General features: G+C 62.6%; 52 protein-coding genes, 1 tRNA gene and 1 pseudogene (1 of these 54 cut by a window edge). 33 read left to right on the top strand and 21 right to left on the bottom strand.

The annotated features are described in order from the left end of the window. Positions 1–151 precede the first annotated feature (151 nt). From ACFRFQ_RS22835 to ACFRFQ_RS22845, 3 genes are read right to left on the bottom strand one after another with little or no spacing between them, the layout of a single operon-like run. Positions 152–2389 (bottom strand): heavy metal translocating P-type ATPase, encoded by a 2238-nt coding sequence (locus tag ACFRFQ_RS22835; protein WP_378662639.1) that lies wholly within the window; start codon positions 2387–2389, stop codon positions 152–154. Beyond that, positions 2386–2577 carry a hypothetical protein gene (locus ACFRFQ_RS22840; protein ID WP_378662642.1) on the bottom strand — a complete coding sequence of 64 codons (192 nt, stop codon included), beginning with the start codon at positions 2575–2577 and terminating at the stop codon, positions 2386–2388. The genes ACFRFQ_RS22835 and ACFRFQ_RS22840 overlap by 4 nt, the downstream gene beginning before the upstream one ends. A gap of 5 nt (positions 2578–2582) precedes the next feature. Continuing rightward, entirely contained in the window at positions 2583–2792 is a 210-nt protein-coding gene (locus tag ACFRFQ_RS22845; RefSeq protein WP_033234263.1) for a heavy-metal-associated domain-containing protein, read from the bottom strand. 313 nt (positions 2793–3105) lie between these two features. Between ACFRFQ_RS22845 and ACFRFQ_RS22850 the strand changes: the two genes are divergently transcribed. Then, the gene (locus ACFRFQ_RS22850) at positions 3106–3309 is read left to right on the top strand and encodes a cold-shock protein (protein ID WP_033234264.1); all 204 of its coding nucleotides are present in this window, start codon (positions 3106–3108) and stop codon (positions 3307–3309) included. A 98-nt stretch (positions 3310–3407) separates the two neighbouring features. Here the strand turns inward: ACFRFQ_RS22850 and ACFRFQ_RS22855 are convergent, their stop codons facing one another. After that, positions 3408–4376: a helix-turn-helix transcriptional regulator gene (locus tag ACFRFQ_RS22855; RefSeq protein ID WP_378662646.1), complete on the bottom strand. Its 969-nt coding sequence runs from the start codon at positions 4374–4376 to the stop codon at positions 3408–3410. A gap of 98 nt (positions 4377–4474) precedes the next feature. Between ACFRFQ_RS22855 and ACFRFQ_RS22860 the strand changes: the two genes are divergently transcribed. From ACFRFQ_RS22860 to ACFRFQ_RS22880, 5 genes are all read left to right on the top strand, one after another. Beyond that, positions 4475–5476 carry an ABC transporter ATP-binding protein gene (locus tag ACFRFQ_RS22860; RefSeq protein ID WP_378662649.1) on the top strand — a complete coding sequence of 334 codons (1002 nt, stop codon included), beginning with the start codon at positions 4475–4477 and terminating at the stop codon, positions 5474–5476. Between the two features lie 31 nt (positions 5477–5507). Continuing rightward, positions 5508–6284 carry an ABC transporter permease gene (locus ACFRFQ_RS22865; RefSeq protein ID WP_138872398.1) on the top strand — a complete coding sequence of 259 codons (777 nt, stop codon included), beginning with the start codon at positions 5508–5510 and terminating at the stop codon, positions 6282–6284. A 58-nt stretch (positions 6285–6342) separates the two neighbouring features. Continuing rightward, entirely contained in the window at positions 6343–7278 is a 936-nt protein-coding gene (locus ACFRFQ_RS22870) for a 4-(cytidine 5'-diphospho)-2-C-methyl-D-erythritol kinase (protein WP_033234267.1), read from the top strand. Next, positions 7278–9086 (top strand): ABC-F family ATP-binding cassette domain-containing protein, encoded by a 1809-nt coding sequence (locus tag ACFRFQ_RS22875; protein ID WP_378662653.1) that lies wholly within the window; start codon positions 7278–7280, stop codon positions 9084–9086. The genes ACFRFQ_RS22870 and ACFRFQ_RS22875 overlap by 1 nt, the downstream gene beginning before the upstream one ends. A gap of 203 nt (positions 9087–9289) precedes the next feature. Beyond that, positions 9290–9838 carry a TetR/AcrR family transcriptional regulator gene (locus tag ACFRFQ_RS22880; RefSeq protein WP_378662655.1) on the top strand — a complete coding sequence of 183 codons (549 nt, stop codon included), beginning with the start codon at positions 9290–9292 and terminating at the stop codon, positions 9836–9838. A gap of 108 nt (positions 9839–9946) precedes the next feature. Here the strand turns inward: ACFRFQ_RS22880 and ACFRFQ_RS22885 are convergent, their stop codons facing one another. Further along, positions 9947–11296 (bottom strand): DUF222 domain-containing protein, encoded by a 1350-nt coding sequence (locus ACFRFQ_RS22885; protein ID WP_378662658.1) that lies wholly within the window; start codon positions 11294–11296, stop codon positions 9947–9949. Between the two features lie 249 nt (positions 11297–11545). On the opposite strand from ACFRFQ_RS22885, the gene ACFRFQ_RS22890 reads away from it, so the two are divergent. Continuing rightward, the gene (locus ACFRFQ_RS22890; RefSeq protein ID WP_378662661.1) at positions 11546–11920 is read left to right on the top strand and encodes a hypothetical protein; all 375 of its coding nucleotides are present in this window, start codon (positions 11546–11548) and stop codon (positions 11918–11920) included. Between the two features lie 29 nt (positions 11921–11949). Here ACFRFQ_RS22890 and ACFRFQ_RS22895 read toward each other — a convergent pair whose 3' ends face one another. Then, entirely contained in the window at positions 11950–13437 is a 1488-nt protein-coding gene (locus tag ACFRFQ_RS22895; protein WP_378662664.1) for an acetyl-CoA acetyltransferase, read from the bottom strand. A gap of 153 nt (positions 13438–13590) precedes the next feature. Here ACFRFQ_RS22895 and ACFRFQ_RS22900 point away from each other — a divergent pair, with 153 nt between their 5' ends. Then, entirely contained in the window at positions 13591–14415 is an 825-nt protein-coding gene (locus ACFRFQ_RS22900; RefSeq protein ID WP_378662667.1) for an AraC family transcriptional regulator, read from the top strand. A gap of 18 nt (positions 14416–14433) precedes the next feature. On the opposite strand, the gene ACFRFQ_RS22905 is transcribed toward ACFRFQ_RS22900, so the two are convergent. The 3 genes from ACFRFQ_RS22905 to ACFRFQ_RS22915 all read right to left on the bottom strand — a co-directional run bounded on the left by ACFRFQ_RS22905 (position 14434) and on the right by ACFRFQ_RS22915 (position 18385). After that, positions 14434–14901 carry an SRPBCC family protein gene (locus ACFRFQ_RS22905; protein ID WP_378662670.1) on the bottom strand — a complete coding sequence of 156 codons (468 nt, stop codon included), beginning with the start codon at positions 14899–14901 and terminating at the stop codon, positions 14434–14436. Between the two features lie 68 nt (positions 14902–14969). Continuing rightward, positions 14970–16727: an ABC transporter ATP-binding protein gene (locus ACFRFQ_RS22910; protein ID WP_378662673.1), complete on the bottom strand. Its 1758-nt coding sequence runs from the start codon at positions 16725–16727 to the stop codon at positions 14970–14972. Further along, positions 16724–18385: an ABC transporter ATP-binding protein gene (locus ACFRFQ_RS22915; protein WP_378662675.1), complete on the bottom strand. Its 1662-nt coding sequence runs from the start codon at positions 18383–18385 to the stop codon at positions 16724–16726. The genes ACFRFQ_RS22910 and ACFRFQ_RS22915 overlap by 4 nt, the downstream gene beginning before the upstream one ends. Before the next feature lie 226 nt (positions 18386–18611). Between ACFRFQ_RS22915 and ACFRFQ_RS22920 the strand changes: the two genes are divergently transcribed. The 9 genes and pseudogenes from ACFRFQ_RS22920 to ACFRFQ_RS22960 all read left to right on the top strand — a co-directional run bounded on the left by ACFRFQ_RS22920 (position 18612) and on the right by ACFRFQ_RS22960 (position 25981). Next, positions 18612–19499 (top strand): siderophore-interacting protein, encoded by an 888-nt coding sequence (locus ACFRFQ_RS22920; RefSeq protein WP_378662678.1) that lies wholly within the window; start codon positions 18612–18614, stop codon positions 19497–19499. Beyond that, positions 19496–20584, top strand: a complete 1089-nt coding sequence (locus ACFRFQ_RS22925) for a Fe(3+)-siderophore ABC transporter permease (protein ID WP_378662681.1) — start codon at positions 19496–19498, stop codon at positions 20582–20584. Before ACFRFQ_RS22920 ends, ACFRFQ_RS22925 begins: the two co-directional genes overlap by 4 nt. After that, entirely contained in the window at positions 20581–21630 is a 1050-nt protein-coding gene (gene fepG, locus ACFRFQ_RS22930; RefSeq protein ID WP_378662684.1) for an iron-enterobactin ABC transporter permease, read from the top strand. Before ACFRFQ_RS22925 ends, fepG begins: the two co-directional genes overlap by 4 nt. A gap of 20 nt (positions 21631–21650) precedes the next feature. Further along, positions 21651–22487 carry an ABC transporter ATP-binding protein gene (locus tag ACFRFQ_RS22935; RefSeq protein WP_378662686.1) on the top strand — a complete coding sequence of 279 codons (837 nt, stop codon included), beginning with the start codon at positions 21651–21653 and terminating at the stop codon, positions 22485–22487. Further along, positions 22484–23512: an ABC transporter substrate-binding protein gene (locus ACFRFQ_RS22940; RefSeq protein WP_378662689.1), complete on the top strand. Its 1029-nt coding sequence runs from the start codon at positions 22484–22486 to the stop codon at positions 23510–23512. The genes ACFRFQ_RS22935 and ACFRFQ_RS22940 overlap by 4 nt, the downstream gene beginning before the upstream one ends. A 41-nt stretch (positions 23513–23553) precedes the next feature. Beyond that, a pseudogene (locus ACFRFQ_RS22945) lies at positions 23554–24079 on the top strand (ATP-binding cassette domain-containing protein); the annotation flags it as partial. 248 nt (positions 24080–24327) lie between these two features. After that, a complete protein-coding gene (locus ACFRFQ_RS22950; protein ID WP_378662692.1) occupies positions 24328–24726 on the top strand; it encodes a hypothetical protein in 399 nt (132 codons plus the stop codon). Positions 24727–24821: 95 nt separating this feature from the next. Beyond that, positions 24822–25325 carry a nuclear transport factor 2 family protein gene (locus tag ACFRFQ_RS22955; RefSeq protein ID WP_138873650.1) on the top strand — a complete coding sequence of 168 codons (504 nt, stop codon included), beginning with the start codon at positions 24822–24824 and terminating at the stop codon, positions 25323–25325. After that, positions 25322–25981, top strand: coding sequence for a pyridoxal 5'-phosphate synthase (locus ACFRFQ_RS22960; RefSeq protein WP_378662696.1), 660 nt, complete (start codon positions 25322–25324; stop codon positions 25979–25981). The genes ACFRFQ_RS22955 and ACFRFQ_RS22960 overlap by 4 nt, the downstream gene beginning before the upstream one ends. Before the next feature lie 9 nt (positions 25982–25990). Here ACFRFQ_RS22960 and ACFRFQ_RS22965 read toward each other — a convergent pair whose 3' ends face one another. The 3 genes from ACFRFQ_RS22965 to ACFRFQ_RS22975 all read right to left on the bottom strand — a co-directional run bounded on the left by ACFRFQ_RS22965 (position 25991) and on the right by ACFRFQ_RS22975 (position 29111). Continuing rightward, positions 25991–26311, bottom strand: a complete 321-nt coding sequence (locus ACFRFQ_RS22965) for a hypothetical protein (protein ID WP_378662699.1) — start codon at positions 26309–26311, stop codon at positions 25991–25993. Positions 26312–26766: 455 nt separating this feature from the next. Beyond that, entirely contained in the window at positions 26767–27417 is a 651-nt protein-coding gene (gene pnuC, locus ACFRFQ_RS22970) for a nicotinamide riboside transporter PnuC (protein ID WP_378662702.1), read from the bottom strand. Then, a complete protein-coding gene (locus ACFRFQ_RS22975) occupies positions 27417–29111 on the bottom strand; it encodes a peptide chain release factor 3 (RefSeq protein WP_378662704.1) in 1695 nt (564 codons plus the stop codon). The genes pnuC and ACFRFQ_RS22975 overlap by 1 nt, the downstream gene beginning before the upstream one ends. A 192-nt stretch (positions 29112–29303) precedes the next feature. On the opposite strand from ACFRFQ_RS22975, the gene ACFRFQ_RS22980 reads away from it, so the two are divergent. Further along, complete coding sequence (locus tag ACFRFQ_RS22980; RefSeq protein ID WP_378662707.1) at positions 29304–30938, top strand: fatty acyl-AMP ligase; 1635 nt, start codon at positions 29304–29306, stop codon at positions 30936–30938. Between the two features lie 3 nt (positions 30939–30941). On the opposite strand, the gene pth is transcribed toward ACFRFQ_RS22980, so the two are convergent. From pth to ACFRFQ_RS23000, 4 genes are all read right to left on the bottom strand, one after another. Further along, entirely contained in the window at positions 30942–31514 is a 573-nt protein-coding gene (gene pth, locus ACFRFQ_RS22985) for an aminoacyl-tRNA hydrolase (RefSeq protein ID WP_378662710.1), read from the bottom strand. Positions 31515–31623: 109 nt separating this feature from the next. After that, a complete protein-coding gene (locus tag ACFRFQ_RS22990; protein WP_378662712.1) occupies positions 31624–32211 on the bottom strand; it encodes a 50S ribosomal protein L25/general stress protein Ctc in 588 nt (195 codons plus the stop codon). Positions 32212–32481: 270 nt separating this feature from the next. Then, positions 32482–33945, bottom strand: coding sequence for an FAD-dependent oxidoreductase (locus ACFRFQ_RS22995; protein ID WP_378662714.1), 1464 nt, complete (start codon positions 33943–33945; stop codon positions 32482–32484). Positions 33946–34031: 86 nt separating this feature from the next. Further along, positions 34032–35213, bottom strand: a complete 1182-nt coding sequence (locus tag ACFRFQ_RS23000; protein WP_378662716.1) for an aminotransferase class V-fold PLP-dependent enzyme — start codon at positions 35211–35213, stop codon at positions 34032–34034. Between the two features lie 56 nt (positions 35214–35269). Between ACFRFQ_RS23000 and ACFRFQ_RS23005 the strand changes: the two genes are divergently transcribed. The 6 genes from ACFRFQ_RS23005 to ACFRFQ_RS23030 all read left to right on the top strand — a co-directional run bounded on the left by ACFRFQ_RS23005 (position 35270) and on the right by ACFRFQ_RS23030 (position 42055). Continuing rightward, positions 35270–36502 (top strand): APC family permease, encoded by a 1233-nt coding sequence (locus ACFRFQ_RS23005; protein ID WP_378662719.1) that lies wholly within the window; start codon positions 35270–35272, stop codon positions 36500–36502. A 94-nt stretch (positions 36503–36596) separates the two neighbouring features. Then, positions 36597–37802, top strand: a complete 1206-nt coding sequence (egtA, locus tag ACFRFQ_RS23010; protein ID WP_378662722.1) for an ergothioneine biosynthesis glutamate--cysteine ligase EgtA — start codon at positions 36597–36599, stop codon at positions 37800–37802. After that, on the top strand, positions 37802–39109 hold the full coding sequence (gene egtB / locus ACFRFQ_RS23015) for an ergothioneine biosynthesis protein EgtB (protein WP_378662725.1): 1308 nt from the start codon (positions 37802–37804) through the stop codon (positions 39107–39109). Before egtA ends, egtB begins: the two co-directional genes overlap by 1 nt. Before the next feature lies 1 nt (position 39110). After that, entirely contained in the window at positions 39111–39857 is a 747-nt protein-coding gene (egtC, locus tag ACFRFQ_RS23020; protein ID WP_378662728.1) for an ergothioneine biosynthesis protein EgtC, read from the top strand. Beyond that, positions 39854–40819 (top strand): L-histidine N(alpha)-methyltransferase, encoded by a 966-nt coding sequence (egtD, locus tag ACFRFQ_RS23025; protein WP_378662731.1) that lies wholly within the window; start codon positions 39854–39856, stop codon positions 40817–40819. The genes egtC and egtD overlap by 4 nt, the downstream gene beginning before the upstream one ends. Next, positions 40820–42055, top strand: a complete 1236-nt coding sequence (locus tag ACFRFQ_RS23030) for a PQQ-dependent sugar dehydrogenase (protein ID WP_378662734.1) — start codon at positions 40820–40822, stop codon at positions 42053–42055. It begins immediately after the preceding gene. Between the two features lie 23 nt (positions 42056–42078). Here the strand turns inward: ACFRFQ_RS23030 and ACFRFQ_RS23035 are convergent, their stop codons facing one another. The 5 genes from ACFRFQ_RS23035 to ACFRFQ_RS23055 all read right to left on the bottom strand — a co-directional run bounded on the left by ACFRFQ_RS23035 (position 42079) and on the right by ACFRFQ_RS23055 (position 47239). Further along, positions 42079–43659 (bottom strand): SLC13 family permease, encoded by a 1581-nt coding sequence (locus tag ACFRFQ_RS23035; RefSeq protein ID WP_378662737.1) that lies wholly within the window; start codon positions 43657–43659, stop codon positions 42079–42081. 104 nt (positions 43660–43763) lie between these two features. Beyond that, entirely contained in the window at positions 43764–44432 is a 669-nt protein-coding gene (locus ACFRFQ_RS23040) for a hypothetical protein (protein ID WP_378662740.1), read from the bottom strand. A gap of 249 nt (positions 44433–44681) precedes the next feature. Continuing rightward, positions 44682–45662 carry a ribose-phosphate diphosphokinase gene (locus ACFRFQ_RS23045; protein WP_378662743.1) on the bottom strand — a complete coding sequence of 327 codons (981 nt, stop codon included), beginning with the start codon at positions 45660–45662 and terminating at the stop codon, positions 44682–44684. Further along, positions 45659–47158, bottom strand: coding sequence for a bifunctional UDP-N-acetylglucosamine diphosphorylase/glucosamine-1-phosphate N-acetyltransferase GlmU (gene glmU / locus ACFRFQ_RS23050; RefSeq protein ID WP_378662745.1), 1500 nt, complete (start codon positions 47156–47158; stop codon positions 45659–45661). The genes ACFRFQ_RS23045 and glmU overlap by 4 nt, the downstream gene beginning before the upstream one ends. A gap of 10 nt (positions 47159–47168) precedes the next feature. After that, a tRNA-Gln gene (locus ACFRFQ_RS23055) sits at positions 47169–47239 on the bottom strand. 163 nt (positions 47240–47402) lie between these two features. On the opposite strand from ACFRFQ_RS23055, the gene ACFRFQ_RS23060 reads away from it, so the two are divergent. The 9 genes from ACFRFQ_RS23060 to mfd form a co-directional block, all read left to right on the top strand. Continuing rightward, the gene (locus tag ACFRFQ_RS23060; RefSeq protein WP_378662747.1) at positions 47403–48056 is read left to right on the top strand and encodes a TetR/AcrR family transcriptional regulator; all 654 of its coding nucleotides are present in this window, start codon (positions 47403–47405) and stop codon (positions 48054–48056) included. A gap of 184 nt (positions 48057–48240) precedes the next feature. Further along, positions 48241–48882 (top strand): ScbR family autoregulator-binding transcription factor, encoded by a 642-nt coding sequence (locus ACFRFQ_RS23065; protein WP_138872431.1) that lies wholly within the window; start codon positions 48241–48243, stop codon positions 48880–48882. Between the two features lie 336 nt (positions 48883–49218). Next, a complete protein-coding gene (locus tag ACFRFQ_RS23070) occupies positions 49219–49692 on the top strand; it encodes a holo-ACP synthase (RefSeq protein WP_378662751.1) in 474 nt (157 codons plus the stop codon). Continuing rightward, on the top strand, positions 49689–49931 hold the full coding sequence (locus ACFRFQ_RS23075; RefSeq protein WP_092807046.1) for an acyl carrier protein: 243 nt from the start codon (positions 49689–49691) through the stop codon (positions 49929–49931). Before ACFRFQ_RS23070 ends, ACFRFQ_RS23075 begins: the two co-directional genes overlap by 4 nt. Continuing rightward, entirely contained in the window at positions 49928–51118 is a 1191-nt protein-coding gene (locus tag ACFRFQ_RS23080; protein ID WP_378662753.1) for an acyl-CoA dehydrogenase family protein, read from the top strand. Before ACFRFQ_RS23075 ends, ACFRFQ_RS23080 begins: the two co-directional genes overlap by 4 nt. Then, the gene (locus ACFRFQ_RS23085; RefSeq protein WP_378662756.1) at positions 51115–52035 is read left to right on the top strand and encodes an amino acid--[acyl-carrier-protein] ligase; all 921 of its coding nucleotides are present in this window, start codon (positions 51115–51117) and stop codon (positions 52033–52035) included. Before ACFRFQ_RS23080 ends, ACFRFQ_RS23085 begins: the two co-directional genes overlap by 4 nt. Next, positions 52035–53021 (top strand): DUF1839 family protein, encoded by a 987-nt coding sequence (locus ACFRFQ_RS23090; protein WP_378662758.1) that lies wholly within the window; start codon positions 52035–52037, stop codon positions 53019–53021. Before ACFRFQ_RS23085 ends, ACFRFQ_RS23090 begins: the two co-directional genes overlap by 1 nt. Beyond that, positions 53021–55564: a glycosyl hydrolase gene (locus ACFRFQ_RS23095; RefSeq protein WP_378662760.1), complete on the top strand. Its 2544-nt coding sequence runs from the start codon at positions 53021–53023 to the stop codon at positions 55562–55564. The genes ACFRFQ_RS23090 and ACFRFQ_RS23095 overlap by 1 nt, the downstream gene beginning before the upstream one ends. Positions 55565–55667: 103 nt before the next feature. Further along, a protein-coding gene (gene mfd, locus ACFRFQ_RS23100) for a transcription-repair coupling factor (protein ID WP_378662763.1) crosses the window boundary here: on the top strand, positions 55668–57671 show its 5' portion. It continues 1623 nt past the right edge of the window; only the first 2004 of its 3627 coding nucleotides appear in the window; its start codon is at positions 55668–55670; its stop codon lies beyond the right edge, outside the window.

Raw genomic sequence — 57671 nt, forward strand, 5'->3', positions numbered from 1 at the left:
CGGTCGTAAGCTTCTTGCTGGGGGTTTTTGTGCCTCTTTCGGTTGGGTTTTTTTCCTCCGCTGCTGTGTTGTTTGGTGGGGCGTGTTTCGAATAGCCCTGTGCGCCGTTGTGACAGCCATGGCTGTCACAACGGCGCACAGTGGCTCTGACTTATTTGAATCGGCGCAGCCTCAGGCTGTTGCTCACCACGAACACGCTGCTGAATGCCATTGCAGCACCGGCCAGCATCGGGTTCAGCAGTCCTGCCGCCGCGAGGGGGATGGCTGCCGTGTTGTAGGCAAAAGCCCAGAACAGGTTGCCCTTGATGGTTTTCAGTGTCTTGCGAGAGAGCCTGATTGCATCCGCTGCCGAGCGCAGGTCACCGCGAACCAGGGTGATGTCGCTGGCTTCGATTGCGACATCGGTGCCGGTACCCATCGCCAGTCCGAGATCGGCCTGAGCCAGGGCTGCCGCGTCGTTGACACCGTCGCCGACCATGGCCACGACGCGTCCCTCCGCTTGCAGTTTCTTGACTGCGTCGACCTTGTCGGCGGGCATGACCTCGGCAAATACCGTGCTGATGCCCACTTGGTCTGCAACGGTCCTGGCGACGGTCTTGTTGTCGCCGGTCAGCAGAACCGGTTCGAGGCCGAGCGCCTTCAACTGTGCGATCGCCTCGGCGCTGGTGTCTTTGACGGCGTCGGCAATCACGAGGACGCCGCGCGCTGCTCCGTCCCAGCCGACTGCGATGGCGGTACGGCCCGCTTCTTCTGCTGCAGTCTTCGCGGCTCGCAGGTTCTCGGGCAACGTCATCGCCCAGTCCGCCAGCAATGCGTCACGGCCGGCTACGACAGCGTGGCCGTCGACCATTCCCTGCACGCCACGTCCCGCAACGTTCACGAAGTCGGAGACCGGGGGAAGCTTGCCCACTGTTTCCTTGGCGCCCTTGGCAATTGCCGCAGCGATCGGGTGCTCGGAGCGATGTTCGAGCGCACCTGCCAGACGTAAGACGTCATCGACACTGGTTCCGTCGGCTGCGACGGTGTCGAGCAGAGTCATCTGGCCGGTGGTGACGGTGCCGGTCTTGTCGAGGACGACGGTGTCCACTGCGCGAGTCGATTCCAGCACTTCGGGGCCCTTGATCAGGATTCCCATCTGGGCGCCTCGACCGGTGCCGACCAACAGTGCTGTGGGTGTTGCCAATCCGAGTGCACAGGGGCAGGCGATGATCAGGACGGCGACGGCCGCAGTGAACGCCATCTCGATTCCACTGCCGCTGCCGAGCCAGTAACCCAGTGTGGCAACGGCAATCGCGATGACAACGGGAACGAAGATGCCCGCGATGCGATCGGCGAGACGCTGAACGTCGGCCTTGCCGTTCTGGGCGTCTTCGACAAGTGCTGCCATCTGGGCGAGTTGGGTGTCGCTGCCGACTCGGGTGGCCCGGACGGACAGGGTGCCGCCCACGTTGACGGTGGCTCCGACAACGCTGTCGCCGACGCCTACCTCTTCGGGCACCGATTCGCCGGTCAGCATGCTCAGGTCGACGGCGGAGCGGCCTTCGGTGATAACGCCGTCGGTGGCGATCTTCTCACCGGGGCGGACGATGAAGACGTCGCCGGTGACGAGATCTTCCGCCGGGATTCTGACCTCGGTGCCGCCGCGCAGTACTGCAACGTCTTTTGCGCCGAGTTCCATCAGGGCACGTAGCGCCGCACCCGACGTGCGCTTGGACTTGTGCTCGAAATAGCGTCCGGCCAGCACGAAGGTGATCACACCTGCGGCTACCTCGAGATAGATGTTGGCGGTGCCGTCCATCCGGTCGACGGTGAGTGAAAACGCGTGTTTCATCCCGGCTTCGCCGGCTGTGCCGAAGAACAGCGCGTACAGCGACCACAGGAACGCGGCAATGGTGCCGATGGAGATGAGAGTGTCCATCGTGGCTGCACCGTGCCGCAGGTTGATCCAGGCGGCGCGATGAAATGGCAGTGCCGCCCAGACGATGACCGGTGCCGCCAGGGTGAGGGAGAGCCATTGCCAATTCGTGAACTGAAGTGCGGGGATCATCGCCATCGCGATGACGGGAACCGAGAGTAGGGTCGAGACGATCAACCTGGTACGTAGTTCGCGGAGGTCACGATCCTGTGGGGTCTCCGCGTCTGCGCCGGCGGTGGTGGCGGGCGGTGTGGGGAGCGCCGCCGAGTAGCCCGCATTTTCTACGGTGGCGAGTAGTTCTTCGACCCCGACGGTGTCCGGGTAGGAGACCTTGGCTTTTTCCGTGGCGTAGTTGACGGTGGCACTGACGCCCTCGATCTTGTTGAGCTTCTTCTCGATTCGAGCGGCGCACGACGCACAGGTCATCCCGGTGATGGCAAGCTCGACGCTACCGACGGTGGTGGGAGTACTCATCGGTGACCTTCCTCATGGGGTGCGGGCGCGACTGATGGGCTCGACGCCGGCGCGTGGCTCGGGGTGTGGTTTGGTGTTTGCCCTGGTGTTTCGATGGGGCTGCCGACTGCCGCCCCCACGCCGAAGGCGGCGCCGAATACGACGACCAGGCCTGCGGCGTAGGCGGCAAGCGTTGTGGAGGTGCGCATTGCCATCAGCTGTCTACGACGGCGTAGCCGGCTTCGTCGACTGCTGCGGCGATGTCGGTTGCAGATACCGGTGCGTCGCTGGTGACGCTGACGCGGCCGCTGGCCAGATCGACGTCGACGGCGGTCACTCCGGCGATGTTGCCGATCTCTTCCTTGACGGATCCGACGCAGTGTCCGCAGGTCATTCCGGAAACGGTGTATTCGGCGGTGGTCATGGGAGATCCCTTCGGTTGACTGATTCTATTGTACGGATACCCCGTGTAGGTATCGCTTCGAGATTCAAGGTACCCCCAGGGGGTATGCCTGTCAATGGGCTGGAGAGTGATCTGACACTCAAGCGAGACAAAGTCGAGGATGTGTGATCTACTTGTGTTGGTCGTAAGTGTTTGTGTTTGTGTTTCCACGCTCGCAAATGGTTAAGTTGCGAGCGTTTGGACATCCTCCACGGATTTGTCTCAGAACGGTCGTAGTAAGTGACCCGGGCGGTCGCAGTGACAGCCCGTAGACACTGTGTTAGAGGAGATTTACATGGCAGAGGGCATCGTGAAGTGGTTCAACTCCGAGAAGGGGTTCGGCTTCATTGCTCCCGAAGACGGCAGCGCTGACGTCTTCGTTCACTACTCCGAGATCCAGAGTGGCGGCTTCCGCACTCTCGAGGAGAACCAGCGTGTTGCGTTCGAGATCGGTCAGGGCAACAAGGGCCCGCAGGCCACCGGCGTTACCGTCGTCTAAGACGTCCATGTGAGCCGGGCAACCGGCGCATGACGTACTCAACAAAACCTCAACTCTTTCAGGGTTGGGGTTTTGTTGTATCTAAGTGAAAAGTGCTGTCAGGCATCACGATAACGGGCAGTGATCACGGCCTGCTCCTCGGCGATCGTTCGACATTCGTCGCGTAGCTCGGGTGGATTCAGGACTGTGAAGTCCACCTCGAACGCTCGCAGCCATTGTGCGACGGAGCGCAGTGAAGTTCCTGAAAGTGCTATGACGCAGCGATTTTCGCCGTCGGATTCCACTGACCCCCACTGATCGCTGACCATCGGCGCGATCTGTTCGATAGGTGCATGGAGCAGAACTGTTGCGCGCGTGGACGAAAATGCGCGGGCGACTCCTTTGGAGACAAATTCCGCAGCCCCTCCCGGTGGGAGTTCTCGAGGTGAAAACCGCGGTCCCGTAGGAATTTTAGGTTCCATCCGGTCGACACGAAACGATCGCCAGTCCTCACGGGAGAGATCCCACGCCACCAGGTACCACCGCACTCCCGACCGCACGAGGCGGTATGGCTCTACTTCACGGCGGCTCTGTGTGCCGTCGTGGGTGGCGTAGTCGAACCGAAGCCGCTCGTGGTTGTGGCACACCGACGCGATGGCGGACAGAACAGCGGCATCCACGGCGCTTGCGGCCGGTTCACGCGGCACCACGTCGATCTGCAGCGATTCCAGGCGATAACGCAGTCGGGGCGGCATGATCTGGCGGAGTTTGGCGAGCGCACGCATCGAGGCTTCGCCGATGCCGACCACCGAACCCGTAGCGCCGGACTGGAGCGACAGCGCCACCGCAAGCACTTCTTCGTCGTCCAGTTGAAGGGGAGGCATCTCTGCCCCGGCGCCGAGACGGTATCCGCCACCGACGCCTACCGTCGCATCGACCGGGTATCCGAGGTCGCGCAGGCGGTCGACGTCGCGGCGAACAGTGCGTGGTGTGATGGCAAGTTTGTCTGCGAGTTCGGCGCCGGACCAGTCTCGACGGGTCTGGAGCAGCGACAGCAACCGCAGTAGACGAGCTGATGTCTCCTTCATGAAATTCAGTGTCGCAGAGATTGAGGACCGTAACGGTCCTCAATTGATTCTAGGTTGATCCGCATCCGAGAAATCGAGAAGAAATGTGGGGCTCAATCATGAATCACAGCATCATGAATCACAACGGTCCGATGATCGAGACGAAGTCGCTCACCAAGCACTTCTCGCAGGGGAAGAACCTGGTCGAAGCAGTCAAAGGTGTGACGCTCGATGTTGCGGAGGGGGAGTTGGTGGCTTTGCTGGGGCCGAACGGCGCTGGAAAGTCGACGACGTTGCGCATGCTGACCACTTTGCTCGAACCGACCTCTGGCAGTGCGCGGATAGCGGGATTCGACGTGTCCGGTGCACGAAGCGAGGTGCGTTCGCGACTCGGATACGTCGGGCAGGGCAACGGCGCCGGCCACAACCAGCGGGTTCGCGACGAATTGGTGACCCAGGGGCTCTGCTACGGAATGCCCAAAGCGGATTCGCAGGTTCGGGCCGACGAGCTTCTCGGTGATCTCGAGCTCGCGGATCTCGGAAGTCGTAAGGTCAGCACGTTGTCGGGAGGCCAGCGCCGACGGCTGGACATTGCACTCGGCCTGGTTCATCGGCCGCCGCTGTTGTTTCTCGACGAGCCCACTACCGGCATGGACCCGCAGAGTCGGGCCAACCTGTGGGATCACATTCTCCGGTTGCGGCGCGAGATGGGTACGACAATCGTATTGACGACGCACTATCTCGAAGAAGCGGATTCGATGGCCGAGCGGGTCATCGTCATCGACGAGGGAACCGTGATCGCCGACAACACGGCCGCCGCGCTCAAAGCGGACCTCGCGGGGGATCATCTGTCGTTGACGTTCGAGACCGAGTCGGATGCAGTGACCGCGGCGTCGGTGGCGGAGCAGCTTGTCACGGTTCGTGAGGTCACCGTCGACGGACTCAGGGTGAGTATTCGTGCGAGCGAAGGTGATTCGACGCTACCAGTGCTACTTCGCGAAACGGATGCTCGTGGTGCCCGGGCTCTGACCGCCGACATCACCCGTCCGACACTCGACGACGTTTTCCTGACCCTCACCGGACGTAGCTTGCGCGAGAGCGCTGCCGCGGTCGCTTCCTAGACTGAGAACTTTTACCGAAAGGACTTCTGTCATGACACTCACACTCGATACCCCACGCGCTGTGCGCGGCAACATCGTTCGCGACAGCGCGATAGTGATGGGGCGCGAACTTCGGCCGATGCTGCGCGACCCGGTCAGCGTTGTCTTCAGTCTCATTCAGCCGCTCATTCTGCTCGCACTGTTCGGTCCACTGCTCAAAGGCGTTCCAGGCACCGGTGACGGTGTGTGGAATTGGTTCATCCCCGGTGTGCTGGTGATGATCGCGATCTTCGGAACGACGATGACCGGCTCGAACCTCCTGATCGAGATGCAGCAGGGATCTCACGAGCGAATGTTGGTGACGCCGCTACGACGCTCGTCGTTGTTGATCGGGCGGGCATGTAAGGAAATGGTTCCGCTTGCAGCGCAGGCGATTCTGATCATTCTGGTGGCGCTACCGCTCGGGTTGGACGTGAACGCCGCCGGCGCGGCACTCGGGATTGTTCTGCTCGGAGTTTTCGGCGTCGGGCTCGGGGCTCTGTCCTATGCCTTGGCTCTGGCTGTGCGGGAGCAGGATTGGATGTTCTGGGTGGTGCAACAGACGCTGATGTTCCCGCTCTTGATTCTCTCGGGGACCATGCTTCCGCTCGACGACGCACCGGGTTGGATGAAGGTGCTCGTGAACATCAATCCACTGGGATACGTCGTGGATGCCGAGCGTGCGCTCTTTGCCGGAGACTTTGCATCGGGCAGCGTTCTGGCCGGAGTTGTGGCGGCTGTGAGCGTCGCGGTTGTCGGCCTCGGTGTAGGGGTTCGGGCAGTCAAATGAGGCGTCGGGCGGTTCTAGGTTTTCGCCCAGGTGTTCGCAGCGCCTATTGTTGTACCTTGTGCTCTCCGTCGTTCCACGCCCTGTAGTAGTCCGGGCCCCGTCCAAGGTGAATCTGCATCTGGCTGTCGGGGACCTGCGCGACGACGGATATCACGATCTGACCACCGTATTCCAGGCATTGTCGCTGGCAGACACGGTGACGGTGTCGGCAGCAGACGGCTTGTCCGTCAGTGTTGTGGGCGATGACGCCGCCGCCGTGCCCACCGACCGCACCAACCTCGTGTGGAAGGCCGCGGAACTGCTGTCGGCCGAAGCCGGCGTGGAGACGGACGTCGAGATTCTCATCGACAAGGGAATCCCCGTCGCCGGTGGGATGGCCGGTGGCAGCGCGGATGCCGCAGCGACGTTGGTTGCGCTCAATGCGTACTGGAAATTGGATCTCTCGCGGCGCGAACTGGACGGCTTTGCCGCGAAATTGGGTAGCGATGTCCCGTTCTCACTGCACGGCGGCACCGCGCTGGGGACCGGGCGCGGTGAGCAGCTCGTTCCCGTGCTGACTCGAAACACCTTTCACTGGGTGCTGGCACTGGCGAAGGGCGGGCTGAGCACACCCGTGGTGTTCCGCGAACTCGACAAACTGCGGGCCGAGGGCACCCCGAACCGACTCGGTGACGCGGACGATCTGATCCACGCCCTCACCACCGGCGATCCGCGACAACTGGCACCACTTCTCGGAAACGATCTGCAGGCGGCGGCGTTGTCGCTCAATCCGGCACTGCGCCGGACGCTGCGTGCAGGCGTCGACGCCGGCGCTCTGGCAGGAATCGTCTCCGGATCAGGACCGACCTGCGCTTTCCTCTGCAGCGACGCACAGTCCGCCGTAGATGTCAGCGCTGAACTTGCGGGAGCGGGGGTGTGCCGCACCGTTCGCGTGGCGAGCGGACCCGTTCCCGGAGCACGAATACTCGACAAAGCGGCAAAGGGACAGCACTGATGGCTAACTTGATCAATCTGGAAAACGTGTCGAAGTCGTTCGGCGTCAAGCCGTTGCTCGACGGGGTGTCGATGGGCGTCGAGGAAGGCGAGCGCATCGGCGTGGTCGGCCTCAACGGTGGTGGCAAGACAACGATGCTCGAGGTCCTCGCGGGCGTCGAGGAACCTGATTCCGGTCGGGTCAGCCGCGTCGGTGGGCTGCGGATGGCAGTCGTGACGCAGCGCGGTGTGCTGCCTCCCGGATCCACCGTCGGCGATATCGTTCTGGGCCCGCTGGGTGTGGCTCAGCACGAATGGGCGGGCAATGCCCGAATTCGCTCCGTGCTCTCCGGTATCGGAATCGACAACCTCGGCGCCGGCGGCGAGCGTTCCGCACTGGACGCGCAGGTTGACGGACTCTCCGGTGGTGAGCGTCGACGCGTCGCTCTGGCCGCGGCCCTCGTCCAGGATCTGGACCTGCTGGTACTCGACGAGCCCACCAACCACCTCGACGTCGAGGGCGTGCAGTGGCTGGCTGAGCACCTCGTGTCGCGTCGGAGCGCGCTGGTGGTCGTGACCCACGATCGTTGGTTCCTCGACACCGTTGCCACACGCACGTGGGAAGTTGTCGGCGGCGGCGTCGAAAGCTACGAGGGTGGCTACAACGACTGGGTATTCGCCCGCGCCGAGCGCTCCCGTCAGGCCGACGCCTCCGAAGAGCGTCGTCGCAACCTCGCGCGCAAGGAATTGGCGTGGCTGCGCCGCGGCGCTCCGGCCCGCACCTCCAAGCCGAAATACCGCATCGAGGCCGCTGAAGCGTTGATCGCCGACGTCCCCGCGCCTCGTGACGCCGTCGCCTTGGCGTCGTTCGCGCAGCGTCGACTCGGCAAAGTTGTCATCGAACTCGAAGACGCTCGCCTCGAGACCCCGGACGGCCGCGTATTGGTCGACGATCTGACGTGGCGTCTGGCTCCCGGTGAGCGCGTCGGCCTCGTCGGAGTCAACGGATCCGGCAAGACCACGCTGCTGCGCACACTTGCCGGCGAGCTGGAACCCGCTGCGGGACGGCGCATTCAGGGTCAGACCGTGCACATCGGTTGGCTCAAGCAGGAACTCGACGATCTGCCCACCGACATGCGAGTGCTCGACGCAGTCAAGGACGTGGCTGAGCGAATCACTCTGGGAGACAAAGAAGTTTCGGCCGGTCAGTTGGCCGAGCGCCTGGGCTTCACCCCGGCGCGTCAGCGGACGCCGGTGGGGGATCTCTCGGGTGGTGAGCGTCGACGCCTGCAGTTGACGCGAGTTCTCATGGCTGAGCCCAACGTGCTGCTCCTCGACGAGCCCACCAACGATCTCGACATCGACACCCTCCAGCAACTCGAGGATCTGCTCGACGGTTGGGCGGGAACGATGGTCGTGATTTCGCACGACCGGTACCTGATCGAACGTATCTGTGACACCACCTGGGCCCTCTTCGGTGACGGCAAGCTCACCAACCTGCCCCTCGGTATCGAAGATTACCTGCGTCGACGCGCAGCAATGGGCGACGGAGACAACCCGTCTGTGGCATCCACGGCCAGCGGCGCGACCAAGAGTAAGCAGGTTCGTGACGGGGCAGCGGATCGCGCTGCACGTAAGGAACTTTCGAAGCTCGAGCGTTCCATCGCCAAGCTGGACGACCGTGAGAAGAAGCTGCATGCAGCGCTGGCCGACGCGGCAACAGACCCCGACAAGTTGCAGAGCCTCGGCGCCGAACTCAAGACCGTTCTCGCGGACAAGGAAGCTGCTGAAGAGCAGTGGATGGAGTTGTTCGAGGAGCTCGACGGCTAGGCATCTGTCGTATCGGCGGTGAGATTGTCGCAAACCCGGTGTCGTGAGTTTTCTTGCGGTGCCGGGTTTTTGCGTCCCTAGTCGCTGATCAGACGGTAGATAACGTACCCGCCGAACCCGGCGATCAGGGCGACGCAAAGTATCAGCAGAACATCGAAGAAAATGACCATGATTGCTCCTTGAGGGCAGTTACATTTCTCCGTGTGGAGAGATTTCTCCGTACGGAGAAGAAGGTAGCACGGTATCTTCTCTGCGTGGAGAAATCGACGCGAGAATCACTCTTGGACGCCGGGCTCGCGCTACTCGGCAGAGTGGGCTTCCGTGGCTGGTCGATGCGCGGGGTCGAGGATGAGGCTGGTGTACCGCACGGGAGTGCGCGGCACCATTTCGCGAACCAGCGTGGGTTGGTACTGGAGGTAGTACGCCATCTGCTTGCCGGTGACCTACCACGCGAGGGGGAGACCCCACGGCAACAGATCGCCCGATTTTTGGGTCCGGAGTCGAGTCGCACTCGGGCTCGCTACGAACTGATCATCGCGTCCTTCCATGATGATGATCTCGCTGAGGAACTGGTGATCGGCCGGGATCGATTTGTTTCGTCGCTTATCGAACTCGGCATGGTTTCTCTCGACGCCGCGGAGCTTGTTGCGGCGCTGGATGGGCTCGTGTTGGATGCCCTGCTGCGGCGGACAGCACCGGAGAGTATTGATCCGGCGAGGATGATCGACCGCTTCCGCCTGCCCGCGGGCTGACAAGGTTCTCTGACGGTATTTCGAACCGGCGCATGCGTGTGGGCTTCGCATCGTCTTAGCTGGTGATGCGAAGCCTTCACGCGGTATGTGATTCCGGCAGAGCCGGTTTCAGTCCCGGTGGACGGGGCCGTGGCGGGTGGTGGAGCGTCGGCGTCGTTGTTTCGGGTCGATCGCTGCTGGTGGGATGAACCAGGGTTTGTGATCGGAACCCATTTTGATTTTCCAGATTCCGCGGAACCCGCTGGTGCTGTGAATCAACGTGTGGTGGCTGCGGCAGAGCAACACGAGGTTGTCCATCACCGTCAAACCGCCCGTCGACCACGGTTTTATATGGTGTGCGTCGCACCAGGCCGGAACGGCATCGCAGTTGGGGAACGCGCAGCCTTTGTCCCGGGCGATCAACGCAATCCGCTGCTCGGCCGTGACGAGACGCTTGAGCGGTGTCGCATCCAACGGTGCGCCGCTGCCGTCCATCAACACGGTCGAGAGCATGCAATCACACGCCAGCATCCGAGTTTTGCTCACGCTGAGCGGCCCCATCCACGGCATGTAGCCGACATCGAGATCCTCGAACACAGACTCGTCATCAAGATCAGGTTCGTCATCACCCTCGGCTCGCATGGTGGCGCATTCCCGATGCTCCGCAAGGTCTTTCGCGGTGATATGCACATTCACGTGCGGACGTTGACCACCATCCACGCCGGTGGCGGCGTTGTCCAGATAGCGGCGGATCAGTTCCGTGAACGCGTCGGCGGTTCGTTTTGCTGCCGACCGCGCATCCGGGGTCCCGTCCGCGGCGGGTTTCGGCATCGACAACCCCGACAGTGCAGACAGGAGCATCTCGCCGGTCAACGCGTCGAAATCGCCCTTGATCGCGACCCGACCATTCAATGTCGGCGCGATACGCAAAACATTGAGATCGACGTCCTCACCGGGCGGCGGCTCGTCGGATTCGAAAATCCGCTCCAGAACAGCGATCGCATACCGCACCTTGACAGTCGTAGCCTCTACTCCGGATGCGGCGGCCAACAGCGTTTTCAGGCTTGGTATTAATGCGATGTCCGGCATCCCTTTCGGTGGGGATTCACAGAACGCGGCGATCAACGCCGCATGATCGAGCGAAAGATCACCCGCCTCGAACTGCGCAGCAATATCGGGAAATGTCCGCAGTGCGGCACCGAGAGCAGCGATCCTGTTGCCCGCCGAGTTCTGCAGCATCGTATTCGCCGCCAACCACCGACCCACACCCCGGTAACAGAGCACCTGCTCATCGGGATTGAGTGCCAGCTCGTCGATCGCGGCCACCCGAATCGCTTCCAGCCGAAGAATTTCCGCCGATGCACTGACGGTCACGTCACGAACCTCGGCCGGACGCAACCGCCACAACCGGCCACGCACACCAATAGCCGAACCGGCTACAACATCCCCCACCGCAATTGAATCGCACACCGTAGTCATCAAGGCCTCCCCACCCGTGACCCCAATTGTACTCGAACATCCATTCGATTCAAGGGATATTTCGGACGCATTTTGAGTTAGGCCGGAGAATTGCCGCGAGCGACGGTGTACTGAATAGTGGCTTCGGTCAAAAGGATTGATAAACCTGATCGTGGAATCGTTCGTCTCGATCGGAGCCAATCCTGCGAATTGCCGAAGGATCTGTGCGATGGTTGATCCATCAGGGGTTTACGGCAGGGAGGGCATACGGTGCTGGTACGTCGTTCGGTAGCGGGATTGGCAGTTGCGGGTCTTTTTCTCGCGGTAGTGAGCTGCGGCGGCGAAGCCGGTGATGTTGTCGAGGCAACCGACGTCGGCGTGGCAGCTGAATCCAAACCCGTTCCCGCGCGTCTGGTCGTACACCGACCGGCTTATCTCGACACGAATATCTCCCCGGATGACGTACCGGTCTGGCCGGGCCCGAACCCCTCCGAGTTTCTGTTGCCCAGCCCGCCGTCAGGGCTGAGCGGTGAGATCGCCGGTGACCAAGCTGTAGCAACGTACGCGGCGGCGCTCCACAATCCGAGCGCACTGTGGAATGTGGGTGGCACGGTGCAGTGGCTCGTCGTGGATCCTCTTCAGTGACGCGTTGTGATGAGGTTGGGGCCGCGGACCTAGAACTTCAGCGTGAGTCGGCCGTTCTCGTCGCTGATGTGAACGTGACGACCCACCGCTGGGGGATTGGTGCCGCTGAGTTGAGTCAACTCTGCTGCATTCTCGGGACCGGTGTGGCCCGCGAGGCGCCGGCCATCCGGTGTTGTAGCGATAACCAGTCCGGTTTCCGGTTGGCCACCTCTGTTGTATTCGACCGTGGCGGTGACGATCTTGGCGTTTCCGGTGTAGTCCGTGGCTAGGTCCGGAGCCTGGGGTGAGAGGGTGTGTGCCTGCGGATCCCCGACATATCCGCGTTCGTGTGCGGACGCGGACAGAAGCACGGCATGTTGGTAGGTGAGAAATCCGCCGTTGCCGTGAACCAGGGCGAGTTGGGCGCCTGATCGGAGTCGGCGCGTCACTTCGGTCAGGGAATGGAGTGTGTAACTGTTGAGTGGTCCGCCGAAGAACGAGTGACCACCCGTGACGCTGGGGATGGTGTCACGGGGCAATCCGAGTTCGTGAATCAGCAGCTTGGGCACGATCGGAAAGCAACTGTATGCGTCCACGATGTCGAGGGATTCGGCGCTGACATCGGCGTTGCCGAGTGTGCGCCGCACAGCGTTCTGTAAGGCGTCGGAGCTGTGGAAGTTGTTTCTGCGCAATATATCCAGTGGATCAACGGCTCCGGCTCCACCCCACAGGTAGACAAGTCTGTCTTGATCGACGCCGAATTCGAGGGCTCGTGCCAGGGAGCAGATCACCACGGCAGCAGCCTGATTCACGAAGGGCATGGCGTTGAGCATCAAAGGATAAGGTTCGGACACCATCCGGTTGCCTGGTCCGACGGTGCTGATCTCTTCTGCAGTACGTACTTCCGACGTCCATGATGCCGAGTTCTTCGCGGCAACGGCGGAGAACTCGGAATATATCTGTGCCGACCAGGCCAGTGACGCTTCGGTGTCGTGGCCGATCGATGCGCTGAAACTGTTCTCGAACAGTGGGTAGACGCGGGTGGGGACGATGAATCCCGCGCGCTGCATCTCGGCGCCGCCTAGATCGGCCGGATCGAAGCCGGGAGGCCCGCCAGGTTCGGTGGCCCACCCGAGAGACTTGGGAGTGACGCCTGATTTTCGCAGTGCGGTTGTGGTGGCGTGTGATTCACCGCCAACCAGAAGTGCGACGGAGGATGTGCCGTCTGCGATGGCGGCGCCGATTCGATCGATCAGTGCAGCCGGCCAGTGTCCGCCGATCGGTGAGGTAGCGGTGATCGCGGGTGTGGCATCCAACCTGGCGGCCAGAAGTTCGGGGAGGTTGTCGTATGACCAGCTGACGGTTTTGATCGCGTAGATCGTGTCGACGTGCTTGCCGAGTGAGGGTTCTCCGCTGTCTGCGAGGGCGGAAACTGTCGCGTTGTGGATCAAGTCGAGGGGTTCGAGGTGCCCGTCATCCGGACTCCATCGCAGATCGCCCACGCCGACGATGACGGGAATCCGTGACGCGTCAACCATCGTGTCCCTCTTTCAGCCAGTTCTCGTGTGTGCCCGACGTCGGGAGTTCCGCCACGATAGCGCTGCGCCAAGTATGTGTAACTATGGGGTCACATTCAAGAACTTCCGAATTACTATTTAGGTATGCCTAACGAAAGTCCTATACTCGTTTGCATGACAGCTGTTGCGGAGAGAATGTTGGTGCCCGTCGGGCCTCGGGTCATCGACGATCCGTATTCGATGACCACCGTGACATTGAAGTCGTCGCATCAGCGTCAGTGGGCAGCGCACCGTCACCCGGAACATGAGCTGATCTGGGGTAACTCGGGCGGAATGCTCACTGTTGTTGCCGATGGCACTACGTGGGAGGTTCCACCGTCGGCGGGGCTGTGGCTGCCGGCCGGAGTGCTGCACTCGGTCAAGGCTGGTCCCGGTACCGAATTCTTCTGCACGTACTTCCGCCCTGAGGCGCACGCTGCGCCCGCCACAGTGCCCGGACTCTTCGGAGTGAGTGCGCTACTGCGGGAAGTTTTGTTGCACATGCATCGTCGCAACATGCCGGACGAGGCGCGCAGTCGCGCAGAGCGAGTGGCGTTCGACATGCTGCAACCGCTCGAGGTTGCCGCTGTCGAGGTTCCGATGCCGACGGATCCACGAGCACTGTTTGTCGCCCAGGCGTTGGTGGCCAATCCGGCAGATCAGCGGTCATTGTCGGAATGGGCTCTGACTGCGGGCGGGAGTGTCCGAACGCTTACCCGAGTCTTCACGCAGGGGACAGGAATGACCTTTGCCCAGTGGAGAATTCAGGTGCGTGTACGAGCGGCCCTGACCTACCTGGCAGCGGGGGTTCCGGTTTCGGTGGTCAGTCGACGCGTGGGTTACGAGACTCCCAGCGCTTTTGTCGCCGTCTTCCGCAGGGTCACCGGCCGCACTCCGGGCAGCATGATGAAACATTCGAATCGTGGTCCGAACGCACCGCAGGAACTTCTGCGAGCCTGATCTGGTCGCCGACCTGAGTCAGCGGTGCCGTTCGACGTACGACGCCAGGTTGGCCAGCGAGGACGCGATCCCGGCCTCGTGTTGTGCGTGATCGATGCCGGGTGGCACATCGGTGGCAGTGACGGTCACCTCGGTCCCGTCGCCCGCGGAAGCGAGGCGCCAGGTCATCGTCATGGTTCCTGCGAACAACGGGTCGTCAGACTCGAATACCGCCCGCTGCACCACGCGCTCCGACGGAACCAGATCGGCGAATCCGACATCGACGACATCTGTTGCAGCTGAAGTCTTGCCAGGGCCGTCGGTGGCATCGAGGTAGGTGAGGACCATTCGAAACCCGCCACCTGGCCGCGGATCCCACCGTTCGATCTGTCCGCGCATACCGTCCGGTGGCAACCACGCCTCGAGGGATTCCCGGTCGACGAGGGCGTCGTAGACGATCATCGGTGGTGCCTCGATCACCCGACTGGCGCGGTCGACCCTATCCATAGTTCGATTCTAGAGCCGTCCAATTCGAGCCACGGATTCTGGTGCCGCAGTCTTTCAACGCCGCAGTCTCAACGCCGTGGTGTCGACCACGCCTCCCAGAGTTGCGCGTACCGGCCGCCTAGGCTGACCAACTCGTCGTGGGAACCCTGTTCCACGACGAGTCCGCCGTCCATGACAAGAATGTGGTCGGCGTCGACGGCCTGTGAGAGTCGGTGGGCCACGGTGATCGAGGTGCGCCCACGGGTCAGTGCGAGAGCGGCGTCGTCGAGTACCCGGGCGCCGGCGCTGCCCGCTTCCGCCGTTGCCTCGTCCAGAATCAGCAGGGGCGGATCCAGGAGTTCGATCCGTGCCAGGGCAAGCTGTTGAGCCTGGGTCGCGGTGAGGCGGTGGCCACCGTCGCCGACCACTGTCTCGATGCCCTCGGGCAACGCTCCGACCCAGTCCGAGGCGCCGACGGTATCGAGGGCGGCGACGATGTCGGCGTCGGTTGCGGCAGGGGCGGCGAGGCGGAGATCGTCGGCCACCGTGCCCGCAAAAACGTGAACTTCCTGAGTAACCAACGCAACTGCGCTCCGAGCAGTGTTCCGCGAGAGTTGATTGCGGGGGACGGAGCCGATCCGCACGGTGCCCTCGGTGGGTTCGTAGGTACCGGCGAGAAGTTTTGCCACCGTGGACTTTCCGGCGCCGGTGGCTCCAACGAGAGCGGTGACGGTACCGGCCGGAATCGTGATGTCGATATCGCGCAACACGGGGGCGTCGCCCGGGTGGTACGAGAAGGTCACATCCTCCAACGAGGCTGAACTGTTGACGGGTTCGCGGGGATCGGCCGGAATCGGCGGCACCGGTGCGAGGGTGACGCCGACCAGGCGAGCCAGAGCGATTGTGCCCTCTTGCAGCTCGTCGAAGACACTGAGAACGGCTCCGACAGGGTCGAACAACCGGTGGAAGAACAGGGCCGCCGCGGTGGCGGCTCCGATGGTGACCTGCCCGTTCTTCACGAGCCAGAACCCGGTGATCAGAACTGCCGAGAGTCCGATGAATTCGGCGATGTTGAGACGACCGAAGAACCTGGTCCGTAGCCGTGTCGTCTTCAGGCTGAGTCGAACCGCTGTCAGCGAGCGCGATTCGATCTGCTCCAGGTGCGGCTTCGCCAACCGTAGAGATCCGACGGTGTCGGAATTGCTCAGTGAGTCGAGTAGCTGTTGTGCGCGTGCACCTTCCGCTTCACGTTCCTGCCGGTAGACGGGTGCTGATTGTGTGAGGTACCACTTCAGGGCACGAACCTGGATCGGTGCGGCGATCACGGCGGCAATCGCAAATCGCCAATCCAGCGCGCCCAGGCCGATCAGAGTCAAGACGATAGTGAGGGCAGCGGTGGCAAACACCGGTAAGGCCTGCGACACGGCTTGCGTTACCAGGCGAACGTCGCCGGTGATGCGGGAGACGAGGTCACCCCGTCCGGCGCGCTCGACATCGCTCTGGGGTAGGTCGAGTACTCGGACGACTACTTCTTCACGTAGGTCTGCCACGACGCGTTCCCCGACCCCGGCCAGAAGGTATTCGCTGACACCGACCAATAGGGAGGACAGGACGGCGACAGCAACCAAGGCCCCGGTCAACGTGCCGATCCGGGAGACGATGTCGGTGCCACCAGAAGTGACGGTGTCTACCATCTCACCCAGAATCAGTGGGGTGAGCAGGCCGATTGCCGTGGCTGCGGTCAAGGTGAGCACCGCGCCGCTTGCTCCGAGTCGGTGCGGCCGCAGCAGCCGAAGTGCCTCGGTGCGAGCCTGTTTGGGGGTTGCGGTGGGGAGGAGGTCGTTCACAGTTCGATTACCCGATCGCAGATATCGAGCAGCGCGGGGCTGCTGGTGAGAAGAATTGTCGCGTGAGCACTGCGAACCTCGGATATCCCGCGGGCAATGCGCGCTTCCGTGACGGAGTCGACGGCGGTGGTCGGATCGTGCAGCACCAGTATCGGTACGTCGCTTGCCAAGGCCCGCGCGAGCGCAACTCGCTGACGTTGACCGCCGGACAGTGAGTTGCCCTGCTCGGTGACGCCGGTGGCAAGTCCGTTCGGGAGAGCCTCGATCACCTGATCCGCGGCGGCAGCCCAGATGGCGGCGTCGGTTCGGTGACCGACCGGAGTCAGAGCACCGATGTTGTCGCCGACGGTGCCGATGAAGAGTGCGGCATCGTGCGGGGCCGCGAGGACATGCGCCCGGAGTTCGTCGATGTCCAGATCGTGGATGGCATTGTCACCGAGATGGATTGATCCCGAAGGGGGATCTATTCGGCGCGCCAGCACATCCATGAAAGCATCGGCCCAGGTCGTGTTGGCGCAGGTGATGCCGACGATCTCGCCGCGCTTGACATCCAGGTCGACCGGCGCCGCACCGGCCAGAACAACGTCACACAGTGTCAGCGATTCCGAATGACTCAGTGCTACAGGATCGCTCGCAGGGGAGACGGCGCGGCTCGTCCCGATTAGCGCCGCAACACGATTCGCGGACGCGCGAGCTCGGGCCAGTCCGGCACCGAAATAGATGATGTCGATGAGCGGTCCGCGGAGGAACTGTGCCAACCCCACCACCGCAACGAATTCGCCGACCGAAATGCTGCCGGATGCTGCCATTCTGCCGCCGACGTACGCGATGACGGCAAGGTAGGCGCCCGCGATGGCGACGTTTGCCGCCGAGTACATCGCTTGGTAACGCTGAGCGCGCAGGGTTGCATCGAGCGATGTCCGGCTGGCGCCCCGATAGCGCTGCGCCGCAGCATCTCCGGCGCCGATACCCGAAAGAATACGTAGGCCGGACAGCAAGTCGGCAGCGAGTGCCCCGGCGCGCGCGCCCTGCCACTGATCCGTCTCGGCTCGGCGTTCGAGGGGACGGCTCACGACCTGCATCAGTACGAGTACCGGGGGAGTGCTGAGGATGACCAGAAGCCCGAGTGGCACCGAGATGACCAGTAGAGAGATTGCGGCGGTCAGCACTCCACAGGCAGCGCCGAGTTTGGTGCTGAGAGTGTGGGTGAATCCGGCGACGGAACCGGCGTCGGAGGTCGCGATCGAGTAGACCTCACCGGGCATCCGACGCGGATTCATGCCGTGCGGATCGAGGCCGCGTCTGGCGATGTCCATCCGAAGCCGATGGGCGCCGTACTCGGTGACCGAGTCGGCGATCCGGGCTGCAATTCTCCAGCTGAGCAGCAGGCCGGTGAACAGGATGCCGAGAACAAGAATCCACTTGCCGAGAGCTGCGGCGTCGCTGGTTGCCACGGCACGGTCGATGACCGCACCGATCACGACCGGGACCAGGGCTTCGGCTACCTGGTGTCCGGTGAAGCCCACCGACGCGGCAGCCAGCTTTGCCCCGCGCCCCTCGGCTGAGATGGCGCGCGTGATCACCTGACGTGGCGTTATCGCCTGAGGCAGCGGCGGACCGTCGGTATCGTTACTCGGATGAAGCGGCGTTGATGACACTGGGTCCACGCTAGGGATCGAGCGCACCTGTTATGAAGTCACGCCGATGCCAAAACTTGTCGTGAACAGGCCATATACGACACCGTGGCCGAATTGCGATACTAGTTGACCCCGTTGTGGCGGAGAATTCGTCGACGCGGCGGCGGCTCTGCAATAAATTAAGGTCTGCCTTACCTTTGTGCTTGATTGTTGTGCGTTTCGTGTTTCACCGATGTTGGAGATTGTCGTGAGTCTTGTGTTCGGCGAGGTGCTCTTCAAGGAGTACGTAACCCCGGGAATGGTTCGGATCGTGTTCGGCGGGGAGGGTTTGACCACGTTTCGAACAACCGGTATCGGTGACGAGTATCTTCGCCCCCATTTCCCGGTCCCGGCAACCGGTAAATTTGTTCTGCCGGAGGAAGATCCGGACGCACCACGTGGTTGGCGTTACCCGGAAGGGCAGGAGGCTTCGCCGTGCCAGCCGTACACGGTGCGACGGTTCGATTCCGAAACCAGCCGTATGACTGTCGATTTCGTGGTTCACGACGGCGGAATTGCCAGTGATTGGGCACAGGGAGCCGCGATCGGTGACGCGTTGGCGATCGGCGAGTCCCGTGGTCTGTACGAGCCCTCGGCCGACGCGTGCTGGCAGGTGTTGGTCGCCGACGCGACCGGACTCCCGGCTCTGGGCCGCCTGATCGAACAGTTGCCTCCCGGTATGTCGGCCAAAGCGATAGTCGAGGTGGTGGACGAGTCGCACCGCCAGCACATCGAATCGGCCGCGAATGTCGAGTTCATCTGGTTGGTGGGCAGTGGCAACGGCATTGCGCCGTCGAAACTTCCGGATGCAGTGCGCGCACTGAAACTGCCCACCGAACCTGGATACGTCTGGGTAGCCGGGGAGAGCACGATGCTGCGCGATATCCGCAAGTACCTCCGGCACGAGCTGAAGTTGCCGGCGCAGCAGTACAAGGTTATCGGCTACTGGACGTACAAAGCGGAAATATGGAATGCGAAGTACGAAGCGCTCGACGAAACCATTCGCGCGCAGTTGGATGCGGCGTGGCAGTCCGATCGAGACGAAGAGGACATTCGTGACGAAGTCGAGAAGACCCTCGAGAGCGCGGGCTTGTGACTACTGCAGTCGACGAAAGTGAGAAGACTGCGGAACTGATCGACGAATCACTGGCCGAGAAACAGAAACAACCCGCCGGGCTCGTCGAAACGAATTCTCGCCGAACCCTCGGACTTGTTATCTGCCTGGCAGTTCTCGGATGCGTTGTGCTGGTGAGTATCGCGGTCGGATCGAAGACCATTCCGTTCGGCACCGTCGTCGACGCGTTGGTCAACTACGACGATTCCAACGATCACGTGATCATCCGTGATCTGCGACTGCCCCGCACTCTGCTTGGCCTGCTCGTCGGTATGGCGTTGGGTGTGGCCGGCGCACTGATCCAGGCAATGACCCGAAACCCGTTGGCGGACCCGGGAATTCTCGGTGTCAATGCCGGTGCGGGATTTGCGATGGTGGTTGCCGTCGCGGTGTTCGGGTTGACCAGTATCTGGTCGTATATCTGGTTTGCGTTCATCGGCGCGGTGATCGCGACCGTCATCGTGTACGCGCTGGGATCGATCGGACGAGGTGGTGCCACACCGATCCGGCTCACACTCGCCGGCGTGGCAATCGGATCGGTGTTGGGCGGCATCTCGTCCGGAATCACCTTGCTCAATCCGACGGCATTCGACCAGATGCGTCAGTGGAACGCCGGTTCTCTCAGCGGTCGCTCCCTGGACATCGTGCTGGCTGTGACACCGTTCATTCTGATCGGGCTCGTCCTGGCTCTGGCTCTGGCGCGACAACTCAACGCTGTTGCTCTCGGTGACGATCTGGCGCGCTCACTCGGCGCCAACATTACCCGCACGCGCGTCATCGGGGTTGTTGCCGTGACCCTGTTGTGCGGTGCGGCTACTGCTGCTGCCGGTCCGATCGGGTTTGTCGGACTGATGGTTCCACACGTTGCCCGCTGGTTCGTCGGACCGGATCAGCGCTGGATACTTCCGTACACGATGGTGTGCGCACCGATTCTGCTCCTCGCCTCCGATGTGGTCGGGCGAATCGTGCTGCGCCCCGGTGAGCTTCAAGTGGGGATCGTCACGGCCTTCATCGGTGCTCCGGTACTGATTCTGCTGGTGCGTCGAAGCAAGGTGAGCGGCCTGTGAGTATCGACTTCGGGCGCCCCACCACGGTGGTGCGCTCACCCAAGGAGGGCTGGTCGGCGCGGATCGACGTTCGCACGGTCACCGTGTGCGTTGTACTTGTTGTCATCGGGTTGGGTGTCGGCGTCATCGCCCTGGGGAGCGGCGATTACCAGGTGCCGATCGCTGATGTCTTGGGAGCCTTGTTCGGTGAGGCTCCGGCGCGAATCCACATGGTTGTCGTGGAATGGCGTCTGCCGCGGGTGTTGTTGGCGTTGATGCTCGGTGCCGCATTGGGTATGAGTGGTGCGATATTCCAATCGCTCACCCGAAATCCGTTGGGCAGCCCCGACATCATCGGCTTCAATTCCGGCGCGTACACCGGCGCGCTTGTGGTCATTCTGCTGGTAGGTGGAACGTACTACGAGATCGCGGTGGGCGCGCTGGTCGGCGGAATCGCCACTGCGGCTGTCGTATACCTGCTCGCGTACAAACGCGGTGTACAGGGTTTCCGTCTGATCATCGTGGGCATCGCGATCAGCGCGATGCTGGGATCGGTCAACACCTGGCTGATCCTCAAGGCCAAACTCGACGACGCGATGGCGGCCGCAGTGTGGGGAGCCGGTTCGTTGAACGGTCTGGGCTGGACCCAGGTGTGGCCGGTTGTTGCAGTCCTGGTTGTCCTGGTTCCGCTGATCCTGGTGTTGGGCAGGCGGATGCAAATGCTCGAGATGGGCGACGACGCGGCCAAGGCGCTCGGGGTTCGAGCCGAACCCACGAGGTTGTCGTTGGTGGTTCTCGGTGTCGCGCTGACGGCGATGGTGACGGCGGCGGCCGGTCCTATCGGGTTCGTCTCGCTCGCCGCACCACAATTGGTACGGCGACTGACCGGTAGTGCGGGTGTGACGCTCTTGCCTTCGGCCGCAATGGGTGGGGCTCTGTTGATGATCAGTGACTGGGTCGCGCAGCGAGCATTTGCCCCGACGCAGTTGCCCGTCGGAGTAGTGACCGTGTCCATCGGCGGCGTCTATTTCGTCTGGCTCCTCGCACGTGAGGCCCGCAAGCAGTGACCGAAAGAACGAGGAAGAGCGTGAACGAAACCAGCGGGCAGAAGACAAGTCGGCTGCGCGCCGAGGACGTCACGATCGGGTACGACAAGCGCATCATCTCGCAGAACCTCAACGTCGACATCCCTGACGGCGGCTTCACCGTCATCGTCGGGCCGAATGCCTGCGGCAAATCGACGCTCCTGCGGGCGTTGTCTCGCTTGCTCAAACCGAGCACCGGCACGGTCTTGCTGGACGGTAAGGCGATCACGTCGTATCCGGCCAAGGAAGTTGCTCGCAGACTCGGGTTGCTGCCGCAGACGTCGATCGCGCCCGACGGCATCAAGGTTGCCGATCTTGTTGCGCGAGGCAGATATCCGCATCAGAAGTTGATTCGGCAGTGGTCGCGTGAGGATGAGGCCGCGGTCATCACTGCGATGGAGGCCACGAAGGTCACGGACTTGTCTGCCCGTCTCGTCGACGAATTGTCAGGTGGGCAGCGTCAACGAGTGTGGGTGGCCATGGTTCTTGCGCAGCAGACGCCGCTGGTGCTGCTCGACGAGCCGACTACCTTCCTCGATATCGCGCATCAGATCGAATTGTTGGAACTGTGCCGCGATCTCAACGAGAACGACGGGCACACCTTGGTGGCGGTGCTGCACGATCTGAATCACGCGTGCCGCTACGGAACTCACATCATCGCCATGAAGAACGGCGCGGTCGTGGCAGAAGGCCCACCGGCCGAGATCATCACGGAAGAACTGGTGCAGGAGGTGTTCGGCATGGCATGCCGCATCATCGACGACCCTGTTTCCCATACGCCGCTGGTCATCCCGCTGGGACGGGAGCGGCAACAACGCATCGAAGGAGCACAGGTATGACACTCGTCCTGGATACGCAGGTCACCGATTTCGAGTGGGCGCAGATTGTCGATCGTATTTCGCGACGTCAATTCTTCGGTGGCGCAGCGGGTATGGCAGCGGTGTTGGCATTGAGCGCCTGCGGAACCTCCGATGCGGAATCCGATTCGGCCGGCGACACTGCGGCGTACACGTGGGCGGAGTTCAGCGGGGACGTTCCGCGGAACCCCAAGTGTGTGGTGGTTCTCGACGGGCGGGTGGATCTCGAGTTCGCGATGATGATGGACTACCCGATCGTGGGGTCGGGCAATTTCTGGTTCCCCAACGAAAAGGCCGGCTTTCAATTTCCGGGACGGGTTATCGAGGACGCGAGCTTCGTCAACGTTGCCGGTGATTTCTCGACCAACTTCGAGGCAGTGCTCGGCCTCGATCCCGATCTGATCGTGATGACGTTGATCGGATACACGAGCGACTGGTACGGCAACGAGCGGTTGGCGTCCATCGCGCCGTTGCTGGTAGTCGGAGACGATATCGAGCCGATCGCGGGACACCCGGTTGATTGGCGGGGCGCGTTGCTGGCGCAGGCACGCCAACTCGATCGTGTTGCCGTCGCCGAGGCATCCATCGCCGAGTACGAGCGCAAGCTCGCCGAGTTGCGCCCGTTGTTGCAGGACAAGCTCGGTGGGAAGAAGCTGATCTTCGGCGTCCAGACGCCGGCGGGTTTTGTTGTGCACCAGCGCAATTTGCGAATCAGCGTGGCGCTGGACGCCGGGCTCGATGTTCTGTTCCGCGACGACGACAATGCCGAGAACTCATTCGAGGTGTCGTTCGAGCAGCTCGACGTATTGGCGCCGGCCGACCTGATCATCGCGCAGGCCAGAAACCAGGAAGCGCTGGACGTCATCAAGGCGCAGCCGACCTGGCAGCGCTTGCCGGCTGTGCAAGCGGGCAATGTGATCACGACGGACGCGCGGTACAACCAGGGATTTGCGCTCACATCGGCGATCTTCCTCGACGTTCTGGCGGATGCTGCCGGGCGCTTCTGACCCCGGCTCGACTCACGCCCGTTCGCACGCAGGGGACCCCCACCACGATCACCCGTTTGGCAGCTCGCTTCTACGACGAGGATTCAGGGGAAGTGCGTGTCCGCGGCGTGGACGTATGTAGCCCCACGACTGCCACCTCATGGCGCAACTCTCGCTCGTGCTCCAGGACGTGTATCTCTTCGACGACACGTGGATGGCCAATATTCGAGGTGTTCGAGGTGGCTCGCATCGCCGGTGTCGCTGAAATCGCCCTGCGACTCCCCGGTAGTTGGGACACCCGCGTCGGCGGGGGGAACAGCACTGTCCGGCGGTGCGCGTCAGCGTGTGTCCATCCCGCGGGCGTTGCTCGAACGAGCGCGGATCGTGTTGCTCGACGACGCCACCTTGCTTGTGATCGCGCACAAACTGTCGGCGGTGGTGGCGGCTGATCAGATCGTTGTACTCGGGGACGATGGATCAATCGTCGAAGTGGGTACTCACGACGTGTTGCTCGCGGCCGGCGGCAAGTATGCGGATTTCTGGGATCAACGTCACCGCGCGGCGGGATGGAGGTTGGTGGCAGGCTGAGAGGTTACACGGACTGGAAAGTAGACGGGGCGGCCTTCGACTCTGTCGACGGAGGACATCGTCGAGGCTGCCCTGGCCGGAGATCCGAGCACCCTGACGATGCCCGGTGTGGCAAAACGCTTGGGTGTCAGTCACTCTGCGCTGTACCGATATTTGCGGACCGTGAAGCTCGCTACGCGCCTGCGCGGATCATGTTGTGCGCCTGATGGTGTGGCCGGACACCGATAAACCCTGGCGGGAGTTTCTCCGTGAGCTCTGCAACGTGTTGTGGCCCTCCTTCGAGCGTCACCCCGGGCTGGCTCAGTGTAGGACTCACCGTTCCGGGAACTCCGCCCGCGATAGTGGAAGTTGTCGAGAAACTGGACGGGGCACTGATGGCACAAGGAATTCCCGCGCGCGATGCATTGCTTGCTGTCGATTTCGTGTCCGAGGTCACGATGACGCAGTTCGCGATGATGGCGGCGTTCGACAGCACGGTCAGCACTGCCGATTCACGTTCCGCGCGGCAGGCGTACCAGGACAGTTGGACTGCATCCGATGCTCTGACGGAGGGGCTCGGCGACGAATCGACGTGGCACGGGCGGGGTTGGCTCGACGACAAGATCACGATCATGCTCGACGGCCTCGAAAGGCGTGTGGTCCGGTGAGTTATCTACTAACTTAGAAGGTAATGCCCGATTCATTCCGTTGCGGGTTATGGTTCAGATTGATTCGGGTGGTTGCTCCACGAGAGGCGAGGATCATGGATCTCGAAGCGATTGTGCACATTCAACGGCTCAAGTACCGATATGCGCGTTCGTTGGATACTAAATCCTGGGTCGAATTCGCAGACACGCTGACCGTTGACGCCACCGCAATCTACGGCGAGCAACTCAGTTTCGACTCCCGTGATTCTTTTGTGTCCTTCCTCGAGAACACTCTCGGCGCCCACGTCATCACCGAGCACCAGTGTGGGCAACCGGAGATCGACGTCGACGGTGACACTGCCACCGGGGTGTGGTGCCTCGCCGATACCGTCGTGGTGCCGGAGGACGGCATGCTGATGCGCGGTTCTGCTTTCTATCACGACAGGTACGCCCTGTGCAGTGACGGTAAGTGGAGAATCTCGCATACCAGCTACGAGCGGACCTGGGAGTCGGTGATGTCGCTGTCGGACATGCCGAGCTTTCGGCTGACGTCGAACAAGTGGGCCATGTTGCAACCGAACTCCTACGGGAACTCGATTCCGGCTGTGTCCGCCGGGTGACGGGCGAAAATATCCGGTCCTGGATTCGGGGATTACCCGCTCTGACCGGGACACCGCCGCAGGCCCCGTCGACATTTCCCGACCGTCCGAACGACCTGTTCGTCAGCTGGCTGCGCGAAGCCGTCGCCGCCGGTGTTCGTGAACCGCACGTATGCGCGCTCGCCACCGTCGACGAGAGTGGTGTTCCCGATACCCGGTATTTGATCCTCAAAGATGTGACGGACGCCGGGTTTTGGTTCTCCGGTAGCTCGGATTCCATGAAGGGGATTGAGCTGCAGGCGAATCCGCAGGCGGCGTTGGCGTTCTACTGGCGCGAGCAGGGGCGTCAGATCCGAGTCAGGGGAGCAGTGAAAACGGAAACCGGGCCGGTCAGGGACAGTGACTTCGTCGAGCGCTCCGTCACCGCCAGAGCCGTGGCAGCAGCGAGCCGGACAAGTCAGGTCCTGACCGACCCGGAAGAGTACAACCGACTTGTCGAGGCAGCGGCGGCGCACATCGAGAAAGATCCCGGCTTCGTAGCCGAGAACTGGCGTGCGTGGTGCCTGGTTCCCGACACAGTCGAGTTCTGGCAAGCGGACCAGGGCCGTCGGCACCAGCGCTGGCAGTATCGCCGCACCGGTGACGGCGGCTACCTCCGCGAGGTCCTGTGGCCGTGACAGCTCGAGCTACGTCGCGCTGATCTCCGGAGACACGAGGTTGACGACGATGGACTGCCCGCCGAGTTTTGCGTGAATCTCGGGATGCTCGAACCCCGACGAGAGCAGGTAGCTGCCGAGCATGGTTAATAGTTCGTCCAGATCAACCGTCGGATCCGACGAATGCGCGCTGGACGGGGACGCCTGGTTGGCAAGAAGTTCGGTGTGGGTGAGTCGTCCGGCGACACGAACCGCGGCTACACCCATGGCGTCGCGTCGGACAACGGTGCGGCTGCGAGTTTCGAGGTTGCGCGACGATTCACGTGAGGGCGTCGGTGTTGCGGCAGGCATGGACTGGTCCTCTCCGCTGCTGTGTGCTGCGGTGCTGTGAGTAGGGACTGCAGGGCTGTGAGTAGGGACTGCAGGGCTGTGGTTGGGGCGTTCGGTGCTGTGAGTCGGAAGTGCGAAGCTGAAGGCGTCGGTCGGCTTGCTTGACGCAAAGTTGGCTGTGGCAGTCGAACTGCCGGAGCCGTTGGTGAGTCCACCGTTAGATCCATGTGCGGAACCGTTGGCGGCCCCGTTTGTCGACCCGTTGCTCGACCCGGTGGGACTGCTTGCTCCATGCGAAGTCTTGTCTTCCATCGTGCGCTCCTGATGCTGTGTGCTCCCAATACCCGTAAACAAACCGGGTCCGTAAACAGACCGAGCCCGTAAACAGACCATGCCCGTAAACAGACCATAGGTTTGCACAGTTTCGGCAAACATACCAGGAGTCGGTTTTTCCTCACACGGCTTCGCGATGATCGCTACACGTGGACGGCAGTGCGCCGTTGAATCTTCAGCCACGCGAGGAATCCCCACACGACAAAGAAGGCGTAGACGAGATAGAGGATCGCCGACGGGTAGTAGCCGGCGCGGAAGAGCAGCGGAACACCCACTGCGTCGACGCCGATCCAGATGAGCCAGAACTCGGTCCAGCCGCGGGCCATGCCGTACGTGGCAAGGATCGAACCGGTGAAGATCCAGGCTTCTGCCCACGCGCCGTACGAGCCGAGGACTGTGAATACCCACGCGAAAATCGCTGTGCCACTTGCCATGACGGCGATCATCGCCAGACGTTCCCGGGTGCTCGCCCAATGCGGCAATACTGCGTCACCGGAACTGCGTGCACCGCGCCGCCACTGCATCCACCCGTAGATACTGACGGTGATGAACAGCAATTGACGGCCGGCCTGGCCGTACAGGTTGAGCTCTTGCGGCGTGTGGAACAGCGCACCCATGAACACGGTGAACAACAAGGCATTTCCGGCGATACCGACAGGCCAGGCCCACACTGATCGCCGGGCTCCGGCTATTGCCGAGCCGATGCCGAAGGTGTTCCCGATGATCTCCCGCCACAAGATCGTGGCGCTGCCGATGTGTAGTTCGGCGTCGAACAGCGCCTCGATCAGGCTCATCAGTCCGCAGCAGCGACGAGTGGTTCGAGCGTCAGATCAGGGAGTTCCTTCTGGATGTACTGCAGGCGCCACTTGTCACTGACCAGAGCGAGCAGGACACCGTCCGAGCGGGTGAAGACCTCGACGCCGCGTTGACGGTTGAGCTCGACTTCGGATGCGGCGTCGGTACGTCGGGCCAGTGCGTAGCCGAGTGGCTCCATCTTTGCTTCGACGTTGAACTCCGCCTTCATTCGAGCTGCGACGACCTCGAACTGCATCGGGCCGACGGCCGCCATGACGGGGGAGGCGTCGCCGCGAATGTCGTTGCGGAGAATCTGCACGACGCCTTCGGAATCGAGCTGGTCGACGGCACGGCGGAACTGCTTGTACTTTCCGGCGCTCTCGGCGCGCAGGATCGAGAAGTGTTCCGGCGCGAAGGACGGGATCGGCGGGAATTCGGTCTTCTTCTCGGTGTACAGGGTGTGGCCGGGTGCGAGCGCGGTGGCGTTGACGAGGCCGACGACGTCGCCGGGGAACGCGGATTCGACAGTGGAACGCTCACGGCCGAACACAGTCTGCGCGTACTTGGTCGTGAAGGGCTTGCCGGTCTGCGCGTGGGTGACGACCATGCCGCGTTCGAACACGCCGGAGACGATGCGCATGAATGCCAGACGGTCACGGTGTGCGGTGTCCATACCGGCCTGCACCTTGAAGACGACCGCGCTGAACGGATCGGTGACCTCGCGCGGCTTGCCGTTGATGTCGTCGCGGGCGCGCGGCGGCGGCGCCAACTCGACGAGGGTGTCGAGGATCTGACGGACACCGAAGTTGAGCATCGCGGACGCGAAGATCACCGGGGACGTCTGCCCGGCAAGGAACATTTCCTGATCGTGGTCCTGGCCGGTAGCCGAGAGCAGCTCACTCTCCTCGGCCGCGGTCTCCCACTCGGAGCCTTCCTTGGCAAGCGCGGCGTCGGCGTCCATGACCTCTTCGGGTGCGATCTTCGCGCCGCCGGCGGTGCGGGTGAACCGGACGTACTCGCGAGCCTCGCCGTCCTCGCCGCGTCGCAGCAGGCCGCGGAAGTCGCCGGCGATACCGACAGGCCAGTACAGGGGAGTTGGTGTGAGGCCGATGCGCTCACTGATCTCGTCCAGCAATTCGAGTGGGGTCTGGCCCGGACGGTCCCACTTGTTGATGACCGTGATGACCGGGATGCCGCGGTGGCGACACACCTGGAAGAGCTTGAGCGTCTGCGGTTCGAGGCCCTTGGCGGCGTCGATGAGCATGACGGCCGCGTCGACGGCAGTCAGGACGCGATACGTGTCCTCGGAGAAGTCGGAGTGACCGGGGGTGTCGACGAGATTGATGACGTTGATCTGATCGTCGGGTGTCTCGGACGAGTGGTAGTTGAACTGCAGCGCGGTGGAACTGACAGAGATGCCGCGGGCCTTCTCCATTTCCATCCAGTCCGAGACCGTGGACTTGCGTCCCGCCTTGCCGTGGACTGCGCCGGCTTCGGAGATCTTCTTTGCGTGCAGAGCCAGCGCTTCGGTGAGCGTCGACTTACCGGCGTCGGGGTGCGAGATGACGGCAAAGGTGCGACGACGTGCAGCTTCGGCGGCAAGGCCCTTCGCGCTGACCGGAGCGGATGTGGCACCGGTGTCGGACTGGACAGTCGAGTCGGTGGGGACAGTCGAGTCGGACGGGGTAGTCAACGAAGAGCCTCTCGCAGTGGGAGCAGTGGGCGTAGCGCGAAAAAGCACGGGTGCGGACGCACAACAGAAAAAGGATACTCGCCCACGAATTGGCGGTAACACTCGGCGAACTTTGTCGGATTATCCAGATAGGTGTGCGCGGGATCACATGGCGGTTTCGGCGACTGTATTCAAGCGTTCTGAGGAGCTGCGTTGAGCAAATTCACCGACGAGATGTACAAGAGTGCCGCTATCGGCGATCACGGCATGGTGACGGGCGAACCGGATCACCCGCTGCGGCAGACCTGGGGCGACATTCATCGGCACGCGCGAGCGATGGCGGGTGCGTTGGCCGACTCCGGGATCGAGCACGGAAGCGCCGTCGGAATCCTGGCCGGTCAACCGGTCGACATCGCGCCGGCCTGTCAGGCGAGTTGGATGCGCGGCGCTTCCGTGACGATGTTGCATCAGCCGACACCGCGAACCGATCTGGCGGTGTGGGCGCAGGATACTCAGAAGGTGATCGACATGATCGCCGCGCGGGCCGTCATTGTCGGAAGCCCGTTCGATGCGGCACAACCACTTCTCGAAGCGAGCGGCATCACGGTGGTGACGATCGACGAACTGCGGGCCGGGCAGGCGATCGATCCGGTCGACACCGCGGAATCGGATATCGCTCTGCAGCAGTTGACGTCGGGATCCACCGGTTCGCCGAAAGCTGTGCAGATCACGCACGAGAACTTCTACGTCAACGCGTACGCGATGGTCAACCGCATCAAGTTCTCGATCGACGAGGACGTCATGGTGAGTTGGCTCCCGCTCTTCCATGACATGGGCATGGTCGGATTCCTCAGTGTTCCCATGCAATTGGGGGCCGAGGTGGTCAGCATCACGCCGATGGACTTTCTCCGCAGTCCGATCCTGTGGGCGGAGCTGATGGGAAAGTACGGTGGAACGGTCACAGCCGCACCGAATTTCGCGTACTCGCTACTTGCCCGACGCCTAGCCCAGGCGGAGGACGGCGCAGTGGACCTCGCCACTGTCCGGTACATGTGGAACGGCGCCGAACCGGTCGACCCCGACACCTTGGACGCCCTCGCCCGGGCCGGTGCACGGTTCGGATTGAATCCGACGGCGCTCGCACCTGCGTACGGAATGGCCGAGACCACTCTGGCCGTTTCCATCCCAGATCCGGGTCAAGGTGCGATCGTCGACTACGTGGATCCCGATTTCCTGGATGCGATGTCGCGGGCAGTTCCCTCGAACCGTCCCAACGCGCGGGCGCTCGCGACTCTGGGGCGACTTGTTCCGGACTTGGAGGGCCGCGTCGTCGACGGCGATGGGCAGGTGCTGCCGGCTCGGGGCGTCGGAATCATCGAGGTCCGAGGCAAGGCCGTCACACACGCCTACATCACCACCGAAGGTCACCGATCCGCGCCTGGTGTCGACGGCTGGTTCAACACCGGCGACGTCGGCTACCTCACCGAAGAGGGCCTCGTCGTGGTCTGCGGGCGGATCAAGGACGTCATCATCATGGGCGGCCGCAACGTGTATCCGACCGACATCGAGCGTGCTGCGGCGACTGTGGTCGGGGTGCGCCCCGGAAATGCGGTGGCGGTGCGACTCGACGCCGGTCAGAAGCGTGAGAGTTTTGCCGTTGCCGTCGAGACCAACGCATTCGAAGATCCTGAGGAAGTTTCCCGCATCGAGCACGACGTTATCCGCGCCGTGTTCACCGAAGTAGGTCTGCGGCCACGCGCCGTCGCTGTTTTGGGGCCTGGCACTATCCCGAAGACGTCGTCGGGAAAACTACGACGGTCCAACTCGGCGGCACTGATCGGCAAGTAACCGTCAGTGCAGGCGGTTCTGCGCTGCTTCCAGACCCAGCTCGAGGAGTAGCTCCACCGCGTCCGCGGCCTCTTCGCAGACCAGATCGAGTTCTTTGCGCTCGGCCGCGGAGAACGGTTTGAGCACGTAATCAGCCGGGTCCATCCGGCCAGGCGGACGACCGATACCGACGCGGGTGCGCAGGTAGTCCTTGGTGGACAGTGAACTCGAGATGGAGCGCAAACCGTTGTGGCCACCCTCGCCGCCGCCCAGCTTCAGGCGGATGGTTCCGAAATCGAGGTCCAGTTCGTCGTGAACGACGATGATGTTCGACGGATCAACCGAGAAGAACCGGGCTAGGCCCGCCACGGCGGCACCGGAGAGATTCATGTACGAGCGCGGCTTGCCGAGGATGACGCGTCGGCCCGCCAAGCGGCCTTCGACGATCTCGGCCCCACTCTTCTTGTGCGCGTTGAACTTTCCACCCATCCGGCCCGCAAGGGTGCCGGCCACCATGAACCCGATGTTGTGGCGGGTCTTCTCGTACTGCGGGCCGGGGTTACCGAGTCCGATCACCAGGGCTGTATCTGTGCTCATCGGAATTTTCCTTTACCGACCGGGGGAGTGGACGCGCAAACGGCGCGTCACTCCGAAATTCGGAATGACGCGCCGCTCACAAGCTGAGTTCTCGAGGAGAACGCGAGGATCAGGCCTCTTCGGTTGCTGCTTCTTCTTCTTCGGAAGCTTCGGCAGCTGCTGCGGTGACGTTGACGATCAGCACGTCTGCATCTGCCTGCAGGGTTGCGCCCTTGGGGAGCTCGAGCTGGCTTGCCAGGATCTGGGTGCCGGCTTCGAGGCCCTCGACCGAAACCTCGATCTGCTCGGGGATGTGCAGCGCGTCAGCCTCGAGGGAGATGGTAGCGGCATCCTGAGCGACCATGGTGCCGGCAGCTGCGTCACCGGTGACGACGACGGGAACGTCGATCGTGACCTTCTCGCCCTTCTTGATGACCAGGAGGTCGGCGTGCTCGATGTAGTTGCGGATGGGGTGCACGACGACCGACTTGGTCAGTGCAACCTGCTCCGTGCCGTCGATGTCGAGGGTCAGCACAGCGTTGGTGCCGTGTGCACGGAGGATGGAAGCGAAGTCGCGAGCGACGACGTTGAGGTGCTTCGGGTCTTCACCGTGGCCGTACAGAACCGTGGGGACCAGGCCGTCGCGGCGTGCGCGGCGAGCTGCGCCCTTGCCGAATTCGGTGCGGACGACAGCGACGAGGTTGTTCTCTTCAGACATGATGAAACGGCTCCTACAACTCACGGGGTTCGTGCTCGGTTTACTGACGTGTGGTTCTGTCGGCGACAGATTCTGCCTGCGGCAAGCGGACAGGCGCGCACACGGCCAGGAGCGAATCGCTCGAGCTGAGCCGTAGCCGCGTCGATCACGGAAAACCTGCAGTTAGTGGAACAGCTGCGATTCACCCTCGCCGAGACAACGTTCCATACAGTACCGGAACTCGTGCGCCGCCGCGAATCGCCGCACGAGTTCCGGTTTACCTACCCCGTTCTAGGAGCGAGCGGCGCTGATTCCGGCGCGACGCCCGAAGAAGCTGCCGTCGCCGAGGCTGGTTCCGCTGGCGTAGCCGCCCGCGCAGACGCCCGACGTGCAGCGACCCGCTGCGAACAGTCCGGGGATCGGCTCACCGGACACGTGCAGAACCTCGGAATCGACGGTCGTCTTCAACCCGCCGAGCGTGAAGCCACCGGTGCGGCCGCGCAGGTCGATCGCCGCGAACGGGCCGACGATCGGCTTGACCCACTCGGACTTCTTGCCCAGTAGCGGATCGGAGTTCGCCGCGGCGTGACGGTTGTAGACGTCGACGGTGGATTGCAGCGCGCCGACGGGCAGGCCCATCTCGGCTTCGAGTTCTTCGACGGTTTCGGCTACCCACGTGGGCTGGGCGCGCAGCTGATGGGTGGCACTTTCGGCGACGACGCCTTCTTCGTAGGACGCTTCGTCGATGACGAGGAAGGCCTGATTGTCCTGCTGGAACAGCGTTGCCTGACCGATACGTCCGGGATACGTGTCTTCGGCGACGTACCGCTGGCCGCGACCGTTGACAAGGATGCCGCGCACCATCAACTGGGGGTCGCAGAAGAACGCGACCTCGGTGGCGTCCATGTGGGCGGTGTCGGCGCCGAGTGCCTGACCGATCCGGATTGCACGGCCGTCGTGTGCCTCGATCGAGGCGGCGGGGTGACCGAAGATCCGCGGGGCGTTCGAACGCACCATCTCGTTGTTGTAGGCGAAACTGCCCATCGCAAGAACAACACCCTTGCGGGCGCGGATCGCAACGTCCTTGCCGTAGCGCTTGGCGACGACGCCGACCACCCGGGAGCCGTCGACCACCAGAGTTTGGACGCGCAGATCGTATTCTGCTCGCACGCCCAGCTTTTCGGCAGTTTCGACGAGCGGCTTCATCAGCATGTAGCCGCCGCCCTGCTCGCCGCTCTTCTTGTTCGACATCTGTGGGACGTGTCCACGCGGGGCCGGTTGCACCAGAGCATTGAACGGTGCCGCATTCTCGCCGCCCGAGTACGCGAGACCGTCGTCGTACGGCGGCTCCCAGCCCGGCTGACCCCAGAACGATTCCTTGAAGGGGACACCGGCGTCGACGAGCCAGTTGTAGTGGTCGACGCTGCCCTCGCAATACGCGTCGATTTTCGCGTCGTCGGTTCCGGGGCCGAGTGCCGCTTTCATGAACGTCTTCATGTTGTCGACAGTGTCGTCGAATCCGCATGCCTTCTGCAGCGGAGTGCCGCCGCCCAGGTAGATGAAGCCGCCGGCCAATGACGCGGCGCCGCCCCAACCGCCGGTTCGCTCGAGGACGAGCACGTCAGCGCCCGCGCGGGCAGCTTCGACGGCCGCGGTGACTCCGGCGATTCCGTAGCCGGCGACGACAACGTCGGCTTCGAAGTCCCAGGTGGTGATATCGGAAACGGAAATCGGGGAAATGGTGGCGTCGGCCATGGGCGGCGTCCTCTCGCAAAAACGAACTGATCAGGTGAGAGTCAAGATTTGCAGCTCCGTTCGACTCCTGCCCGATGTGATCCCGGTCATCGGGAGACGCTCGAGTCCCGCACCGCGCCGAGAAAGCTGTCCAGGTCCCTCTCGTCGACAAAACAGTGCGGAGACGCTCTGACCACGGCGTCGAGACCGCGCGCGGTCATGTCGAGGAGCGTCGATCCGCGACTGCTCACCGTGACGGTGATGTTCTGCGCCGCAAGTCGACTGCGAACTTCGGTCGCAGGAACCGCGTCCAGGGTGAACGAGACGATGCCGCTGAGGGCGGGGCCGTGATCGTGGACGGCGACCCCGGACATCGCACCTAGCCCGGCTCGAAGATAGTGCGCCCTCGATTCGATCTGCTGTGCAACGGTTTCCGTTCCCAGCGCCAAGAGATAGTCCGCGGCGGCCCCGAGTCCGAGGCGAGCCGCGACGCTGGTTTCCCACAATTCGAACCGGGTGGCATCCGGCGCGGGCACGTACGCGTCGGCGTGGGTCCAGTTCGCTCCGTGCAAGTCCATCGCGGCCGGTTCGAGCGCGGTCGCCAGTCCGGGACGCACGTACAGAAAGCCGGTTCCCCGTGGACCCCGAAGCCACTTGCGTCCCGTAGCGCTCAAGGCGTCGACACCCAGGGCGGCCACGTCGATGGGGAGTTGGCCTACCGACTGGCACGCGTCGAGGAGAACCAGCGCGCCGTGGCGCGCGGCCAGTTCGACAACCTCACGGACCGGGTTGACCAGTCCGCTGTTCGTGGGTGCGTGAACAACCGAGATGACGCGGACGCGGTCGTCGAGCATCGCTTCGAGTGCGTCGAGGTCGATCCTGCCGTCGTGATCGCTCGGGATCACCTCGACCTTCGCGCCGGTTGATCGCGCCCGGCCCAGTGCGGCAATGGCGTTGCTGGCGTATTCGACACCGCAGATCAGCACGCGGTCACCCGGGTTCAAGGGCACTGCGCCGAAAAAGTCGTTCCAGGCGCGGGTTGCGCTGTCCGTCAACGCGATATCCGAGGGCTGGGCGCCGATCACCCGGGCCAGTGAATGGGGAACCGCAGCCAGGGCATCGCTGCGGCGATCCGCGGCGACGTAGCCGCCGACGTCGGCTTCCAGGCGCAGATGCTCGATCATCGCCGTCAACACAGGTTCCGGCGGTAGGGAGGATCCGGCGCTGTCGAGGAACACCTTGTCGAGGCACCCAGGGGTGTCGCGGCGGATCGCGGTGAGGTCGAACATGGCACCATCCGTTCACTTCGGTGTGGTTCAAAGGCTCTGTGAACGAAGCTATACCGATGGACCGCACCCTGGGGACATTCGACGCCGTGGTGATCGGTCTTGCCGCGATGATCGGTGCCGGAGTGTTCGTGGTGTTCGCGCCGGCAGCGGCAGTAGCGGGCACGGGATTGATGTTCGGTCTGGTAGTCGCGGCAGGTGTGGCCTACTGCAATGCGACGTCGTCGGCACAACTCGCCGCGCGGTATCCGACCTCCGGCGGGACGTACGTCTACGGACGTGAGCAACTCGGACCGTGGTGGGGATTTGTCGCGGGGTGGTCGTTTGTGATCGGGAAGACCGCCAGTTGCGGGGCGATGGCGTTGACCTTCGCGACTTACGTTGTACCCGAACCGTATCGGAAGCTCGTCGCGGTAGCGCTGGTGGTGGTGCTGGTTGCGGTGAACTACCGCGGTGTCACCCGGACGGCGCAGATGGCGCGAGTGATCGTCACGTTGTCCGTGACGGCGATCGGCGTGGGCTTGTGTGTTTCGCTGTGGGGGCCAGGCGCGCATCGCGTCATGCCCGAGTTCGGTGTCGGTTCCTGGTACGGGGTTCTGCAGTCCGCGGGACTGCTGTTCTTTGCCTTTGCCGGGTACGCCCGCATCGCGACGCTGGGGGAGGAAGTCCGGGATCCTCGACGCACGATTCCACGCGCGATCCTGATAGCGCTGGGCATCGCGGTTGTCGTCTATGCCCTGGTGGCGATGGTTCTTCTGGTGACCCTGGGGCAGGAGAGACTGGCTCGGTCGACCCGTCCGCTCGCGGATGCGGTCGCTCTCACCGGGTGGGGGTGGGCCGAACCGATCGTGGTGGCCGGTGCCGCCGCCGCATCAGCCGGTGCACTGTTGGCGCTGATCGCCGGCGTGAGCCGAACCGCGATGGCGATGGCTCGCGAACGAGATCTGCCACGGACTTTTGCGGCGATTCACCCGCACTTTGCGGTGCCTCATCACGCGGAACTGGCCGTCGGTGCGATAGTGATCGCGCTCGTCTTGACGGTCGATCTTCGTGGTGTCATCGGGTTTTCGTCGTTCGGGGTGTTGTTGTACTACCTCGTGGCAAATGTCAGCGCCTATACCCAAGGACGCGCGGATCGGATGTTCCCGCGACTGCTGCAGGTTCTCGGAGCGCTCGGATGTGCGGTTCTGGCGTTCACGCTGCCGATATCCGCCGTCGCGGTGGGGACAGGTGTTGTTCTTCTGGGTTGTGGGTATCGGTGGATACGATTGAAAAAATTTGGCGACACGTAACACGGCAAAGGGTGCAATTGGTGTGTGTGGGCTCTATCGTCGGTACAACCGCTAGAGCACGCGTACCGCTAGACATACCCAAAGGGGAAGTCGAATGGCAACCGCAGTACTGGACACTACGCTGGACTCGCGTCCCGCCGCCGAGGCATATATCGGCGGGGTGTGCTTCAAGCAGGGCCCGCCGCGACTGGTCGGGACCGAGGTCGAATGGCTGACCAGGGACGCCGGTGGTGGCCGCCCGTCACTCGAGGCGCTGGCCCGCGCGCTGGGAAAACATACGCCCACCAGCATCGACCCTCGCTCGCCCGGCGCTCCACTTCCCGGCGGCAGTTTTGTGACCGTCGAACCGGGCGGTCAGATCGAACTCTCCTCGGCGCCGCGCACGTCAGCGCGTGAAGTATGCGATTACCTGAGCGAAGATCACCGCGTGTTACGTGCGCTTCTGCGCGATCAGTCCATCGAGATGTACGACGGGTCGGCGGATCAGCAGCGTCAACCACAGCGCTTGCTGCGATTGCCCCGATACTGCGCCATGGAACATCAATTTTCCTCTATCGGGCCGTACGGCGCCCTCATGATGTGCAACACCGCCGCCGTCCAGGTGAGCGTCGATGCGGGTGGCAGCCAGGAAGCCATCGCACGGCGGTGGCGGCTCCTCGGTGACATCGGGCCGGCTCTGATCGCCGCATTTGCGTGTTCGCCGCAGTTGGAAGGCATTCCGCGAGGGGCGTGGGCTTCACAACGCATGCGGACGTGGCTCGAACTCGACGCCAGGCGCACTATGCACGTTGTCGACGCGGCCGATTATGCGCAGTGGGCTTTGAACGTCCCGCTGATGTGTGTCCGGAACGGTACCGACGACTGGACGGCGCCGCGGGGCGCCACGTTTGGAGACTGGATCGACGGGGCACTCGAAGCCGACATTGGTCGTGCGCCCACGTCCGAGGATCTGGACTACCACCTGTCCACCATGTTTCCGCCGGTTCGCGCGGCCGGACATCTGGAGGTGAGGTACATCGACGCTCAACCCGGGGATCTGTGGCGCGTGCCGATCGCTGCGATCGATGCGCTGCTGTCCGGGCCTGCGGTGATGCAGGAAGCCAGCGATGCCGCGGTGTCGACGGCGGGCCGCTGGCGTGATGCCGCGGAATATGGACTGGTGGACGTCGAACTACGTTCGGCAGCAACATCTCTGATGTCACTCGCGGCATCCTATGCGCCTGATCCTGAATTCGTTCGTCTCCTCGATCGTGCAGCCGAGCGATGTTGTCGGGGCCTGCCACCGGTCGAGGGAAGCTGATGTCGACGGAGGTCACCAAGGAGGCTGTCGAGGCCGTTCTGGAGCGGGCGCGAGCGCGTTCGCTGCTGCTCACGGATTGTGTCGACGACACCGAGTTGATCGCCCAGCACTCGCCTCTCATGAGTCCGCTGGTGTGGGATCTTGCTCATATCGGCAACCAGGAGGAACTGTGGCTGGTGCGCGACGTGGGTGGACGAGAGCCGGTACGGCGCGACATCGACGACATGTACGACGCGTTCAAACACTCACGGCCGACGCGCCCCGAGCTTCCGCTGCTGGACCCGGCCGAATCTCGTCAATACATACGTACGGTTCGTGGCAAGGTGTGGGACGTCCTGGCTGACAGCAACTTCGACGGAAATCCGCTCGAACGCAGCGGTTTTGCGTTCGGCATGATCGCCCAGCATGAACAGCAACATGCTGAAAGTATGCTCGCAACACACCAATTGCGTTCCGGCCCTGCGGCACTCGTAGCCACGCCCGCTCCCACTGCGCGGCGTACGCCCGTTCGTGACGAGGTGGTCATTCCCGCCGGGCCGTTTGTGATGGGTACCGATGACGAACCGTGGGCACTCGACAACGAGAGAACTGCTCATCAGGTGTATCTCGGTCCCTTTGCCATCGATCGCTTCCCGGTTACCAACGGCGAGTTCATCGAGTTCATCGACGACGGTGGGTATTCCCGGCCCGAACTGTGGTCGCGGGCCGGGTGGCGTCATCGTGTCGACGCCAACCTCACTGCGCCACTGTTCTGGGAACGCGACGGATCAACGTGGTGGCAGCAGTCTTTCGGTACCGACAGCCCGGTAGCAGTTCGGCGTCCGGTAGTTCACGTCAGCTACTTCGAAGCCGAAGCCTATGCAACCTGGGCCGGCAAAAGGCTTCCCACCGAAGCAGAATGGGAGAAAGCTGCGCGGTGGGATCCCGAATCCGGGCGGTCCCGACGGTTCCCGTGGGGCGATACCCCACCGGACGAGACTCGCGCCAATCTCGGCCAGCGGCACTTGTCGCCGGCTGATGCGGGGGCATACCCCGATGGTGCGTCGGCGTACGGAGTGCAGCAGTTGATCGGGGACGTGTGGGAATGGACGTCATCCGGTTTCCACCCGTATCCGGGTTTTCACGCATTTCCGTACCGTGAGTACTCCGAGGTGTTCTTCGGCGGTGACTACAAGATGCTGCGTGGCGGTTCGTTCGGTACCGACAGCGTTGCGTGCCGTGGCACCTTCCGCAACTGGGATCATCCGATCCGGCGGCAGATATTCTCCGGATTCCGGTGCGCCAGAACATTGTCCGGGCACGTCTGATATGTGCCGACATCTCGGCTATCTCGGACCGCCGCGTTCCGTCCGAGATCTCTTGCAGGCCGGAACCCATTCGTTGGTGAAGCAGTCGTGGGCGCCCCGTGAGATGCGCAAGGGTGGAACCATCAACGCCGACGGTTTCGGTGCGAGTTGGTGGACGGACGGGCAGTTGGGTCGGTATCGAAGTAGCATCCCGATATGGTCGGATCCCACTGTGGAGGAGACACTTTCACATATTCGCAGCGGATCGGTGCTGGCGGCAGTGCGTTCCGCGACCGAGGGGATGGCCGTCGAGGTCGGTGCGTGCGCTCCCTTTGCCGACAACACCTATGCGTTCAGTCACAACGGCGCCCTGACTGGTTGGCCGAGTTCGGTTGCCGCCCTTGCCCAGGAGGTTCCGACTGCCGCGCTGCTGACCATGTCGGCGCCAACAGATTCGGCGCTGCTGTGGACCCTGTTGCGTCATCGCTTGCAGAACATGTCGGTGGAAGCCGCGGTGACCACCGTCATTCACGACGTCGAAGCAGTGGCAGTAGGTTCGCGTCTGAACCTCCTGCTCGGTGACGGGAACGAATTGTGGGCCAGCACATGGGGCCATACGTTGTACGTACTCGTCGACGAGTTGCAGGCACTGATCGCGTCCGAACCTTTCGACGATTCACCCGGGTGGGAACAAGTTCCCGACAGGCACCTGGTCTGTGCCCGCCCCGGCCATTTGATCATCACCCCGATTCCGATGGGAGAACGATGAGCACCCCGATTCTCGAAATCTTTCTGACTCCGGAAGATCTTGTCGAGCAATTACGGTCCGACGCACGCTCCGGGTTGACCGCACGGTCGAAATGGCTTGCGCCGGTGTGGTTCTACGACGCCCGCGGCAGTGAACTCTTCGAGCAGATCACCGAACTGCCGGAGTATTACCCCACTCGAACGGAACGCGCCTTGCTGGCCGAGTGCGCCGGGGAGATCGCATCGTTGACCACACCGAAGATGCTGATCGAGCTGGGTTCAGGTTCCTCGGACAAGACTCGTCTCCTGTTGGATGCGATGGCTGATTCACTGCACACCTATGTACCGCAAGATGTTTCGGTGACTGCCTTGGAAGGCGCAGCCAAGGCGATCAGTGCGGAGTTTTCGGACATCGACGTCATCGGGGTGGTCAGCGACTTCACCGGTTCGCTGCATCATCTTCCCAGCGGAGGTAGGCGAACGGTCGCGTTTTTGGGCGGCACGCTGGGGAATCTGATTCCTGACGAGCGCGCGGAGTTCCTCGCCGGGATCGCCGAGGTTCTCGGCCACGGTGAGAGCTTGATCCTCGGAGTGGGGTTGGTGACCGATCCTGCCGTGCTGGTTCCCGCGTACGACGACAGCGCGGGAGTAACGGCACAGTTCAACCTCAACGTGCTCAGTGTCCTGAACAAGCAACTCGGCGCGAACTTCCCGTTGGAAGCCTTCCGGCATGTAGCGCTCTGGGATGCCGACAACCAATGGATCGAGATGCGGCTGGAAGCCCTCCGCGATCTTTCGGTGCGGATCGAAGACTTGGATCTGGACATCACCTTCGCCGCGGGCGAGCACATGCGCACGGAAATTTCTGCGAAGTTCACCGTCGACGGGATCACTGCCGAGTTGGAGGATGCGGGTTTTCGGTTACAGAAGGTGTGGACCGACGCCGATCAGCGGTTCGCGCTGCTGTGCGCGGAGCGAGCCTAGATGTTCACTCAGCGACTCGCGGCGCGGGTTTCCGCTTCCAGAGCCAACTTCGGTGCACTCAGATCCGGCCGTGCTGTCGTCACCGTTGCGACCATCGCGATTCTCGCGATCCCGGTGACGCAGTGCTCGGCTCAGACACTTCCATCCGGGAGCCTCGGATCTGCCGGCAGCAGCCCGGAAGTCCCCACCGAGGACACGTTGCCTGAACTCGCGGTCACCACAGTTCTCGACGGACTGGACCATCCCTGGGATGTCGTGGCGGCACCCGACGGTGCGATTGTGACCGGGCAGAGATCGGGAGGATTCATTGTTCGCCGAAGCGACGGCTCGACCGGCCCCGTCGCAGCAGATCTCTCGGACCTCTATGCCCGATCCGAAACCGGTCTCATGGGAATCGCGCTTGCCCGTGACTTTGCTCAGTCCCGCACCCTGTACACGTGCCAGGGATTCAGCGCCGGGGGAGTGACGGACATTCGGGTGATCTCGTGGACAGTCGACGCCGGTTGGACCGAACTCACGCGAACCGGAACCGTGTTGTCCGGCCTCCCGGTCTCGTCGGGGCGGCACGGCGGGTGCCGGATTCTTGCCGCCGAAGACGGAACGCTGTTCGTCGGCACGGGCGACAGCGCAAATCCCGGTGTTCCGCAGGATCCGAACTCGCTGGGCGGCAAGGTCTTGCACGTCAACACCGACGGCACGCCCGCGGCGGGCAACCCCAATCCGTCGAGTCCGGTGTACACACTCGGTCACCGGAACGTTCAGGGATTGGCCGTTCAACCCGGAACCGGCAGGTTGTATTCGGTGGAGCAGGGCACCAGCGTCGACGACGAGCTGAATCTCCTGACCCCCGGCGGAAACTACGGTTACCGACCAGATCGCTTGCCGGGAACATACGACGAGTCGGTGCCGATGACCGATCCGTCCCGCGTGCCCGGCGCGATCGAAGCAGTGTGGAGTTCGGGTAACTCGACTCTGGCAACCGCGAGCGCGGCATTTGTCTCGGGCCCGCAATGGGGTCAGTGGGACGGCAGCGTTGTCATCGGCGGACTCAAGAGCAAGGAACTGATCTTCCTGCGACTGAGCGGCGACGGCCGGAGCGTCGACGCCCAGGCGTACGGGTTGGAAAACCAGTACGGACGTCTGCGTTCGGTCACGCCCACGGCAAACGGATCGCTTCTCGTCACCACGGACAACGGCGACAACGACAGCGTGCTCCTCGTGACGCCGTCTCCGTAGTCGAGTACGAGCTGTAGCAAGCGTCAGAAACTCCAGATCAGCGGAATGAGTACCGTCGCAACAACGAGGAACCACAGGAGCATCGGGAGTCCGAGCTTCCAGTAGTCGCCGAATTTGTAGCCGCCAGGACCCATCACCATCATGTTGGCGGGGGTGGCGACGGGGGTCAGGAACGACGCTGCTGCCGCGACGGTCACCGTCATGAGGAGCGGCACCACTGAAATATTCAGCTCGGAGGCCACGGAGATTGCGATCGGCGTGATGATCAATGCCGTTGCGGTGTTGCTGATGAGCTGGCCGAGCGTCGCGGTGACGACGAACAGTCCGGCAACAACGACGTACGGGCTGGCGCCGCCGATGACGTCGACAAAACCGTGAGCGAGCTTCTCGGCAGCGCCGGTCTCCTGAATTGCCGTGGAAAGCGGGATCATTCCGCCGACCAGAATGAGGGTGGTCCACGAGATCGAGCGGTGGGCCTGTTCGACACTGATCACGCGCAGTAGAACCATCGCGCAGGCGGCAAGAAGACCCGCAATGGCAGACGGGACCAATCCGAACGTCAACATGACCACCATGGCGGCGACAACAACCAGGGACAGGATCGCCCGGGTGCCGAGCGGCGCGGCCTGCTTACGGATCAAGGCAGGAGGATCGACCACAAGAACGTTCGGGTCCACCGACGTGTGAGTGTCCAGGTCGTCCCAACTGCCCTGCAGTAACAGGGTGTCGCCGGCAGCGAGCCTGATACCGCCAGGCCCACAGGGCTCGCCGGCCCGCGCCGCAGCCAGAACCACGAGATCGCCACTGTCGGTCACCATGCCGGGGAACACCTTGTCGCCGATGATTTCCGAACGTGGCGGAATGATCACCTCGACAACACCGTCGTTCTTGGTGATCAGCGGCGCATCGGATTGATCGCAACCGCCTGCGACGGCGTACTGGTGCGCGAGCGTCTTGGCATGGCGGCTCAGGTCCGGTGACATCGACGTCCCGGCGCGATGCGGCAATACGCGAGGGCCGAGAAACACTGCGATCGCGATGGTTCCGAGAACCAGCGGTGCACCGATCAAGGTGAAGTCGAAGAAGCCGAACGCGCCGGCTCCGGCGTCGGCGGCCGCGTCGGAGACGATGATGTTGACCGGAGTGCCGGTGAGCGTGAGCATCGAACCGGCATGCGCGGCAAAGGCGAGCGGGAGCAGCAGTTGCGACGTGGACCGGCCGAGCCGGACCGCGAGGACGACCACCATCGGGATCAAGGCGGCTACCGCGCCGTTCACACTGATCAATGCTGTCAGTGCGGCGACCAGCAACATGATTGCGCTCAACAGCCGAACGCGTGAATCGCCGACCTTCGTCAGAAGCTTCTCGCCCGCCCACGTCGTGACTCCGGTGGCATCGAGCGCTTCGCTGACGACAAAGAGCGCTGCGATGAATATGACTGTGGGATCACCGAATCCGGCCAGTGCCTGTTCCACCGAGATCACTCCGGTGGCATACAGCGCCAGTGCCGTTCCGATCGCAATGATTCCGACCGGAATGCGGCCTATGACGAACAGCGCCACGACTACGGCAAGCACGACAAACGTGATGGTGATGTCATTCACGATTCGTAAAGCTACCTTCCAGCACGGCTACCGTCCTGCACCGGATACAGAACGACCCCGTCTCGGGAAATGGAGACGGGGTCGAGGGGACGGACGCGGTGGAATTAGTTGGAGGCGGCGATGCGCGCCTTCTCGAGAGCGGCGAGAGTGCGGAGCACGGTCGCCTTCTGCTTGTTGAGATCGCTCAGGCGTGCGCGAGCAGGCAGACCCTGGGCAAGTTCGGCGACCTTGATCTGCTCGTCGATGGAACCGAGCTGATCGAGAAGCCCCAGAACGCGCGTCTGCAGCGTGTTGATGTCGACGGTGTCCGTCTTCACCGGAGCGGCAACACGAGTCGCAGCGCCCGTGCTGGAGGGGCGGGAAGCGCGTGCCGGCGACGTGTCTGCAACGACGGTGGCCGCGCGCGGGCGAATCGCCTTGCGGACAGCGGCAGCGTCGGGGAGAACGTCCATGCGGATTTCGTTGAGGACGCGGCGAGCTTCACGTGCCGTGACACGGTACTCGCGCTCTTCGTCGTCGTCGGACTGCAGTGTTCCGCCGAGCGGGCGCAGGCCGTACATGCCGAGGAACCGCTTGGCGTCGTCGATGATGCCTTCGTTTTCGCGGCAGCGTTCGCAGCGCGGTTCGTTGCGGAACATCTCTACGGAGTTGTCGTCACCACACCAGACACAGGATCCTGGGCGCCACCGCCGGACCGTGGGAACTGAAGAATTCAGTGAATGAGATTCGGGCCGGGATTCGGGCCGGGATTCCAGGGTTTGCGCGTCGATCACGACGAGCCACATTAGGCGAAGATTGCGGGCAGGTGAACATCAGCTCGGCATCGACCTGGGATTCTCCACGAGGGCGTGACCAAGATCATGCCGATTGTCCGATTCTCGGGTAACTGTGTGTCGCACAAATGGTTTCGTGAAGACCTCTCGGTCTGGTTCGCCCGGCGAACGTCCTCGCGAAACACGAAGGGCGCGTACCCGTGACCGTCTGGTCACAGATACGCGCCCGCTCCGCGGAAACGCGAAAGACTATGCGCTGCCGTCGAACAGTGAAGTCACAGAACCGTTCTCGAAAACTTCCTTGATGGTCCGTGCGAGCAGAGGCGCAATCGACAGAATCGTCAGGGTCGGGAACTGCTTCGACTCGGGGATCGGCAGCGTGTTGGTCGTGATGACCTCCTTGGCGCCGCAGTTGGCCAGACGCTCGGCGGCCGGATCCGAGAAGATGCCGTGCGTGGTGGCGATGATGACGTCGACGGCACCGGCGTCCTTGAGTACCTTGACAGCGCCGGCGATGGTACCGCCGGTGTCGATCATGTCGTCGATCAGCACGCAGGTGAGGCCGTTGACGTCACCGACCACGCGGTTGGACTTGACCTGGTTCGGAACCAGCGGGTCGCGGGTCTTGTGCACGAATGCCAGCGGCGCGCCGTCGAGGGCATCTGCCCACTTCTCGGCAACCTTGACGCGGCCGGCATCCGGGGAGACGACGCAGATGTTGTCGGTGCCGTAGTTGTCGCGCACGTACTCGGCGAGCTGGCCCTGAGCGTGCATGTGGTCAACCGGACCGTCGAAGAAGCCCTGAATCTGATCGGTGTGCAGGTCGACCGTGATGATCCGGTCGGCACCTGCGGTCTTGAGCAGGTCCGCGATCAAGCGAGCGGAAATCGGCTCGCGTCCGCGGTGCTTCTTGTCCTGGCGGGCATACGGGTAGAACGGCAGCACCGCGGTGATGCGCTTCGCGGATCCACGCTTGAGAGCGTCGATCATGATGAGCTGTTCCATCACCCAGGTGTTCAGCGGCGCCGGATGACTCTGCAGCACAAACGCATCCGACCCACGCACGGACTCTTCGAAGCGAACGAAGATCTCACCGTTCGCGAAATCGCGGGCAGTCTGCGGGGTGACTCGGATGTCGAGTTCCTTCGCGACCTGCTCAGCCAACTCGGGATGCGCACGACCCGAGAACAACATCAAGTTCTTCTGGTTGTCGATCCAATTCGCAGTCACTGGTTCATGCCATCCTTTTGTACTTGCTGATCTGTGCGCTCTGATTCCGAAGCCGTTGCTGCATCGGCCGCAGGAGTACCGGGTCGATTCTTCTCGACCCAACCCTCGATGTTGCGTTGCTGACCGCCCGAGACCGCAAGGGCCCCAGCCGGAACGTCGAATCGCAAGACGGTGCCGGCGCCGGTGTACGCGCCGTCCCCGACATGAACCGGCGCGACGAACATCGTGTCCGAGCCGGTTCGCACGTGCGACCCCACCACAGTACGGCGCTTGGTCACCCCGTCGTAATTGACGAAGACGCTCGACGCTCCGATGTTGCTGTGATGGCCGATGGTGGCGTCGCCGACGTAGGTAAGATGCGGAACCTTCGAATGCTCGCCGATCTCGGCGTTCTTGGTCTCCACGTACGCACCGAGTTTGCCGTGAGCGCCCAGGGACGTGGCCGGACGGAGGTACGCGAAGGGGCCGACGGTGGCGTCGTCGCCGATTGTCGACTCGCTTGCATGCGAACGGATGACAACGGCTCTTGCACCCACGGTGACATCGGTCAGAGTGGTATCCGGGCCGATCACAGCGTCTTCGCCCACCGACGTGGCGCCGGCCAACTGCACGCCGGGAAGCAGGGTCACATCCTGCTCGAGAGTGACGTCGCAGTCGATCCACGTACTTGCCGGATCGACGATGGTAACGCCAGCGCGCATCCACTTCTCGAGGATTCGACGGTTCTTCTCACGTGCCAGCGTCGACAGCTGCACACGATCGTTTGCGCCGGCGACCAGAACCGAATCCGCGATGTGCTGAGCCCGGACACGCTTACCGGCGCGACGGGCGATCATGATCACATCGGTGAGATAGAACTCGTGCTGAGCATTGTTGGAGTCGAGGGAAGACAACGCGTCACGAAGCGTCTCGACGTCGAATGCGTAGACACCGGAGTTGACCTCGGTGATCGAACGCTGCGAGTCCGTCGCTTCCTTCTCCTCGACGATCGCGTTGACTTCGCCATCGGTGGTGCGCAGGATCCGGCCGTAACCGGTGGGGTCGGGTGCCGTGGACGTCAGGACCGTCACTGCGGCCGCCGGCGCGCTGGTGTGGCGCTCGAGTAGATCCGCGATGGTGGCGCCGTCCAGGAGGGGAACGTCGGCAGCAGTCACGAGTACGGTGCCGCGGAAATCTGCAGGCAGACCTTCGAGACCACAACTGACCGCGTGGCCGGTGCCCTTCTGCTCGTCCTGAACGGCGATCGTGATCGAACGATCCAGGTCGGTGGCGACGGATGCCACAGCTTCGGATACTCGTTCGCGATCGTGGCCGACGACGGTCACCAGATGCGTCGGATTCAACGACGCAGCAGCGTGGAGGGAGTGCGCGAGCATGGTGCGGCCGGCAAGAGTGTGGAGCACCTTGGGGGTCTTGGACTTCATCCGAGTGCCTGCACCCGCTGCGAGAACGATCACGGCGGTTTGCACTTGTTTGAGCTCCCTCTTGTCGATCATCAACTACCGGCTCCGCCGCCAGGACTCGAACCTGAACTATCTGAACCAAAATCAGAGGTGCTGCCATTACACCACGGCGGATTGCCACGCTCTCCGAACCTTGCGGCGGATTACGCGCAAGAATAATCGCATGCCGACCCGGTCTAGGTCGAACCGCTCCTCCGTTTTCGTGTCGAGCAGTCCCGATAGGCTTGCTGTGAGCGGTGCGGTGACAACCGTCCGGCGTGTGGGGAGAGAGGCAATCATGGCGACGGTTCCCAATCCGATAGGCAGTGATCGCGCACCTGAACGGGCAACTCGAGTGCGTATGACGGGAACGCAGCGTCGTCAGCAGTTGATCGAGATCGCCAGGGCACTTTTTGCCGAACGTGGATACGAAGCGACCTCCATCGAGGAAATCGCGCAACGGGCAAACGTCTCGAAGCCTGTCGTCTACGAGCACTTCGGCGGTAAAGAGGGCTTGTATGCCGTCGTCGTGGATCGTGAGATGTCGCGACTGCTGGAGATGATCACGTCGTCGTTGTCACAGAACCGCTCGAGAGTTCGAGTCGAGCGGGTAGCGCTGGCGTTGCTCACATACGTCGAGGAACACACGGACGGCTTCCGGATCTTGGTTCGTGACTCGTCCGTCGTAGCGCCGAGCGGCACCTATTCCAGTCTCCTCAACGATGCGATCAGTCAGGTGGGATACCTGTTGGCGGGAGACTTCTCGCGGCGTGGATTCGACCCGGGACTTGCAACGATGTACGCGCAGGCGCTGGTCGGGATGGTATCGACCACAGCCACGTGGTGGCTCGACGAGCGCTCACCTTCCAAGGAAGTCGTGGCTGCGCATCTCGTTAATCTGTGTTGGAACGGACTCACCAATCTCGAGGCCGATCCGCAATTGGAGGGTTAACGCAGGCGTGCCTGTCGCTGAAGTCTGGAGCGCAGTCTAAGCTGTGTTGGCTGTATCACGATCGTTCAATGGGCAAACGTGGTTTGTTTGCGTGGGGTGTTGTTGCAAAACGCCTTCCATTTTGACGCTGTGAACGGGTAATGGTGAGAATTCGTTCGATGTGTGGTGACTGGAGGCCGGATCGATGGTGAGGCAGGAGCGGGCGGAAGCCACTCGTGATTCGGTACTGCGCGGTGCGGCGGGCGTTTTCCTGCGTCTGGGATATGCAAACGCCAGTCTGAGCGAGATCATCGCCGAATCTCAGGTGACCAAAGGGGCGCTGTACTTCCACTTCGGTTCCAAGGAAGAACTCGCCCGTGCGGTGATCGACGAAGGGTCTGCTCGCTTCGACGCCAAGTCGGAATTGTGGCTGGATCGCCGAACGCCGGCATTGGAATCGTTGATCGGTGTCTCGTCGGTGGCGGTCGACACCGCCGCACATGACGTGCTTGTGCGTGCCACGTTCCGTTTGCTGGTCGAGATCGGCGACTATCGTGGATCGGGGCCGGCAACGTTCGAGGGGTGGCTCGATATCTTCCGGGAACTTGCCACCAGAGCTGCCGACGAAGGTGACCTGAAATCCGACGTCGACTCCGCAGATATCGCGCGTTTCTTGTTGCAGATGGTGACGGGTGTCCGATTGATAGCTTCGGCCACAGGAACTATGCGTGATTTGTCTGACTCGATGAAGACGTCCTGGAACATCATTCTTCCCGTTGTCGTTCCGGAATCGAAGGTCGAATACTTCCGGCAGTTTGCTGCTCGGCGGCTGAGTAGCGACCACTGAGTCTGATCCGGTTGCGTCGGTTCGAACCGCGTTCGGGTCGATGACCTGGGATCTTCTTGGGATATATCTCCCATTTGTATTGAATAGATGGCGTCGCGGAAGTGGTATTCGCCTATATTGGGCTTTTGAAACAAACTCAGAGTATGTTTATCCCGTAACCAAATGTCCGATGGTCTGATCTTGCTGACCTGTTCGACGTTGCGGTATGTTCTTACGGTAGCTGAACAATTGCTGCAAACTGCCGATCGGTCAGTGAAGCTCGATTGTTCGAGACGAAGTCGGTGAACCGGGCGGGGTAGGGGGTCGCCCGGTCCACCGATGAAAGGGGTATCGAAGATGGGTGAATCCGTACCGTCGGGGACTTCGGCAGTTTCGGCTGTTTCGTCGGCGACATTCGATGCGAGTCCTCGGATCGGCTGCGACGTAGTCAATGTCGTGGACGTCAGTCGAAGTATCGATCTGTTCGGGAGTCGATACCTCGAGCGGACGTTCACTGCCCGCGAGTTGGAGATATGCAGCGGGACTGCCAGGGATCAGCGACTCGCGGCGCGTTTTGCCGCGAAGGAAGCGGTGGTCAAGGTTCTTCGGCCCGCTGACACGGCAATTCCCTGGAATTCCATCGAGATTACGCGTGAGCTGTGGGGGGGATGTGGAGTAGAGCTTTTCGGCGAGGCAGCAAAACTTGCTGTGGCCCAGGATCTTCAGGATTTCCAAGTATCTATTTCGCATGAGGCCGACGTCGCCATCGCCATGGTGATTGCCATGCATCGCGGCGGTTCGCAACAAACAGAAGGACGAAGTCACCGATGAGTGATCAGGCAATTCGCAAAGTGCTCATGGAACATGGTCGGCTTGCAGTCGATGTCGGCACGATCGACGTCGACGCCGATCTGTACGCGTTGGGTTTGACCTCTCACGCAAGTGTCAATGTGATGCTGGCGCTGGAAGATTCGTTCGACATCGAATTTCCGGACGAGTTGCTCCGGAAGAGCACTTTTGCGAGCGTCCGGGCGATCGAGAGTGCGTTGATCGGCCTGGGTGAAGCGTGAGCATCCCGCACCCCGACGTCATTGTCGAGCCCGCCGTTGATCGGGCACGCCGTGTCGCAGAAGAAGTCGCCGCAGTGTGGGCGGCCGAGGTAGACGAAGACTCTCGATTCCCCGCCGAGGCGGTTGCCGCCATGCGCGAGCAGCGTCTGCTCTCGGTCGCAGTTCCCACCGAGTTCGGTGGTGACGGCTTGTCGTTGCGTGAGGTTGCCACGATCGCGCGCATCATCGGATCACGCTGTGCGTCCAGCGGAATGATCTTTGCGATGCATCAGACGCAGATCTACTCTCTGATCAAGCATGGCGACACGGAGGCGCTGCGAGCATTTGTGGTCGAATCCGTCGAAAAGCAGTTGCTGCTTGCATCGGCGACAACGGAGTTGGGGATCGGCGGCGATGTCAGCCGAAGTTACTGCGCTGTAGAGGATCTCGGTGGCCATCTGCTGCTGATCAAGAACGCGCCCGTGATTTCGTACGGCCGGCATGCCGATGCGATTCTGGTCACCGCCCGTCGTTCGCCGGACAGTCAGCCTAACGATCAGGTACTTGTGATCTGCCGCAGCGGGGATCTGACTCTGGAAGAAACCACCGAATGGAACGCATTCGGGTTGCGGGGAACATGCAGTCTCGGGTACATCCTGCGGGCGACGTCTACGCCGGACATGATGATCGCAACTCCGTATGCCGATATTTCCACCAACACCATGCTGCCCGTTTCTCACATCGTGTGGAGTTCGGTGTGGCTCGGCATCGCGGACGCGGCACTCGACAAAGCGCGCAAGTACGTGCGTGCCGCAGCGCGCAAGCAGCCGGGAGCCTCGTCGCCGGCGGCACTGCGATTGGCTGAAACAGCGTCGACTGCGCAACAATTCGCGGACCTGGTGGACGCGTCCGCGCGCCGCTACGACCGCGCCGTCGGATCTCGCGGCGAGTTGGACGGGGCGGCGGCAACCGAGCGTGTCGGTTTCTCATTGGCAATGAACAATCTGAAGGTCGCCACATCGAGATCTGTAGTGGAGATTGTCGGTCAGACGATGTTGATCTGCGGTATCTCCGGATACCGAGAAGACAGTGAGTACTCGCTCGGGCGTCATCTCCGTGACGCCCACGGGGCAGCTGTGATGGTGAACAACGATCGCATCATGGCGGGATCCGCTCAAATGGCCATCGGATACCAAGGAACATTATGACTACCGACCTCGATCTCGCCAGGGCCGAGTTTCAGCGTGAATTGCTGACCGCTGGAATTCTCATCAAGACAGATGTCTTAGGACTTTACGGTCGTTCCGGGTTGTTCGAGGACATCATCGACGGAATCGACCGCGTGGTGGTAGCTGCGGGTGCCGGACCCGCCGCGACGCGTCTGCGTTTTCCGCCGGTGTTTCCCCGCACGAGTTTCGAGCGCACCGATTACATCGCGTCGTTCCCCAACCTGACCGGTGCGATCAACACCTTCAACGGAAGCAATCGTGATCACTCACAGTTGCTGGCAGATCGCGCCGGCGGTCAATCGTGGGATCGCTATCTGGAACCGACCGAGACCATGTTGGTGTCGGCAGCGTGCCACCCCGCCTACGCTCAATACACGGGTGAACTTCCCGAAGGTGGAGTGCTCCTTGATATTTACGGTTTCTGCTTTCGGCACGAACCGGCAATCGATCCGGCCCGTATGCAGGCGTTCCGGATGCACGAGTTCGTGACAATCGGCGACGCCGACGCTGCCGCCGCTCACCGCAAGAAGTGGATCGAACGCGGGATGGAGGTCCTGGGTGATCTCGGCCTCGACGCCACGCCGGTCATTGCCAACGATCCGTTCTTCGGAAGGGCTGGTCGGATGTTGGCGGCCAACCAGCGAGAGGAAAACCTGAAGACGGAGTTGACAGTTCGGTTGTACGGCGATCTCGACGAGGGGACGGCGATCGTGTCGTCCAACAACCACCTCGATCATTTCGGCAAGACCTTCGACATCACCACCGCCCGCGGTGAGGTCGCCCACAGTTCCTGCGTCGGTTTCGGAATGGAGCGCATCGCTCTGTCTCTCTTGCGAACTCACGGTCTTGACATTGCTGCCTGGCCCGGTGGCGTCCGCGGACATATGGGTTTGTGATGGCCAGACTCCTCGATATCACCCCTGACCGCTACAACTCACATGCCGTGCATCACGAGGACCGGGTGTGGGCGCAGACCAACTGCTACCTGGATCTGTGGATCGAGGTTCTGCATTCGCTCGGTCTCGACCCTGTGCCCGCGATGGCGTGCGCATTTTCGTCGAGGTTCGACGGTGCGCAGTGGACTTTCCTCAAGTTCAAGGCCGAGGATATTTTTGCGCTGTACGGGATCGACGTTGCGGAGATGAACGTCTGGCGCGCGCCACTGATACACATCGAGGACAACCTCGAGGCGGGAATGCTGTCCACGGTGGAGGTGGACGGGTACTGGCTGCCCGACACGTTGGGTACGAGTTACCATGAGACGCATACCAAGACAACAATTGTCCCCAACCGGATCGATCGCGTGGCGGGAGAACTCGAGTACTTCCACAACAGTGGATATCATGTGCTTCGGGGAGACGATTTCTCCGGGGTGTTCGATCTCGATCGTTCCAGCATTCCGCCCTTCGTTCCGTATGTCGAGCAGGTCCGACTCTCGCCCGTTCACGAGATGAACGCGGGAAATATCGCCGAGGTAGCGCGGCGCAACGTGGCAGTGAGGCCCCCGGGAAATCCGGTGCGAGAGCTGGGGCGCAGGGTCGTCGAGGATTCCGAATGGATCCGCACAGCCGGCATGGAGGCATTCCACCTGTGGTCGTTCGGGTTGCTCAGACAATGCGGCGCCAGCGCTGAACTTGCCGCCGATGTCAGTGAATTTCTCGACGCTTCAGGGTTTTCCGGTACAGCCGAGGCATCAGCTGGGTTCCGGAGCGTAGCTGCCGGCGCGAAGAGCGTGCAATTCCAGATGGCACGTGCCGCGAGGGGGCGAATCGTGGATCCCCGTGACCAACTCGACGAGATGGCGGTGTCCTGGACGCAGTCCATGGACATCATCACCTCCATCGTCGGAGTTGATTCCCAGCGACATCTCAGGTTGGTGTGATGCCGCGAAGAAACGCCAGCGATCTTCTCGAAGAAGCGCAGTGGCGCTGTATCGCAACGAAACCCGGTGAAATAGCGGCACCCACGCAGCTGTCGGGCAAGACTGGATGGCTGTCGGCCACAGTGCCGGGCACGGTGGCCGGAGCGGTCCGAGAATCCGACGGCTCCGCGGCGGCACGCCGAGTGGCGGCCGACGTCAGTGATTGGTGGTTTGTCACCAGGGTTGCCGCGGCCGGTGAGGGGTCGTGGCTGCTCCGCTTACAGGGGCTGACGGCAGGCGCGGATGTCTGGGTCGACGACACCGTTGTCTTGTCTTCGGACTCCATGTTCGTGCCCGGTGAAGCCGTCGTAACCCGGGAGGTGGCCAAGAGTAGTGAATTCACACTCGCGATCCACTTTCATTCTCTGGCAACTGTTCTGAGTTCGCGTCGACCGCGTGGCAGATGGCGCTCCTCGTTGGTGCGTGAGCAGGGTCTGCGATGGATACGTACAACACTGCTGGGAAGTGCACCCGTGTTCTCCGGCGTTCCGGTGCCGGTCGGGCCGTGGCGGGGTATTCGAATGTTGGATGTCCGCAAGGCAAGTGTCGTGTCTCGCTCTCTCCACGTGACCACCGACGGAACGTTCGGGGCCGTCGAGATCTCGGCACGCCTCACGGGTGTGCCCCACAACGTCACGGCAGTGTCGGTGAGCGTCGGAATCGTTCGTGGTTCCCTCACCGTGACATCGCGAGACGGCGGACTCGCCGTCGTATCGGGCGTCGTCGAAATTCCCGACGTGGATCTCTGGTGGCCGCACACGCACGGTCGGCCGCATCGATACTCGGTGTCGATCGAGGTAGGCAGAGATGTTCTTCACCTGGGGTACATCGGGTTTCGCAGTCTCGAGGTCGATCGAACCGGCGGTGGATTTCGGGTATCGGTCAATGGGGCCGACGTGTACTGCCGGGGATCGGTGTGGGTGCCCACCGATCCAGTCGCCTTCCGCGGCGAGGAGCAGACAACGTCGGTGCTCGAGCGTTGTGCAGAGTCCGGCGTGAACATGCTGCGAGTTCCGGGAACCATGGTCTACGAGAGTGATCACTTCTGGAACGAATGTGCCCGGCTGGGCATTCTGGTCTGGCAGGACGCGATGCTCGCGACCCTCGATCCGCCGGACACGGACGAGTTCTTTGGACTCTTTGCCACTGAGGTACGGGCGTTCGTGGAACAGGTCGGTGGCAACCCGGCACTTGCAGTTTTCTGCGGAGGCAGTGAAACCGAACAGCAATCGACAATGCTCGGTCTGGTCGATCAGCACATCTCGATCGTTCACTCTCGCTTGCCTGCGTTGCTCGAGGAAATCGCACCGGGACTCGAGTACGTGACCTCGTCCCCGTCGGCGCCGCCTGACCGTGAAACATTGGCCACTCACGTAGGTACCGGAATTGCCCACTACTTCGGAATAGGCGGGTACCGGCGTCCACTCGACGACGTGTTGAGCGCGCGGGTGAGATTCGCTACGGAGTGCCTGGCGTTCTCCATTCCGCCGTCGAACACCGTCATCGAGAACGAGTTCGGCTCTGTATCCGTGGCGGGCCACCACCCGTCGTGGAAGGCTGCTGTGCCACGGGACAACGGGTCGTCCTGGGACTTCGAGGACGTTCGTGATCACTACGTCACGACATTGTTCGGCGAAGATCCGAGCGAGGTTCGCTGGTCCGACCCGGAGCGCTATCTCGACTTGGGGCGCGCGGCGATCTGCGAGGCCTTCGGCGCAGCGCTCGGCTACTGGCGTCGAGCAGATTCCGGGTGTGACGGTGCGCTGACTTTGGCATTGACGGATCTCGAACCTGGTCCAGGGTGGGGCGTCCTCGACTGGCAGGGCACGCCGAAAGCTCCGTGGTACGTACTACGCCGGTACTCGAAACCCGTGGCCCTCATCGTCACCGACGACGGCCTGGACGGACTCCGACTCGACGTGATCAACGAGACCGGCGAGCCATTGGTTGCCGAAATTCGCATCCGCGCGCACAACAGGTCTGGTGTGGTGCCGGTCGATGTGGTCGCACCCGTCAAGGTCGACGCCCACGGGAAACGGGGTCTGACAGTAGACGAGGTGGTGGGGCGATTCACCGATCTCACACACGTCTTCAAGTTCGGGCCACGCAATTACGACGCCGTCACCATCACCCTCGAGAACGAGGAAGGCGTGGTCATCGACGAGGTCGTACACCTGTTGGGAAGCCCGGCCAGACCGCTCGAACGCACAGTCGGCCTCGCTGCCATCGCCCGCAATGTCGGCGACGACTGGGTTGTCGACGTCACCTCGGAAGGTACGGCGCAATACGTGTCGCTGGACCTGCAGGGATTCGAGCCGGAGGATTCCTGGTTTCATCTCGCACCAGGTGGTGCGCGGACGGTGAGGTTACGCCGCACCGGTCAGGCGAAGATGGTGATCGGTCGCGTGCGAGCACTCAATTCCCATTCCAGCGCGCCGGTCAGTCCGCCGGTGGTTGCCGATCCACCTCGCCAAGTGGCTACCAAGCGGGTTCCGCGGAGGTAGGGCGCGCTCGCGGATAGAATCGACTCGGCGTCACGCCACCGCTGGTGGGTGACGCTCGGGTTGTTCGTCCGCAGCTCGCCGTCACCGCCGAGGAGCGCATTCGTTGACTGCCTTGCCCGCTGCCCAGACTTCACTTGCCGGCCTTGCCGAGGCCGCGCTCGCAGACGCGGCCTTCACATCGGTGACTGGAGCGATCGGTCGAGCCACCCTCGACATCGTTGCGCCGAAACCGGCGAGGCCGTTCATCGCAGCCGCGCTTGCATCGCGAACGCCGGTGCTGTTGGTGACAGCAACGGGTCGTGAAGCAGACGATCTGACGGCCGAACTCACCGAGATGATCGGCGGATCGGTTGCACAGTTCCCGTCCTGGGAAACGTTGCCTCACGAGCGACTCTCTCCCAGCGCGGATACCGTCGGACGACGCATCGAGGTTCTCCGACGCCTCGCTCGCCCGGACGATTCCGCGTACGGTGCGCCGCTGCGGGTTGTGGTCACGACCGTGCGCTCTCTGGTCCAGCCGATGGCCCCCGGATTGGGTGAGATCGAGCCCATCACACTGCGCGTCGGCACCGAGATCGACTTCGAGTCTGTTCTGGTCCGGCTGGTGGAAATGGCGTACACGCGCGTCGACATGGTTGGCAAGCGCGGCGAGTTCGCGGTGCGCGGCGGCATCCTCGATCTCTTCTCACCGACCGCGGATCACCCTGTTCGCATCGAGTTCTGGGGCGACGAGGTTTCGGAACTGCGCTACTTCTCCGTTGCCGATCAGCGTTCGCTGCCGGAGGTCGACGTCGACCTCGTCATCGCTCCGCCATGCCGTGAATTGTTGTTGACCCAGGACGTCCGGGATCGGGCCGCGGCGATTGCCGCAGAGAACCAGGCCGACGCCTCCCTGGTGGAAATGCTGGACAAGATATCGGCAGGTATTCCGGTCGAGGGCATGGAGGCATTGCTTCCGGTCCTGAAACCTGGTGAATTGCAATTGCTTTCCGATGTTCTTCCCGCCGGAACCCATATCCTGCTCTGTGACCCGGAGAAAGTGCGCACCCGTGCAACGGATTTGGTGCGCACCGGGCAGGAGTTCCTGGAAGCGTCGTGGACTGCGGCGTCCATCGGCGGCGCGGCGCCACTCGACACCTCCATCCTCGCCGGCGGCGACTCGGGGCTCGGCGCCTCCGCCTACCGGTCGTTGCGTCAGGTGCGCGAATCCGCAGAAGCGGGCGGGCGTCCGTGGTGGAGCGTCAGCCCGTTGGCATCGGGGAGTGGTGAGGAACTCGAACTCCCGATTCAGCCTGCCCCGCAAGTGCGCGGGTCAGACGACCTTCTGGCCGAGCTGTTCGTCAGCCTCCGCGCGCACGTGACCACCGGCGGACGCGCTGCCGTGGTTGTTGCCGGTGCCGGCACGGCAAAACGCGTTCTCGAACGACTCGGTGAGGCCGAGGTTCCCGCCACAATGGCTGAGCCTGGAGCGGTTCCGGCCCGGGGCCAGGTTTCGGTCATGCGTGGATCGTTGCACGACGGTTTGGTTCTGCACGGGGACGGCGACATTCCCGGAATGGTTGTTGTCACCGAGTCCGACCTCACCGGCAATCGAGTTGCGGCGGTGGGCGACGGTAAGCGGTTGCCGGCCAAGCGTCGCAACCAGGTGGATCCGCTTGCACTTGCCGCGGGCGACATGGTGGTTCACGACCAGCACGGAATCGGCAGATTTGTCGAAATGGTGGAGCGCACCATTGGCGGGGCACGGCGCGAGTATCTGGTCATCGAGTACGCCGCCAGCAAGCGTGGACATCCGGGGGACCGGTTGTTCGTGCCCATGGAATCGCTCGATCAGCTCTCCCGTTACGTGGGCGGCGAGCTGCCGGCGCTGAGCAAACTCGGCGGATCCGACTGGGCGAACACAAAACGTAAGGCACGCAAAGCGGTTCGTGAAATCGCAGGCGAACTCGTGCAGCTCTATGCCGCGCGTCAGGCAGCCCCCGGCCACGCATTCGGCCCCGACACTCCGTGGCAGAAGGAACTCGAGGACGCCTTCGCCTTCACCGAGACGGTCGATCAGCTGACCGTGATCAGTGAAGTCAAGGGGGACATGGAGAAGGCCGTCCCG

The sequence above is a fragment of the Rhodococcus sp. NPDC056743 genome (assembly GCF_042790355.1).
Taxonomy (GTDB): domain Bacteria; phylum Actinomycetota; class Actinomycetes; order Mycobacteriales; family Mycobacteriaceae; genus Rhodococcus_F.

Excerpts from the sequence above, each read along its gene's own strand:
- ACFRFQ_RS23085 (WP_378662756.1), top strand. The coding sequence starts at position 51,115 with ATGACTACCGACCTCGATCTCGCCAGGGCCGAGTTTCAGCGTGAATTG.
- ACFRFQ_RS22850 (WP_033234264.1), top strand. The coding sequence starts at position 3,106 with ATGGCAGAGGGCATCGTGAAGTGGTTCAACTCCGAGAAGGGGTTCGGC.
- ACFRFQ_RS22865 (WP_138872398.1), top strand. The coding sequence starts at position 5,508 with ATGACACTCACACTCGATACCCCACGCGCTGTGCGCGGCAACATCGTT.
- ACFRFQ_RS23090 (WP_378662758.1), top strand. The coding sequence starts at position 52,035 with ATGGCCAGACTCCTCGATATCACCCCTGACCGCTACAACTCACATGCC.
- ACFRFQ_RS22845 (WP_033234263.1), bottom strand. The coding sequence starts at position 2,792 with ATGACCACCGCCGAATACACCGTTTCCGGAATGACCTGCGGACACTGC.
- ACFRFQ_RS22860 (WP_378662649.1), top strand. The coding sequence starts at position 4,475 with ATGAATCACAGCATCATGAATCACAACGGTCCGATGATCGAGACGAAG.
- ACFRFQ_RS22955 (WP_138873650.1), top strand. The coding sequence starts at position 24,822 with ATGGATCTCGAAGCGATTGTGCACATTCAACGGCTCAAGTACCGATAT.
- ACFRFQ_RS23075 (WP_092807046.1), top strand. The coding sequence starts at position 49,689 with ATGAGTGATCAGGCAATTCGCAAAGTGCTCATGGAACATGGTCGGCTT.
- ACFRFQ_RS22855 (WP_378662646.1), bottom strand. The coding sequence starts at position 4,376 with ATGAAGGAGACATCAGCTCGTCTACTGCGGTTGCTGTCGCTGCTCCAG.
- ACFRFQ_RS23030 (WP_378662734.1), top strand. The coding sequence starts at position 40,820 with ATGTTCACTCAGCGACTCGCGGCGCGGGTTTCCGCTTCCAGAGCCAAC.
- ACFRFQ_RS23070 (WP_378662751.1), top strand. The coding sequence starts at position 49,219 with ATGGGTGAATCCGTACCGTCGGGGACTTCGGCAGTTTCGGCTGTTTCG.
- egtB (WP_378662725.1), top strand. The coding sequence starts at position 37,802 with ATGTCGACGGAGGTCACCAAGGAGGCTGTCGAGGCCGTTCTGGAGCGG.
- ACFRFQ_RS22895 (WP_378662664.1), bottom strand. The coding sequence starts at position 13,437 with ATGGTTGACGCGTCACGGATTCCCGTCATCGTCGGCGTGGGCGATCTG.
- egtD (WP_378662731.1), top strand. The coding sequence starts at position 39,854 with ATGAGCACCCCGATTCTCGAAATCTTTCTGACTCCGGAAGATCTTGTC.
- egtA (WP_378662722.1), top strand. The coding sequence starts at position 36,597 with ATGGCAACCGCAGTACTGGACACTACGCTGGACTCGCGTCCCGCCGCC.
- glmU (WP_378662745.1), bottom strand. The coding sequence starts at position 47,158 with ATGATCGACAAGAGGGAGCTCAAACAAGTGCAAACCGCCGTGATCGTT.
- ACFRFQ_RS22905 (WP_378662670.1), bottom strand. The coding sequence starts at position 14,901 with ATGGATAGGGTCGACCGCGCCAGTCGGGTGATCGAGGCACCACCGATG.
- ACFRFQ_RS22965 (WP_378662699.1), bottom strand. The coding sequence starts at position 26,311 with ATGCCTGCCGCAACACCGACGCCCTCACGTGAATCGTCGCGCAACCTC.
- ACFRFQ_RS23060 (WP_378662747.1), top strand. The coding sequence starts at position 47,403 with ATGGCGACGGTTCCCAATCCGATAGGCAGTGATCGCGCACCTGAACGG.
- ACFRFQ_RS22835 (WP_378662639.1), bottom strand. The coding sequence starts at position 2,389 with ATGAGTACTCCCACCACCGTCGGTAGCGTCGAGCTTGCCATCACCGGG.
- pnuC (WP_378662702.1), bottom strand. The coding sequence starts at position 27,417 with ATGAGCCTGATCGAGGCGCTGTTCGACGCCGAACTACACATCGGCAGC.
- ACFRFQ_RS23000 (WP_378662716.1), bottom strand. The coding sequence starts at position 35,213 with ATGTTCGACCTCACCGCGATCCGCCGCGACACCCCTGGGTGCCTCGAC.
- ACFRFQ_RS22875 (WP_378662653.1), top strand. The coding sequence starts at position 7,278 with ATGGCTAACTTGATCAATCTGGAAAACGTGTCGAAGTCGTTCGGCGTC.
- pth (WP_378662710.1), bottom strand. The coding sequence starts at position 31,514 with ATGAGCACAGATACAGCCCTGGTGATCGGACTCGGTAACCCCGGCCCG.
- ACFRFQ_RS22840 (WP_378662642.1), bottom strand. The coding sequence starts at position 2,577 with ATGCGCACCTCCACAACGCTTGCCGCCTACGCCGCAGGCCTGGTCGTC.
- ACFRFQ_RS23065 (WP_138872431.1), top strand. The coding sequence starts at position 48,241 with ATGGTGAGGCAGGAGCGGGCGGAAGCCACTCGTGATTCGGTACTGCGC.
- ACFRFQ_RS23005 (WP_378662719.1), top strand. The coding sequence starts at position 35,270 with ATGGACCGCACCCTGGGGACATTCGACGCCGTGGTGATCGGTCTTGCC.
- ACFRFQ_RS22900 (WP_378662667.1), top strand. The coding sequence starts at position 13,591 with ATGACAGCTGTTGCGGAGAGAATGTTGGTGCCCGTCGGGCCTCGGGTC.
- ACFRFQ_RS22995 (WP_378662714.1), bottom strand. The coding sequence starts at position 33,945 with ATGGCCGACGCCACCATTTCCCCGATTTCCGTTTCCGATATCACCACC.
- egtC (WP_378662728.1), top strand. The coding sequence starts at position 39,111 with ATGTGCCGACATCTCGGCTATCTCGGACCGCCGCGTTCCGTCCGAGAT.
- ACFRFQ_RS22885 (WP_378662658.1), bottom strand. The coding sequence starts at position 11,296 with ATGACTACGGTGTGCGATTCAATTGCGGTGGGGGATGTTGTAGCCGGT.
- ACFRFQ_RS22940 (WP_378662689.1), top strand. The coding sequence starts at position 22,484 with ATGACACTCGTCCTGGATACGCAGGTCACCGATTTCGAGTGGGCGCAG.
- ACFRFQ_RS23095 (WP_378662760.1), top strand. The coding sequence starts at position 53,021 with ATGCCGCGAAGAAACGCCAGCGATCTTCTCGAAGAAGCGCAGTGGCGC.
- ACFRFQ_RS22990 (WP_378662712.1), bottom strand. The coding sequence starts at position 32,211 with ATGTCTGAAGAGAACAACCTCGTCGCTGTCGTCCGCACCGAATTCGGC.